Raw genomic sequence first — 57,671 nt, 5'->3', positions numbered from 1 at the left:
TTAGGATTATCGCTTAATACAATTTTTTGTCCGGTGATTTTCTCTGCAATACCAATATAGGTTTCAGATACGCTGGTTAGTGCGTCAAGCGGTAGAGCGTTATTGATTGCTAACGCTTCTCGCTCCGGCATACGTTCTTTGTTTAGCAGAATATCAGGGTCTGGGAAGTAGTTAAGTAGAAACTGTCTAAAGCCTTCTTTAGAGTTTTCGACGATGTTACCGTCTTGATAGGCCGTAGTATCCCAAATACGAGATGAATCTGGCGTGCCTACTTCATCCATGTAGATCAATTTCTCATTGCCACTTGCATCTGTCACGTAGCCAAATTCAAACTTGGTATCGACAAAGGTTTGATCAATTTTCTCAAGCGCGCCACTAATGACGGCAAAACCTTCTTTTAGCAATTTTTCGTATTGCGCGACACCTGCGATGTCAGAGAAGTTAAAGGCTGAGTAGTTATCGACGATATTGTCGCGAGTGATATTAACGTCATCAGCTTCTGGTACACCCGGGATATCACGTAAAATTCCTTTTGTTGACGGAGTAATGAGTACGTCGTCAAGTTTAGAATCTTTCTTTAATCCTTCTGGGAGGGTAATACCACAGAATTCTCGCTCGCCTTGCGCATAGGCACGCCACATAGAGCCCGTGATGTACTGACGGCAAATCGCTTCAATCATGACGGGTTTGGCTTTTTGAACGATCCAGATAAATGGATGAGGGATATCTAATATGTGGCTATCGGCCAGACCGCTCTCTTTAAAAAGCTTAAACCAATGATTGGAAATGGCATTGAGTGCAGCCCCTTTACCAGGAACGCCTTTTAGTCCACCTTCACCATGCCAGATACAATCAAATGCTGAAATACGGTCACTGATTACCATAATAGCCAGAGGGGCATCTTCAGCCACATCATAACCTTTATCTTTAATCAGGCGGCGACTATCTGCTTCGGTTAACCAATAGACTGAACGTACTTTGCCACTATGCACAGGCTTATCGGTACGAATTGGGAGATCATCGTTTACAGCAAGGACTTGATCAGCGAGACTCATTGAGACATTCCTATCTAACGTTGGCGTCGCAGTAAAGGCGACAAAGAAGAAAGAGCAACTAAATGCTCACTTTTCCCCGCATCATACCAGAATTCAGACTTGCTTCCATCACAAAAGCAAACGTTTGCTTTGTTTTCTTATTTATCTTTCTTGTCCGTTCATAAAAGCGCCATTTCTAGGCTGTATCGATGTTTTAAAAGAGGAGTTAGTGTAAATAAGGAGAGGGCGCAAGAAAAATAACTTCACAGTTATATTGCTGTGCAAGCTGTTGTAAGTGCTGCTGGCTATCGGATGAAAAGTCACCATGGGCAATAATGGCACAGGCATTACCTGATTGAATGGCTTTTTCGATAACTTGTGTCTGGCTTAAGTGCAGTGATGGTTTCATTTGCACCATATGGTTACCAAGCTCTTGATAATGAGAAATTTGCGCCATGGTGGGGCGAGGACATTCTGCCGTGAGTAGTATCCATTGATGTTTTGAAGCGAGCTGAGATACCTGACTGAGTACATTGGTTGCCATTGCCCGTGGGTAAGGCGGCAGTGCTTTTTTTGCCGTCACGTCACGACGTGAGTGGATGTTCAGTGGGTTAAGAATTTCAGTATCTCGCAACATAAACCTGTCCTTTTATACATGCTGTATGCTTATACAGTAGTTTTAAGGCGCAAAAAGGTCAATGTGTTTTTTAAATCTATTTGCGGAATTTATTTAAATCATTGATATATAAGTGATTATAATTTTGGTAAATGTGATGTCGAGCAAAATAGCTTTCGGGAATAGACGTAATAGCGTTGAGGTACTGTATAAGCACTGTATAACTACTGTATGGAGGGAGTCTGTCCGTAACGGCTTAACTATTGTTAATCGTGTGACTAATGCTAATCAAGAGACTATTGCTAATCACGAGACTATTGCTAATCACGAGACTAATTGCTAATCACGAGACTAATTGTTAATCACACGACTACTGTCGTTAGCGTCATTATGGTCAGTCCCGTAATAATGGGAGTCGCGTAACGATTGTCGGTCGCGGTAGAGACGGTAGTTCGCTTTACTAAGGGCGGAGGTTTAAATAGCGGCAGTGGGTGTAGCGATGTTGTGGTGTTTGATTTGCCTATGAGTGGTGCGTGAACGTAGCAGAGGAGTATGGCGAGTAGATATTGAGTAGAAGTAATAACGCCCCTTTTTTAAAAGAGGCGCTTGAAACAAAGCTAAGATTTACACAGGGAGTCTCTGTATTCCAACTCCGCTTGATTAAATTGCCTTACATCCATCGCGGCGTAGTTGACGCACCCCTCACATGAGAAATGACACTTGCCGTCGACATATTGGTGCTTAGTCACATAGTTTGGTTTCTGGCACCAATCACAAAAACCTTCAATGGTGAACGTATACATTTTTTCTCCCCACCCTTAATGCTGGGTGTTATTCTCACCACTGATTATGACATGAAATGGCGCGTAATGTTAAATAATTGTTTCATTTATTGTGCTTTTATAAGTATTAGTGAGAACGGTGCGAGTTTTAATGAATTTTTTGAGACGGTTTAACATGTCGCATGAGCGTTTTAAATGCGATGTTGAGCTGCTTCATTTCGTCTTCAGAACCTTGGATGTCAGGATGAAAAATGCGAGAGAGTTGCTTATAGCGAGATTTAAGCAGAGTAGGGGTAAGCTGATTTCGTTGGGTGGCCGAAAAGCCAAATCGCAAATACGCTTCTTCAAATGCGCTTGATGGCGGCTTCGTAGACATAGTCTTTGGTGTGGTTTGTGTTACTTTTAATTTATGCTGGAGTTTTGCAATGGTTCGTTGCTGAGCTTGGAAAGCATCTTGTAAACGTTGGTCACCACGACGTTCGAGCGATAGAGAACGTTTGAATTGCATTAGATAGTAGCCAGCAACTGTCACAACGAGCAAGAGCACTGCCCAATATATGAAGTGGGTGCTCCAAGACATCGTACTGTTATTGCTCTGCATAGTGTTGCGATGATTAGATTGAGGGTTTGTTGGTGCTGAGGGGGCTGTGAGTGTGGTTTTTGCTGTGGTTATCTCTTCTTGCTGTTGCAATGCGTCTATTTGGCGGCGCTGTCGTTCGTTAAATTGCTGTTGCAGCGCGTACTCAAGATCAGCCTCAAAGACAGTCGATTGTTCAGCGGCTAAAGAATACCAAAGTACGGCTTGGTCCGTGGCTGAAATGTGCACCTTATTATCGCGATAGAGTTTAGCAAGTTTGCCATAGGTACTTATGTCACCAGACACCGCTAGCTTGGTGTATAAAAGGGCAGCACGGGACGCGTTTTGTGTTATTCCTCTTCCATATTCGAGTGCTTGGGCATAGTTGTATGTCGCATTAAGGTGACCATTATTGCTAGCCTGTTGATACCAGTGGCTGGCTTTGCTGAGATCTTGTTGAACACCTTGCCCCGTTTCGTAAGCAAGGCCCAGTTGGTACTGGGCATCGGCGTCATCAAGCAGGGCTTGTTGTTCTAAAGAAGCGATGGCACTAGCGAGGGCTGAAGTGTGTAGTGCAGCACACAAGACAATGACACGCATGGTCATTGACCATGTTCGATAAAGCAGCTGAGTCATTATCTTCCTTAATAATAACGAATTACAGGTAATGCTATTTGAGCATTTTCGGTGCTTGAGCGCCATTGATTGGTCGATTTACTGAGAGCTTACGGCCTTTTTTTAGTCCAACTTCATAATCGGCCGTAATGTTTTTCATTGCATCTCTAAGCTGTTGTTTGAACGTCTCACGGTCAATATTTTTAAATTCTTTGTCGATGTAATTGTTAATTTTGTTGTTTGACTCATCGTCGGGGGTAATGATTGGCAGTTTTTCTAGTGCGCCTTCTATCCAACCCGAGACAAAGGAGTTAACGCGTCGAGTGACTTCCGTCGTTGACGTGCCAGAGCCCGCAAACCCATTTCTAAACTGCCCAGTATGTTCATTCATTTCTCGATAGATAATATCGAATGCGAACGCTGCGAAGATCGCTCGATCGGCCTCACCAATAAACTCAACACGTTTGAGTCCTTTGTGATTAAGCAAAACGGCCTCCACGCCAAATTTGGTGTTAATACCACGAATAACGCGTAGAAGAGTGGAACTAATATTAGCTGGCAACAAATGTGTCGATTGGGTTTTCCCCATTTTGATGAACTCGATGTCATCTTTATCCAGCCCATACTTCAGCATGAGGTTATGCGCCATTTTGATCGCATTTGCGGCTTCATTGACGTTCGCTGAGTTACCTAGTTCAAGGCATTTAGCAATTTTTTTAAGGGCTTTTTGTTTATCCATCGACAATGTGAGTTCTCTGTACCGCGAAAGAAAAAGGGCACTATTTTAACGATTTTCCGAGGAAAGGGGAAGCATGGGTTTGGATTTACCTGACGCGTTTTTTAGACGAAGTATGAGATTACTCGGTGGCACAGTGCCTAAGAGAGCGCCGTAGAGGTGTTCTCTTAGGGGCTCTCATAAAGGCTAACCTTTGGGGAGAGAGACAAAAACCACGTAGTTAGATGCCTAGTTCATCTAACAAGTCTTGGCTTGTACTATCTTGCTTTGTTGCTATTTTTTCTGTTTCTTTATCTTTTATTGCTCGTTCAATAATCGCATCAGGGGATTCATCGGCTTGCACTTCAAACTCTTCCATTTGGATGAATTCGGTTTTATCCATCGCAAACTCTAAATAAAAGATATTGTTGTTTGCCGTTGAGAACGTGACGCGTCTTGCTTGTGGGCGTTCTAAGTTAGTATCAACCGATAGCACGACCTGTTTGTTTATCGCCAGCATCTTAGGTTGGTTTTGCGTGATATTGGTTTGCAGTTCTTTTCTCACTTTGTTGGTGAAATCACCAACCAGTTGATTCATTAGTTCGCCAAGTACATCGCCGACTTCGTCCGCGTTATGGTGAATGGCGAGCTCTTCTTCAGGCATACCCATGCTGCGCATGTAGTTTGAATAGACTTCTAGAGCGGCTTGAGAAGTGAAGTTGATGACAACAAGGCCAGAAAAACCACCGTCAAATAACACAAAACAACCAAAATCGGGTTTGAGTGTGGTTTTGGTGATTTTTTGCACCATGGCAGAATATGTGACACTAGATTGCGTTGCTGATGTAAGTACGTGTGATACGGATTGGCATAGCTTAAGAAGGATGTCTTCCGTGGTGATAACCTTAGTTTTTTTCATGAGATACCGCTTTATTGAATGTCTGCTTCCTTGATAGTGCCGAGTTTGGCATGAAGGAAACATCTTGAAAAGATATAAACGATGCACAATTGCGATGAGATTGCGATTTGATCACACTTTTAATTGTTGTAAAGTGAAGAGATAAGTAAAATTAGTACGCACCTACAAAAAAACTCAAGAAATCACGGTTTAAGCCTGTGATTAATGAGCGCTAATGGTTAGATGCATCATCACTTTTTAATACTCCCTTGCTGAGTGGATCAGCATGTTTAGGGGCAGGAAGCAAAATGTTACCAAGACTCAGTTCTCAATCTGATATTAATCCTACAGTGATCGCTTTTCTTGATCAGCTTAATCAACAAGGCTTCTCTGGCGACATTGAAACGCAGTATTCAAGTCGCCTTGCGGTGGCAACGGATAATAGTGTCTACCAGGTGCTCCCACAGGCGGTGGTTCACCCTAAGACAACCAATGATGTTCAAATTATTGCCCATCTCGCCAATACTGACCCATTTAAGTCGATTCAATTCTCCCCTCGCGGTGGAGGGACGGGAACAAATGGTCAGTCACTGACTTCTGGAATTGTGGTCGATTTATCTCGTCATATGAATCAGGTCTTGGAGGTTAATGAGGCTGAGGGCTGGGTTCGAGTTCAAACCGGAATGGTCAAAGATGCGCTTAATGACGCGGTTCGCCCATACGGCTATTTCTTCTCCCCGGATTTATCAACCAGTAACCGAGCTACTGTTGGCGGAATGATTAATACCGACGCGTCGGGGCAAGGGTCATTAAAATATGGTAAGACATCGGATCATGTATTGTCTCTACAGGCGGTATTGGCTGACGGTTCAGTACTAGAAAGTGATGGTTCTCTCGGGTTTTCTGAAGATGATAACTTCGTCTCGACAGCATTAACGGTGTCTGAACAAGTGTGCCGTGAGCATCGACCACTTATTGATGAGAAATTTCCTGCGCTTAATCGTTTCTTGACGGGTTATGACCTTAAAAACGCGTTTGATCCGAAAAGTGATTCGTTTGATATCACCAGAATACTGTGTGGCGCGGAAGGCTCGCTCGCGTTTATTACCGAAGCTAAGCTGAACCTGACCCCTATTCCTAAAGCACGAACCTTGATCAATGTTAAATACAACACGTTTGAAGCGGCATTAAGAAATGCACCGTTTATGGTTCAAGCCAATGCATTGTCGGTAGAAACCATTGATTCAAAAGTTCTCAATTTAGCTAAGCAAGATATTATTTGGCATACGGTGAGCGACTTAATTACCGATGTGCCGGGTAAAGAGATGCTCGGCATCAATATGGTTGAGTACGCAGGCGCAGATGAGCAAGACGTTCGCCTTAGTGTAGAGCAGTTAACCGCGCAACTTGATGACATGCTGAAAACGGAGAAGGGTGGCATTATTGGCTACCAAGTTACGAGTGATGTTGCCAGTCTTGGTCGAATTTATAACATGCGTAAAAAAGCCGTTGGTTTGCTTGGCGCGGTAAAAGGCAGCGCTAAGCCGATTGCCTTTGCGGAAGATACCTGCGTGCCACCAGAAAACTTAGCGGATTTTATTGATGAGTTTCGCGCTTTACTCGATGGACATGGATTGCATTATGGCATGTTTGGCCATGTTGATGCGGGTGTGTTGCATGTTCGCCCTGCACTGGATATGTGTGACCCGGAACAAGAAGCGTTGATGCATCAAGTGTCGGACGAAGTCGTGAAGCTGGTGGCAAAGTATGGCGGCTTAATGTGGGGAGAGCATGGCAAAGGATTTCGCTCAGAATATGGCCCAGCATTTTTCGGCGAGACGCTTTTTAATGAGTTGCGTCGCATCAAGTCAGCATTTGATCCGCACAACAAGATGAACCCAGGCAAGATATGTACACCGCTTGATAGCCAAGACGAATTGGTTAAGGTTTCAGATGTTAAACGAGGCACGTACGATCGCCAAATTCCGATAGAAGTTCGTGATAGTTTCTCTCAGGCCATGGAGTGTAACGGTAATGGCCTGTGTTTTAACTATGATACGGCATCGCCTATGTGCCCATCTATGAAGGTGACAGCGGATAGACGTCACTCTCCGAAGGGGCGAGCGGGCATGGTTCGGGAGTGGCTTCGACAGCTGTCTGAACAGGGTTTCGACGTGATTGAGTTAGAAAATCAGACCCAATACACGAGCAGCGCAAAAGGCTTGATCGAAAAGTGGCGTAATACACTGAATAAACGTCATGAATATGATTTTTCGCATGAAGTGTACGATGCGATGAACGGATGCTTAGCTTGCAAAGCTTGTGCTAGTCAGTGCCCAATTAAAGTCGATGTACCTAGCTTTAGAGCTCGTTTTTTGAACTTGTACTACACTCGCTATCAACGCCCTGCGAAAGATTATTTAGTGGCAAACATTGAGACATTGCTGCCTTATATGGCAAAAATGCCCAAGACGATAAACTTCGCGCTCAAGCAACCGTGGGTTCAATCTTTAACGGCTAAAACTGTTGGCTATGTTGACGCACCTTTGTTGTCTGTACCAACTCTAGAGCAGCGAATGAAGGCGCAGCTAATAGAAGCGTTTGATTTAGAGAAATTGTCAAAACTGACGGATGCTCAGCGAGCGGAATATGTCTTAATTGTTCAAGATCCATTTACCAGTTTCTACGATGCTGCGGTAGTAGAAGATTTTGTTAAGCTTGCGTTCGTACTCGGCAAAACACCCGTTATATTGCCGTTTAAACCAAATGGCAAAGCGGCGCATATCAAAGGATTTTTAAAGCAGTTTGCACAAGGCGCTCAATCCACCGCGGACTTCTTACAGCAAGTCGCACAGCTCAATATTCCGTTGGTTGGTGTCGACCCGGCGCTTGTTCTTTGTTACCGCGATGAATACGTTGAGATCCTTGAAGAAAAACGCGGTGAGTTTGATGTCCTGACTGTGCATGAGTGGTTATTGCCGTTGATGAATACACTCAGCTCATCGCCTTCTAGTGATAAAGAACCCTGGTATCTATTTGCGCACTGTACAGAAAAAACTAAGATGCCAAATGCAGAGAAGGAGTGGGGCTCTATTTTTAAGCACTTTGGCGGCGTATTGCACACAGTACCAGTAGGTTGCTGTGGTATGGCGGGCACGTTTGGGCATGAGTCAGATAAGCTACAGATGTCGAAAGATATTTATGGGCTCAGTTGGAAGCCGCAGATGGCGGCTTTGCCGAAAGAACGCTGTTTAGTGACAGGGTATTCTTGCCGTAGCCAAGTGAAGCGCTTTGAAGATCAGCCAGTTCAGCATCCTCTACAAGCGATATTGCGTCTGATTAACGTTGTCTAGTTATTTACGTTTAATAGCCTAATTGCTGTGTTATTGGCCAGTTTACAAGCCATAAACTGGTCTTGCTGTTCAAGTGTTGGGCTTGTCGAGCGATCTTACCGCAGTGGCAATAGCGGTTTCGTTAAAGGGGTAAGCAATGCTAAAAGAGTTAGAGCTTAAAGTACCGCCGGTGGTGGTTTTCGTTATTTTTTCTGTAGCAATGTACGGCATTCATGCGGTTGATAGCACTTGGCTGTTTCTCTATGTTCCTTTGAAAGAGGTTTGGATCGGACTGCTTGTCCTAGTCAGTGGTTACTTTGGTGTGTCGGGCGTAAGAGAGTTTCATCGTTTAAGTACTACCGTTGATCCTACTCGGCCATACAAAGCCAGTAAAGTTGTGGATTCTGGCGTGTTCGCGGTGACAAGAAACCCCATGTATGTCGCACTGTATTGTTTATTATTGGCTTGGGGCGTTTATTTAGAAGATGTGCTGGGTCTCCTCGTCAGTTTATTGTTTATTGTTTATATGACTCGATTTCAGATTAAACCGGAAGAGAGAATTTTAGAGGAAAAGTTTGGAACAGGATACAGAGATTATAAAGCTAAGGTTAGGCGCTGGATTTAAGTGGCTTTTCTTGCTTATAGCCTGTGGACTAAGGCGAGCGCCAGCATCAGCTGGCGCTTATATATCGTTTAGACTAGTGCCCCATTTTGTTCGATAAAATCTGCTTTTCGTTGATTAAAACGTTCAACTAAATCCGCGACGGCGTCATCACAGTAAGGCTTTAACCCTGTGGCGACCATTCGTTTCATTCCTTTACCAACTACTTCACCATCTTCAGTAAAAGAAAAGTTAAGCGTAACTAAACCACGCTTGCCTTCGACATCAAATGTCGCGCCTGTGAATTCAACTTCAGGATGTTTAAGATCGATGCGAGAAAATTCAACTTCCATACTTTCATAGATAACCAGAGGACGCTGGCAGTTGATCATCATTTGCTGCTCTTGCATTAAGGGCACCATGATGTGTGGGAAGTTCATACCAGAAAATTGCACATAGTTCGTGACCACGTGTTCAATGAAAGCCTGATCATGACTGATTGCGCCTTCGCGAGTCATATGTAGGTATTCTTTATCGTTACTGTCAACAAGTGAGCTTTCGGTATCGCACTTTTTACTAACACTCAGCGGTGTTCCATTGGCGACCATACCAGAAAAATCAAAGCGCATTTTCTGGCTAATGCCTTCTTTTTGCAGTAATACCGCAAATAATAAATCGCCAGGTACGCAGAAGCGTTTTGCGTCTTCGTCATGAATAGGGTTGAAGTCACCGGCGACTATTTTTGCAAAGTGGCTGGCTTGCTGGCGAGTGAACTCAAAATGGTCGTTGGTGGTTGATACGTAAGGTGTTAGAAACATAATACTCTTCGATTAAACGCAATTGAGCGAATTATATATGAGTAATTGGATTGAATGGTCTATCCAGTGAAAATTTTGACCGGTGTACTCAACAATCTACAGGGTTGTAAATCAGAGATATAGGGAGACTGGTGGTAAATGGGTCTATTGACCTCTGCTTCTAGAACCAATACTGGATGACCAACCGTAATCATATTAAGTGACGTGATACATTAAGATTAAGGGTGGGAGAGAGTGCGCAAACAGGCAGGTTGTTGCCTGTTTGCGAAAAAGTGCCAGCGGTAGGTCGGTGACCAAAATGAAGGTTTAAAGGTTATTGAGCCATACTTGTTTTCATTACTGATGATTTAGACGACAGCGTTAATAGCACGATACAGGCTAAAGCAACCACAATGCCGAACAAAGAGAGGGTAAATACCGAAGCATAACCAAATTGGTCAATCGACATACCCGCTAGCATAGCGCCAACACCGAACCCACCGGCCATACAAAGCATGAGCAACCCCTGGGTTAGCGCAGGTGACGCTGGACTTAATCGGCCTGCAATAGCAGGGATGATCATATCGTTCCAAGACATTGCTTGCATAAGTACTACGAGTAAAGCGATAGGGATAAGGCTATGTACGTCTTTCCCTGCAGTAAACCAAAATAGTGAGCCAATAACTAAGTAGACAATTTGTGCGGTAAACCAGACATTAAAAGGGCCACTTTTTTGCATCCATCTGCCAGCCGACTCCAGCATGAAAATACTGATAAATGCAGAGGCAGCCATACCAAGCGCGGAGTTACCAATTTCAACATGGTAAACCTCTTTGATGAGAAGAGGACCGAGCTCCATAAGGTTTGACGAGAGAAACATAGAGAAAAACACGGCCAAAAGAAACAGTACCCATGGTAGGAATTTCTTTGGCGCACCTTGAATGGTGTTTTCGTTAGTCTCGGTTTCAGAGGTAATTTCTGACACGTTGACACTAGGTGGAGGGGCAATGGAGACGACAACCAGCACGCAAACAACAAGCGCAAGCAGTATGAGCAGCTGATTATCGCTGGATACAGCAAAGTTTTCGGCAATGGCTACGAGAACACCCGTCACAATAATGCCAAAGAATTGGCACTGAAATAGACTAGTTAAACCACGGCCCTCTTGTTCTTGGTTTTGACTAGACGCGAGAACAAACGTTGGATTAAGTACCAATAGACTGACGCTACCAATTCCGATAAGAATGCCAACCGTCCAATAAATAGGCATGGTCGTTTCTGCAAAATAGAGGATAAGCAGCGCGATAATATGAATGAACAGCGCCATTCTTTGCATGATTCGGTGACAAGCGTATTTATCTGCAACTCCACCAATCAATGGTGCAAGTAGCCCTGCGCCACCTATTAGGGCCATGACTTGCCCCAACAATGCTCCGCTCGAGGTTCTTTCTATAATGATAGGGTTGAGCAGAATGGCGATGCCAACCCATTGGACGATTCCAAGCGATGCTTGGGCAAAATGCCATAATCGAAAACCGTTCATGAGTAGAGATTCCTCTATTAATAATTTACTCATGAATTGTCGATGATCTGCTGTCAGTTACAAGTAAATTACCTACTGTTACCTTCTCAATCTGAGTAGCGATATTGGTTGATATTATCTAGAGATATAGTCAAAGGCGTTGCTATATCGATAAAGAGATAAAGCCGAAGGGGGAGGCTTATGACAAGTGTGGTTGAGCGGTGTGATTTTGTAACATCTGACGTATTAAAATTCAAGCCTGAGTTGAATCAGTTGAGATTTCATCTAGGGTTTAGTGAGAGCGTGTGCTTTTTAGTGAATATCTAGTGTAGTGAGTATGTAATTTAGCGAACGTTAGGTGGTTGTAGGATCAGATGTAATAGATAGCTTGAATAAGTTTGATTGTTAACAGACAGCGTTTGCGTCGCAACAATGATTAGACATGAGCGCTGCTCATTGGTAAACCTGCCAGTCTCTGAGTCATATGTCATTGGCACGGAAGTAGGACCTAAAATCGCGTTTTCTTAATTGGGTCTGCGTTGTTCACATATCGAAAAGGTAAAAATAATGAAATCACTCGTATCAATGACCGTGCTATCAAGCTTGGCTTTATTCGGTTGTGCAAAGTCTGAGGTAGTGAAAGATGAAGGAAAACTGAATATGGCAAACCCCGCTGCTGTGTTTTGTGAACAGCATGGTAGCTACGACCTAGCAACAGAAGAATGCCTGTTGAGTTCAGGAAAGTCAGTTGATGCATGGACGTATTACCGAGAGCAGCACAGCGATAGCAATGATAAATCCCAAGCCCAGCGTTACTGCGAAGCGACGGAGGGTGTATATGAGGCGACAAGTCAGCAATGTACATTGGCAAACGGGGATGTGATGGATGCAATGCAATACTTCCGAGATCATCAGGCATCGAATAACTAGCCTTGTTTAAGCGATATTATTTAAGCGATTGCGTTCTACTTAGGCAATTAACATAAGGAAGTACCGGTGGTTCGACGTTCGTTTTCAGGCAAGTGGGTTATTGTCGCTTTATTCGTGATTGTGCTTAGCGGGTGTAGCCACCGGATCATTGAGGCTAATCCTCAAATGTACCAGAGCTCCGGCGCTTTAGCACCGTATCAACAAGGGACGTTTAATCAATATGCAGCGCAAACTCGTGACTGGCTAGATGAGTACCGTGTTTTTCATGGCGCGGGCTACGAACGGGAAATGGATGCGGTGAGTCCATATAAATTAGAACCAGAAGTGCCTAATGGTGAAGGTGTGCTGTTAGTGCATGGATTAGGGGACTCCCCTTACTCTTTTATTGATATAGCGCCTTATCTTGCAGAAAAGGGCTACTTGGTTCATGTGATGTTATTGCCGGGGCATGGTTCTAGACCCGCGGACTTAATGAACCCGATGTATGAAGATTGGACAAAGGCGGTGGCTCACCAGGTAGTACTGCTACGTCAAGATGTGGATGCAGTTTGGTTAGGTGGGTTTTCGACCGGCACTAATTTGGTGACCAGTTTCGCCAGCACTGATGGAGATATTAAAGGCTTAATTTTGTTTTCGCCGGCATTCATACCTAAAGATCCGTTTGCTGGGCTAGCAGGTTTCGCCAGCCATTTTGTCGATTGGGTCAGCATTGAAAAAGAACAGAATTATTCTCGCTACGATTCGCTAGCAATGGATGGTGCTGCACTTTACTATCAAAGTGCGGTTGATGTACAAGATCAGCTAGAGAGCAATGCGCTAAACGTTCCTGCGATCTTAATGATTGCTGAAAGTGATGAGCTTATCGATGCTAAAGGCGTATATGATTTGTTCAAAGCACGTTTTAGCTCCCCTGAATCTGAACTTATTTGGTTTGGTGATAGGGATTATAGTGATCCAAGATTTGTTAAATTTCCTATGAAGTTACCGGAGTTTTATATACAAAGTGGCTCTCATATCTCTGTGCTATACCGCCCAGATAACCCACTTTATGGTAGGACGGGTTTGATGCGCCAGTGTGGAGATAGTCAAGAGGGGGAAATCTATAAGGTAGATTGCCCTAAAATGCCGACGTTAACGCACGCTGCGTGGGAACTTTTTGATGATGACACCATTAGTGCTAGATTAAGTTGGAATCCTTACTTTGAACCAACAATGAAGCGAGTGGTTGAATTTATGGAAAGAAATAAATAAAAAATTGTTTAATCCACTAATATTATTTTTAATGATGACGTAGTTTACTAGTACGCTCTATTGATCTTCATCATACTAAATATCCTGCTTTCGAGGTGAAAAAGAGTTAATTACTTTTTTTTGTTAACGATATCTCATATTGTAATCTGTGATAATGACAAATCCCTATGATCTATAGATAATTGTCTCAGTAGTTTGAAATAGACGTTTCAAATAGGTACAACAATGGAAGACTTCAACATGACAAATAGTTGGATTACACTAGATTACAAAATCGCTTTTTTCTTTCCTTCGAGATAACTCTATCGAACGCACGCTCCAGTGCGCCCTGATTTTATATAACAGATGTAAGTTAAGTATATTTAATAGATTGCTTTATTTATGCTGTGTTAAATCAAAAACTAGAATTTAAAAATTAAATCGTATCTGGATCTTATTTCTAGATAGGGTTGTCTTTATTAATTATTTACCGACCTACTTAATGACACTCGGTAATAATAAATACTATTAGGATAATATCATGGAAAACTTTAAACATCTGCCAGAACCATTCCGTATTCGCGTTGTTGAGCCAGTAAAACGTACTACACGTGAATATCGTGATGAAGCGATTGTAAAAGCGGGAATGAACCCATTTTTATTAGACAGTGAAGATGTCTTTATTGATCTACTGACCGATAGTGGTACAGGTTCAATTACCCAAGAGATGCAAGCAGCAATGCTGCGTGGCGATGAGGCTTATAGTGGTAGCCGTAGTTACTATGCGCTAGCCAATGCCGTTAAAGATATTTTTGGCTATGAACTGACGATTCCAACTCACCAAGGACGTGGTGCAGAGCAGATTTATATTCCAGTGCTTATTAAAAAGCGTGAGAAAGAGAAGGGTTTGGATCGTACTAAAATGGTTGCGTTGTCGAACTATTTCTTTGATACGACTCAAGGTCACACTCAAGTGAACTGTTGTGTTGCGAAAAACGTTTACACCAAAGATGCGTTTGATACGGCAGTAAATGCAGACTTTAAAGGTAATTTTGACTTAGAAAAACTGGAAGAAGCGATCATTGAAGCTGGCGCAGCCAACGTTCCATATATCGTGAGTACGATTACGTGCAACTCTGCTGGTGGTCAACCTGTATCGATTGCGAACCTAAAAGCAGTGTATGAAATTGCTCAAAAATACGACATCCCTGTCATTATGGACTCCGCTCGTTACGCTGAAAACGCTTATTTCATTCAGCAACGTGAAGAGGGTTACCAAGACTGGACAATCGAAGAAATCACGCGCGAAACGTACAAGTATGCAGATGCGCTTGCAATGTCTGCGAAGAAAGATGCAATGGTACAAATGGGTGGACTATTGTGCTTCAAAGACGATTCTTTGATGGATGCCTACACTGAATGTCGTACTCTTTGTGTGGTACAAGAAGGGTTCCCAACATACGGTGGCCTTGAAGGTGGTGCAATGGAGCGCTTAGCTGTCGGCCTATATGACGGTATGCGTCAAGAGTGGTTAGCGTACCGTATTAACCAAGTTCAATATTTGGTGAACGGCCTAGAAGCTATCGGAGTTGTGTGTCAACAGGCTGGTGGTCACGCGGCATTCGTAGACGCGGGTAAACTGCTGCCACATATCCCAGCGGATCAGTTCCCAGCACATGCATTGGCTTGTGAGTTGTACAAGGTTGCCGGCATCCGTGCGGTTGAAATTGGCTCTCTATTGCTAGGTCGTGACCCTGCTACCGGCAAACAACATGCGTGTCCTGCGGAGCTACTTCGCTTGACCATCCCTCGTGCAACTTACACTCAAACGCACATGGATTATGTTATTGAAGCGTTCGAAAAAGTGAAAGAAAATGCCCATAAAGTAAAAGGTTTAGACTTCACTTACGAGCCAGAAGTATTACGTCACTTCACCGCTCGTCTAAAAGAAGTTGAAAAAGTGACTACAAGCACTACTGAATCAGCATTAGCAGAAGCTTAATAGTAATTAGAGCGTGGCAAATAAATGCTACGCTCTTTTTTTGTTTGAATAATTATAAAGCTGAAACTAATCATAACGAGAAATTCTACGAGAATATATTATGAATAAGAGTCCATCTTTAATAGGTGGTGCCTGTATAATTGCCAGCGTATGTGTGGGTGCTGGAATGCTAGGGCTACCGAGTGCAGGAGCAGGGGCGTGGACAGTTTGGTCCCTATTGGCAATAACCGTAACCATGATAGTAATGACAATTTCCGGTTGGATGTTGTTAGAAGCATTTAAAAACTACGATCTTAAAGTTTCCTTTGATACAGTAACAAAAGATTTATTAGGTTCAAAAATAAATCTATTTAATAATATAACCGTATACTTTGTTGGTGGTATTCTTTTATACGCGTATATTACCTCTTCTGGTCTTATATTAAAAGATGTCCTAGGAGTAAATGACAAACTCGCTTCCATTTTCTTTGTGCTTATTTTTTCCACCTTTGTTTGGCATTCCACTCGAGCTGTCGACCGTATATCAGTTGTATTGATAGCTTTTATGGTACTAAGTTTTATTTTCGGTGTGTCGGGTTTAGCGGTCAATGTTGATATGAGTGTGCTGCTAGATACGATCAGTGCCGAAAATAACTACGCACCGTATGCGATGGCGATGCTACCTGTTGCGTTAACCTCGTTTGGTTATCATCACTCGGTATCGTCAATGCGTGCTTACTACGGATGTGAATCTCAAGCGAAAAAAGCAATATTAGGGGGCACGGTAATCGCGTCTATCCTTTATTTTGTTTGGCTAATTAGCATTTTTGGCAACTTACCCCGTGCAAATTTTGGCCCAGTAATCGAGCAAGGTGGAAATGTTGATGCGCTATTAACAGCACTTGGTTCAGTTATTGAATCCGATAGAGTGGCGAATGCGATTAATACGTTCTCAATGGCGGCTATCTTATCCTCATTCATTGGCGTAGGGCTGGGTTTGTTTGATTTCCTTGCTGATTTCTTTAAGTTTGAGGACACCCGTCAAGGGCGTGCTAAAACGTGGTTAGCAACGTTCTTACCGCCACTTATATTTTCACTACTTTTTCCTTTTGGTTTCGTCATTGCGATTGGTTATGCAGGGGCTGCGGCAACGGTGTGGGCATGTATTATTCCTGCGATGTTAGCAAAGAAAACGAGAGACGGTGAAAAGGGGTCCGAGGGTTTTCGAGCACCTGGCGGCACAGTAATGATCTATTTAGTCATTGGATTTGGTGTGCTTACTGCGGTTTTCCATTTCTTATCTATGCTAGGAATGTTGCCAATGTTCACCGGCTAATAGACCAGAGCATGGTATTTAGTTAGATACTCGATCATCAACATCAATGAGTTAACTCAGAGATTGGTTTCATCACTCTGAGTAAAACAAAGAATTCAAAAAGGAATATCTATGACCGCGATTTCTACCACCAAAGCCCCTTTGGCTATTGGGCCTTACGTTCAAGGTGTAACATTTGGGAATATGGTAATAACATCAGGGCAGTTGCCTATTAATCCAGAAACAAAAGTGATGGATGACGATGTGGCTGAGCAAACGATACAGTCGTTAACGAATGCGGTTGCGATTGTTCGCGAAGCTGGTTTAGAGCCTCGCCATATTGTAAAGACGACGGTGTTTGTAAAGGATTTGAACGAGTTTTCCAAAATCAATGCTGCTTATGAGGCATTTTTTGAGGCTCATAGTGCGCCATTTCCTGCACGTTCATGTGTTGAAGTTGCGCGTCTGCCTATGGATGCCAAAGTCGAAATTGAAGTGATAGCGGTGTTGCAGTAACTGAAGAGTAGAATAGAGACGTTTAGTTCGTCAGGGGGCGCCTTCAAAAGGCGCCTCATCTCAAGCTGTGTGCTTGTTTCCCCATCGGTATTTCAAGTGATGAACTGGGACTTCATTATTACGTGATGATTTATTTACTTCGCCATGTTTTACTTACCCAACCTCCTGCGTTTTCATCAAAATAATTGCCAGTAAATTCTTGTTTGAATTCAACGATATTATCGCGTTCTGGGTTCTGATCTAACAAGGAATTGATGTATCGTGCCATTGGGTCATCACACTGTTCCCGTACTTTCTTCTCCGCGACTTCTTTTATGATTTGCATACGGTACGACTTACTCATTTTTTTCATGTTTTACCTCCTTTGCTGCGAGCGATTTACAAACCATAGGAGGGAATTAGAGGTCGGTCAAATAATGAGCAATGTTTTATTGAGAATTTAGTTCAATAGTGTTAGAGCAGCGTATAACGCTGCAATAGAAATGACAAAGTTACATCCAGTATGTTACTGCCCATAAGATGCAATACGAATTACTATTGTTTGCAGTTTTCAACAAGTTTCCTTGTTTTGATCGGAGATACACCATGTCAAACTTTAAAAAATGGCCAGCCATAGACCCAGAGAAAGTCGCTAAATATAAATACATCTGGGAAAATGTCTCCGCCGCTGACAATTTAGATCCAAAAATCGCTGCTTATCTAGCTCGTGTTAAAGAGCAGGGTGGCGGTAAAGGTATTGAACAGCTGAGCTTTATCAATAAAGATTACTTAGGCTTTTATCAAGCGCCGTTTTCACAAGATCTGGATAATGCTGACGTTGTTATTTATGGCATGGGTATTGAAAAATGCTCACCAACGGGATCATCTCACAAGTTTGCACCACAGCGCCTACGTCACCTAAGTAAAATGGGTATGGGTACTGTTGGTGATAACGGTGAGCTGCCATTCGAATGGTGTCGTGTTATCGATTACGGAAACTGGGATAGCTTGGGTCAATTTGAGCTTAAAGCAGAAGTTGAGCAGTTGACTGAGCTTCTTCATCACATGGTTGTTGAAAAAGATTGTACACCGCTTGTTTTCGGTGGTGATCACACGATCCCATATCCAACGATGCGCGCTTTGGGTGAAAAATACGGTCCATTACGTGTTATTCACTTTGATGGCCACTATGACCTATCAACAAGAGCGGATTTTGATTACCCGTACACATCTGGTCACTGGTTGGCTAAATTGTACTCTGAAGGCTTAGCCGATCCAGAGCGTACAGTTCAAATTGGTATGCGTGGCCGCCAAACGGCACTCGTTAAAGGCAACCATATTGCATTTGGTACGACTGGCTTTACTTCGAATGAAGTGTATGACCTTGGTGTTGACGCTATGGTAGAAAGCATCATCGACCGTTGTGGTGATGGTGGTCCGGTTTATTTAACATTTGACTTGGATGCATTAGATACCGCGTTCTGTCGTGCTAACTCAAGCCCAGATCCATTTGGTCTAAGTCACCTACAAGTTTACGAAATCCTGCGTAAAGTGAAGGCTTCAGGTAAAGTTCGTCTTGTTGGTGCTGATATTGCTGAATATACACCAGACACGGATCCAACAGATAAAGATGGCATCATCGCAGCTGGTTTCGGTTGGGAATTGTTCTGCTGGTTGGCGGAGACCAAGCGTGAAGAAAATGGCGAATATCGCCATACAGAATGGCCATTGGCATTCGGTTCTGTGACGCTATAAGCTAGGATGCGATAAGCAGGCATTATAAGTTCATGACGTTATGAGCTTAGTTAGCTAAATGAGAAAAGGTTCGACAGTGTCGGGCCTTTTTTGATCCTGACTGTCTTAAATAGGGCGTTGGCTAATTTGGGGCAGTTGATAGCGACACAGGACGTGACATTGCCGATTTTATACGTGTAAAACAAAGTAAATTCATGAGACAAAAGCAAAGTCTGTGGTAAAATTAATGATAACAATAATCATTAATAAGCGTGTTCTATGAAAAAGCCTTCACCTAAATTGCTTACCTTGATTCATTCCGAGTCCTTGACACCAAACATGCGTCGTCTCACGTTACAATCTGAAGCATTAAAGACATTCGAACCTAACAGTAACGGAAGTTATATTAAGTTCCTGTTTAATCAAAATGGCGGGACTGAACTCAACGATCTGAGTGAGGAGAGTCGACCAAAAATGCGCACCTACACGATACGTGGGTTGGATATTGAACACGGCAAGATTGAGGTGGACTTTGTCACCCATATTACCGAAGACAAATTGTGTGGATTCGGCAGTCGCTGGGCGATGGATGCGAAAATTGGCGATCAAATTAGCATTGTCGGTCCGGGTGCGATTCAAAATGTAAATACTGATAAAGATTGGTTTTTCTTCAATGCCGATATGACAGCGTTACCAGCACTATCGGTGAAGTTGGCAGAGCTACCTGCAGAAGCCAAAGGCTATGCCATCATTCAACTGATGGATGCGGCAGACCAGCAAGTGATCAAGGCACCGCAAGGCATAGACGTTATTTGGACAACCGAACCCGTGTCCAAGATCGCTATGTCACAGCCGTGGCTAAGCGGTGAACCGTACGTATGGTGCGCGTGTGAGTTTGATGAAATGAAGAGGCTGAGACAGTTTTTCCGTAATGATAAAGCCATTCCTAAAGACGATATTTACATTAGTAGCTATTGGAAAAAAGGGGTGGCAGAGGATGGACATAAAGTGATTAAGAAACAAGATCACGATGAATTTGAAGGTTAGACCCTTTAGTCAATCTGATGGTTGTTGCACTCGTATTGGTGAGTTTGATTAATTATATAAAATAAGCTCACCAAATTTCCCAACAAATCAGCTAGACCTACGTTTAACCCCGCAATAAATGCTACCGACATCACGTTATCCCCCGCTAATATTCGGCTTTATTTTTCCTAGCAGATTAAGTATCTGCTTGTTACACTCCCGCACAGAAAAATAACAACATAATCACATCCCAAACACGCGTCTTGCCTTTTGTACCCTACATACAAAAGAGGGGCGCAAATAACTGATAGAGGTCCCCCAGGTACTATGAGTAATAGCACTATCTCGCAATCGGAAATTCATCAAAATCAATGGCAATTAAATCAAACACTTGTTGAGTCAATTTTACCTATTCTAGGTCGACTCTATCGAGAAAAAGGCGTGGAAATCCTGTTGTTTGGTAAGACGCTTGTTAATGCCACCACGATTGATATTATTAAAACCCACCGTGTCTCTCGTCACTATGCTCCTCAATCTGTCAATGTTGCTCAAACCGCACCGCTAATAGAAAAACTCATCGAGCTTGATTTGTCGCCATGTTGTATCGACATCGGTCAACTCGCCCAACAATACTGGGCGTCTCACGATGACCATAAAAACATCGCTGACTTTTTGATGACTTCATTGGCAGAAAGCATCAGTAGCAACGGCATCAAAGAAACTCGAGATGTTGTGCTTTATGGGTTTGGCCGTATTGGGCGCCTTTTGACGAGAATCCTAGTTGAGAAAAGTGGTCCAGGTTATCCACTTCGTTTGCGTGCCATTGTTGTGCGTGGCGGAAAAGAGGGTGATCTACAAAAGCGTGCGAGTTTATTACGCCGAGATTCAGTTCACGGTCAGTTTAACGGCAGTATCGTTGTTGACGAAGAGAACAAGGCGCTGATCGTCAATGGTAATTACATTCAGGTTATTTACGCGAATTCGCCTACCGATGTCAATTACACGCATTATGGCATCGATAATGCCCTCGTTGTTGATAATACGGGTGTGTGGCGTGACGCTGAAGGTCTAAACCAACATGTTGCCTGTCAAGGTGCAGAACGTGTGCTACTAACGGCACCAGGAAAAGGCGAAATTAAAAACGTCGTATTTGGTGTGAATCATGATGCGATTCAAGACAGCGATACGATTGTGTCGGCAGCAAGCTGTACGACGAATGCCATTACGCCAACGCTTAAGGCTGTTAATGACAAATACGGTATCGTGTCAGGGCATATTGAAACGGTTCACTCGTATACAAACGATCAAAATCTCATCGATAATTACCATAGTGGTGATCGTCGAGGTCGCTCTGCATCGTTAAATATGGTTCTTACGTCAACTGGCGCGGCAAAAGCGGTATCTAAAGCCCTACCTGAGCTAGAAGGTAAGTTGAGTGGTAACGCGATCCGTGTACCGACGCCAAATGTATCAATGGCAGTTGCGAACTTAAACCTTGAGACGACAGTATCTAAAGATGAGTTGAATGCCTACCTTCGAGAGATCTCCTTGACGTCGTCACTTGCCGCGCAAATTGACTACACGGATTCCACCGAAATTGTCTCTACTGATTTGGTTGGAGCGCGTCATCCAGGCATCATCGATGGTCAAGCCACGATTGCTCAAGACAACCGCTGTGTGCTTTACATTTGGTATGACAATGAATTTGGCTATAGCTGCCAAGTTGTCCATTGTATGGAACAGATGATGGGCGTGAAGTTTAAGACATACCCAGCACTGGCTTAACGGCAACGTGATACTGAAACCGCCACTGTTTTCTAGAAACAGTGGCGGTTTTTTATGTGACACCTAGTTTTTATATGCCGTCTAATAGAGTGACAAATCAGTTAGCGTATTGATCCGTTAACGCACTTTTTAGTTAACGCACTTTGCCGCTAAGATCGTTAAAGGTGTGCCAATCTCATCAAACTTTAAGCTCCAGACATAGCGCCCTTCTTCAAGGATCGTCACTGCGGTATCTTTACCGTAGCCCCCAAACTTTAGTGTGTTCTCTTGACCAAGCTTTACGCTTAGTCCTTCCGCTGTGAATTGAGGTTTCCAATCTTTTGTGGCGTATTGCATACGATAGCTGCCGGGCTTTTCGTTCGCCACGACTTGATAGACGCCGTTGCCTTTATATTCAAAAGCTCGTGACGACGTATGTTTCCAGTTTGAATCGCTAAAGTCACCTACAACGTAGAGTGATTTATCGATGGGACCTGCCTCTGGCAATGTTGGGTTATCACAAGCGCTCATGAATGTATCGCCCGTGCCGGTAGCAGAGGCGGCAATCAGCCCTATTGGAGCGGCATCAGTTGGCTGATCAATGTGAAGAAAACGTCCTTCAAATGGCGACAGCGCTATAGTGTAGAATCCTGAAGACAGCGCGATTTTTTCGTCCGATTGTAAGTCAGTCAATGTAGAGGAGGAGGCGATAGTGTCACTGGATATGGATATTTTCTGGTCGCTGTCTGAAACATTGAGGAGGTAAAGAATCGACTCACCTTGGTATTGTTTGACATCAGCATAACTGACCTGGTCTGCTAAAACATTGGTGCGCGAGCCTTTAGATAGCGCTGGATGCTGTGCTCTCAGCACCATTAATTCACTAACGTATGCCTTAAGATTAGCTTGTTGAGAATTCAGCGTGGTATTGATGCCTTCTATGCGACCACTTGTCCGAGCCACGTGATCATCGCACTTTCCAATAATGGCACAGTCATTTTCAATGCGATTTGAGAAGCCGGCCAATTCATCCCCAATTTCGTCTCCGTAATAGAGTGTGATTGGTCCCGTATAGGCCGCTTGGAATGAGATGGCCGCTTTATAGCGCTGCCAGTAACCATCATCGACAGGTTCGGCCAGATTACCTCGTTGAATAAGGTCGCCAAAACGGACTAGGTCATGGTTTCCTAACATAAGGTTTGGTTTGGCATGGTCTGGATACAGGGCATGAAGGTTCATACCTTCTGCTATCCATTCACCTGTTTTGCCGCCTACGCCAGATTCATTCACGGCTAAGGTTTCTACAAGTCGATAGCGCACAGGAAAATCAAAGGCCGAACAAAGCGCTGGTGACTCGTTAGAGCCGTAGCCCGTTTCAATGATTTTGTTCTCACCGGCCCAAATTTCCGCCACCATGTAACCTAAAGGATTAACCTGATTACCCGCTTGGTTGGCATACGTGACAGATTGAGAGGCTTCATCGACCGTTTTACGAATTTCCTGCCAGGCTTGCGTCGGGACTTGATACGCTTGGTCGAGACGCCATCCGTCAATTTTAAGCTCTTTAATCCAATATTCGGCGACTTCTTTGTAAAAAGGGAGACTCTCTGGATAGTGGACGGGGTTATCACTACCAGCAGGTGTTAAGCCGCTAGGTGACGGTACGACGTTGCTTTTATGATGCCCAAATACGCCATCGAAAAAGACATACATTCCGCGCGCATGAGCTTCATCGACCAATTTTTTGGCATCCTCTAGAGTGCCAAAGCGCGGGTCAATTTCAAAATAGTTAGTCGCAAAGTAGCCAGTGGCATCCAGTCTATCCGCCCAATGATTTTGTCCAGCGATAGGCTCAGAATTGAAAATAGGCGTTAGCCATAGGCCGTTCATACCGAGTGACTGAATGTAGTCGAGTGAATCGATAATACCTTGTATATCACCCATGTGATGGCTGGTTCCATAGCCAGTACCATGACCAATACTATTGTCACCATTAACGAAGCTTTCGACCATGACTTGATAGATTCTAAGATCATTAGCGGCTGAAATGTTGGAGTTTTCACAGCTATAAAGTGGTGTTTTCGCCTGTTCTGATGGTGAGTTTGATTCGGAAGCACAGCCAAAGATTAAAGCGCTGGTAATGGAAAGGCAAAGTGCGGTTTTTATCGGTTTCACGTGATGTCCTTTTCTAATTATGGGTAGGGCACCGTGAATTATCGCTGCGATTATGGAGAGAAAAATCCTCCATTTAGAGACCAAATAGGGAGGAGATAGAAGGCTGAGAGAGGACCATCACGCTCGGTCCTAAATTGTGGGATTTTAGCGTGATGAGCCTCTAGGTTTGTACACTTTATGTATGAGAATGAGGACTACTTTCCGATGGCGACACCTTCTCGCCTTGGGTCTGCGGCGCCTTCTAATCCATTTTCTGAGATGCGAATGGTGTGTAACCCTGAATTAAGGTCTCTCGCTTTAACGGAATAGCCCATGCTTTCAAATTGCTGAGAAAATTCGGAAAGTGCTGTGTTGGCTTCTATATCCATCTCCCCAAAGCGATTGATCATTTTAGGTTGATTGATCGCTTGCTGAATATCCATTCCCCAGTCGACATGCGCGATAATACTTTGTGCGACATAGCCAATAATGCGGCTGCCGCCAGGAGAGCCAATTGCCATGTAGGGTTTATCATCTTTCATGACGATGGTAGGGGCCATAGAAGAGCGTGGTCTTTTACCCGGTTCAAGACGATTGGCAACAGGTTCGCCGTTTTTCTCAGCCACAAAAGAGAAGTCGGTCAGCTCATTGTTAAGAATAAAGCCAGATGCCATAACCCGCGAACCAAACACATTTTCCACTGATGATGTCATTGACACCACGTTACCTTCAGAATCGATAACATTAAAATGCGTGGTGGAGGGTAGCTCGAGAGATTGGTCTTTCGACAGACTAGCCAAGTTCGCCACAGGAGTACCATGTGGGGCAGATGGTAGGGCTTTTTTAGGCGTAATGAGCGCGCTTCTGGTTGCTATATAGTCCGTATTTAATAACTCAGTTGTTGGCACATCAAAGAAGTCGCTATCGGCCACGTACATCCCTCGGTCAGCGAACGCCAGACGAGAAGCGTCGGCGAGAATCTGCCAGCTGATTGGGTTACTTGCGCCGAGGGTGGCAAGATTAAAAGGCTCAATTGTCATCAGTATTTGACCAATGGTCAGCGCGCCGCTGCTTGGTGGTCCCATCCCGCAAACATCGTATTGCTTGTAAGGTGCGCAGACAGGCGTACGTTGCACCACTGAATATTGAGTGAGGTCCTCTCGACTTAACAGACCAGGATTGCCTTTTGCATTGTGGACAGCATCGACGATCGATTGTGCGACCGGGCCATCATAGAATCCATCAGCACCTTTACTCGCGATTAATGACAGCGTTTTAGCGTAGTCTGGATTTCTAAGCACAGTGCCTTGCGTCTTCGCTTTGCCGTCGCCTTGCAACAAATAGTGACGTGTCTCAGGGTGGCGAGACAAGAAAGCTTTATCTTTTTCTATCAAAGCAGCCAGTCTGGCGCTGATTGGGAAACCTTGGGTCGCAAGGGCGATGGTGGGTTCAATCAATGATGCCCAGTCCAGCTTCCCGTACTTTTGGTGAGTATCCCACAGTAATTTAACGGTACCTGGCGTGCCTACGGATCGCCCGCCAACAACGGCATCGTAGAACTTCATTGGTTGACCGTTATCATCAATAAAAAGATCGCCCGTGGCGTTGAGTGGCGCTGTTTCCCGACCATCATAAGTCGTTAGATGGTGGTCTTTTGCATCCCAATAGACTAAAAAAGAGCCGCCGCCAATACCACTAGATTGAGGTTCCACAAGACCGAGCGTCAACTGAATAGCCACCATGGCATCAATGGCATTGCCGCCTCTGGCGAGAACGTCGGCACCGGCTTGGCTCGCGGTGGGGTTGGCGGCTGTCACCATCCAATCTTCTGCGGTGACAATGGATTTAGTTTCAAGCGCAGTGGTGGATTCTGGTGCAAACGCATCAGTGGCTTGCTGTGAAGAATAAGCGTTACTACTCACTGCAAATAAAAGTAATGGCAGCATGTGTTTAACAGGCACACACAAAAACATGGTAATTCCTTATCTCGTCATTTTGGTTTGATACAGGTAAGTCTCGGTGACAAGTGGCCAGTTAGCAACGAAAGCGATGTGCGAAGACTGGTTTTAGTGGCAGGGCTATCGAAATTTGGCGGATAATTTGAACTGTAACGTCATAACGTGACAAAACGAAGCAGTCAGGCGCTATTGGTAACCAAAATAGTGCCTGACTGCTGAGTGGTATCAGCGCAGAATTATTGTGCTAAATCAGCAATAAATTCTTGTGGCTCTAATGCGGTACGCTTGAGCTGGCTTTTTATCCAGCTATTGAATAAACCAAAATCAGAATGGATTGGCCAAAATAACGACGCGACCACTTTTTTGCCGTAGAAATTGGGGTGGTCACTGATGATACGCAGACCTTTACTACGATTATATTGGTCGAGAATATACTCAGGCAACAGCGCAATGCCTTTTTGCGCGGCACATAGGTCAACTATGGTATTGAGATCATCTAACCGCCATAAGTTATTGGAGGCGACATGGGAGAGGTTTAATAGCTCATCTACGCCATCCATTAGCAAGATTCGAGGGGGATTGGCTTCATCGTCAAGTTGTACTTTTTCATGACTGACCCACCAGCAGTTTGCCTGAAATAATTCTTCGATATTAAAGTCATTATTGGTTTTATGGTAAGGGTTCCCTAATGCAAGATCGATTTTTCCTTCACTCAGGTAATTACCAAGAATAAAGCTTGGTTTTGTGACCACGTGTAAGTCTACATTTGGAAATGCATCGGAAAATTCAAGTAAGGTTTGTTTTACGTTATTGTTGAAGACTAGGGGGTCAATACCCACACGATAGACGATCTGCTCAGAGATGTTCATTTGTTGTGCTGTGGTAATGAGCTCTTTATATTTTCCTATAACAGGAGTAGACAAGTGGAATAGTCGTCTCCCTTTATGAGTAAGAGATATCTTAGCGTTTTTTCGACAAAACAAATCAAAGCCTAAGTCTGACTCTAAGTTTTGAATTGCAGTGCTAACAGTCGATTGAGATTTGCCCAGTTTTCTAGCGGCAGAGCTAAAAGAACCCTCGTTGACCACCGCTACAAACGAAACAATATTTTCGAACTGTAGTTTCATGAATAGACCCCGGCGCGTGACATAATAAGCGTTACTAATATTTTTATATATAATTATCGCTAAAACGATACCGATTCATCGGCAAGTTTACAACAAGCAAATAAAGATAAGACAATATAAATAGGCAAAATAAACTCAAGTCACAAAATTGGCTTAGTATTTTTGCTCTATTGCGCATGTAAATATGAAGTGAGAGTGGCATTTAGCAGTAGTGTAAAAGAATGTAAAATTCTAAATGTGTGATCTCTGCCACACTTATGCTTCTGGGTGAAATCTTTTTCATATTAATTCATTCCATTTCTTTGCTTGTATAAGGTGTTGTTTTTATTTAATTTGTTTGATTTTCATAGCCTGGTATTGTAATTGCGCCTGATTTTCAATCACCTACTATCGATTCTATCGATAGCAGGTATTTTTATACAAGATGAATAGTTAATTAAAATGGGGCTTGCTTTGGGGAAAACTTATAAAAAAGGGAAAACTATGTTAACAACACTATATGTAAAAGCTGCTTCGTTCATGACTTCATTTAAAAATGACGAGCGTGGCGTAACTGCTATTGAATACGGTCTAATTGCGGTGGCGATGGCAGCAGTTTTGGGTATCGTTTTCGGTACTGGTGGTGGTACAGTTGGAGCTGCACTACAAGCAGTGTTCGATAAAATCATTGCAGAACTCGCTTAATCTAAGAGTTATTGTTAATACGCTGAGATATCAGCGTATTAACACTCTAAATTAATATAGTATGGTCTACTTATCGTTATTGGCACTTACGTGTTTTTTTGTATCTATTTTCGATGTAAAGAATAGACGAATTGAGAATAAGATACTATTCGGTTTTTTAGCTATTCAGTTGGTTTGTTTGGGATTTGAAAATAGTCATGTTGATTCGATGCTGGTAGTGCTTTTTATAGGACTTATTATCTTTCGATTTGGCTGGATAGCAGCCGGAGATGTTAAGTATGCAGGGGTATTATCACTCTCCATCCCAATGGCGATGTTATATGAGGCTATGCTTTTTACTGCATATAGCGGTGGTGTATTAGTTTTATGTTATTACGTAAAACACCGTATGACACCAGGCAGTCAAATTCAAGATGTGACACTTCCTTACGGAGTAGCAATCAGTGTTGGCTTTTTTCTCACGATTGCCAGCCATCAACTGCAATCTCAGCAATTACTTTAAACAACAGCGAATATACTCATGCGCTCAAGAATTGTTTTACTCATTGCTTTCGTAGCATTGATTGTCGGGGTCGTGGGCCTCGTTGATTTAATGAAGAAGGCACCAGAACAGGTAGAGACTAGTGAACCTGTGATTGAAGTTGTCGAAGAGCGTCATGTTACGGTATGGAAAGCGGTTGAGCCAATTTTAAAAGGTTCACCGATCTCGACCGACCTTGTCAGAAAAACGCAACTGCCGCTTAGTGACGCACTAAAGTTTGGTATAAAAAATGATACCAAAGTGGACTTTGACCCTAGCACGCTCACCAATACCGATATTCACCAAGGCGCCATTGTCATGGCTGAATATCAAACCAACCGCAGCCAACCTGGTTATATCGACCTGTTAATTACCGACGGTATGACGCTGTATCCCCTGCAAGTTAGCGACAAAAACCTCATCAATGACTACATCCGCCCCGGTGCGTATATCGATGTACTTACCGTGAGCTCACCTAATGTTAATCTAGCCGCGAATGCGGATAAGCCTAAGCATTTTAAAGGGGTGAAAGCCTCGATGTTTCTTAAGCATGTCAAAGTATTGAACGTTGGCGATGATAGCGGTGACAGTGATGTCGTATCTGCGCGTGCCCCAGTGAAAGAAAAAGGGCTCACCACAATAGTGATAGAGGTGCATCCAGACGATCTCGCGAGGCTCGCTTTGGCACAAAGAACCATGCATATCGAGATTTATCGCAGTCAAACTTACCAAAAACCGACTTACGCGGAAGTGCGAACCATTATGGACAATTATGTCGGTGTGGAAGAGTTTCGTGGCAATGTCAGCAACCCAAGAGAGGCCATGTAATGGGTCCCATGACCACAACGATTTTTCGTTTTCTATTGACCTTATGGTTTGGCTTTTATGCACTGTTTATCAGTCAAGCCGCGCTGGCTGCCGATCGCTATATAACCCTAAATGATGGACGTCATATTCAGCTACCTGTACCAATTGGTAAGGTATTTATTAGTAATCCAGATGTCGCCGATTACAAGATCATTAATGAGACGACTTTAGTGGTGTTTGCTAACGGTATGGGGCAGTCAAGATTGATTGTCTACGGTATGGCAGAAGATGTGTTGTTATCGGATCGTATTATCGTTGACTTGGATTTAACTCAAGTTCGTCGCCAGATTAAGTTTCACTTCCCAGATTTTGATATCAAATTGCAATCCATAGGTGAGCAAGTGGCGGTCAGTGGCATTGTCAGCTCAGAACAGGACCGAGACGATGTCTACCGCTTGGTCGCCACGCTATTGGGACGAGACAAAACTGAAAGGTATGACAAAGCTGAGAAAATTGAATTTACTTCAGAGAATGTGAAACTCGAAGAGCCAGAAAGCATGGTGTTTGCCAGAAACATGACTTGGGAAGGCATTGTCGAGCGTTTAGAAGTCGCGACGGTACAACAAGTGAATGTAAAGATTTCTGTTGCTCAAGTAACGGAATCATTTGGTGAAACTATCGGGGTGGATTGGGGCTCACTCGGTGCCAGCGCTGGTGAGTTTGTTTTCAACCAATTTGAAGCAGCAAACTTGGCAACCGTGATTAACGCCCTAGGTAATGAAGATATTGCCCAAGTGTTGGCTGAGCCCAACCTTACGGTACTATCTGGTGAATCGGCAAGTTTTTTAGTGGGTGGCGAAGTCCCGGTTATCGTTTCTACCAACAATAACGTCAATATCACTTTTAAAGAGTTTGGTATCAAACTTGATCTCACAGCGAAGGTGCTTAGTGAAGATAAAATTCGCATGCAGCTTTTCCCTGAAGTCAGTGAGATAGAAAAATACATCAAAGCGGCGGGCATTGAAGTACCACAACTTGCTTCTCGTCGCGCCATGACCACTATTGAACTCGCCGACGGAGACAGTTTTGTATTGGGCGGTTTAATGAGTAGTGCCGATTTCGAAAAAATGCAGAAAATTCCGCTGATTGGCGATGTGCCTGTTATTGGTGCCGCGTTTCGAAAATCGGTAACAGAAAGAAAGCGTACTGAACTTATTATTGTTGCGACGGTAAATTTGGTTCAGCCAATCAAACCTGCCGATATTCAACTTCCTTTTATGAAAAAGACATCCACCTTAGTTCGCTGGCTGAACATCGACACCGATCATGGTTACGCCACACCTTCGGATGCCACGATCCGATTGTTGTCACAGGGAGGCTTTATTCAATGATGAAACAACTGTTGATAGTGAGCCTGTTAATCATGCTCTCCGGATGCGCCGCTGAGCGCTATTTTGGTGGTAACGGGTTAGAGGCGTTGGTGTACCAACAAAAGCACACCATCGAAATGTCGGTACAAGATACAGCGCGCGCCCAGTCACAACTGGAGGCGTTATTCTCCACCATTGAAGATCAAGACACGGGTGCACGCTACTTTATCGAATATAAAAATAAAGCCGCTAAATCACTGTTAGATCAATCGTTGGCATCGTACCCGCGACTTCAATTGAAGAATGATAAGGTTGTTTTGGTAAACAATAAGCAACTGCTGACCGATATTAAACTTCAGGTCAGTTTCTACGTGTTAAAAACAGAGCAGTGCCAACCGGTACAGTTTGGTGTCGAGCATTCGCAACTTAATTGCTTTTCTGAATCGGCGCGGTTGAAGCAAGTCGCCAATAAATCACGTATTACGGGAGCTCAATAATGTTTGATCTTTCTAAGGCGCTGAGCACCAAGACTAAGTCAGCACCGAAAACGATTAAAGGTGTCTCAGGTTGTACGCTCGTGTACCAATCGCAAGAATGTTTAGACTTGGTCACGGAGATATTTCGCTTTGAAGGTTGGAGTGACCCAACGTGCTTGAAATCGAGCCAAGGTATTGGAAAGTTTTCGGAACAGCAAACCAGCCAGATTGTGCTGTTAGAACTTAATGAATCGAAAAATGTTGTTGAAGACGCTAAAGCGTTCGCAAGTAAGTTGCCCACTCATAAAGGCGTGGTCGTGATTGGTAAAGAAGATGCCATCTCAACACTCCGTTCTTTGAAAGAGATGGGTTTTTATTACGTTTTTTGGCCAGTGAATAAACAAGAATTCGCCGACTTTCTAACGCATGTAAATAAAAACCTCAAAACCTTTTCAGGGGTAAGTCAACAACGTAAAGCAAAACGTGTCGCGATTGTCGGGGCTAAAGGCGGGACGGGGACGTCTTTTATCACCGCAGAATTAAGCTCATTATTGTCTACGCAAGGTACCGATACCATTCTTGTTGATCATCAGTATACCGATAGCAATATTGACGTGATGATGGGCTTAAAAGAGTTTAAACCTAAAGCGATTGATGAATTTACCGCCCCCTTACATGAAATGGATGAAGAAGGGGCGTTGAGTTATCTCCACCCGGCACGTAAAAATCTAAGGTTACTGTCCATCGACGGCAACATGAGTCAAACCGATATTCTTAATTATAATCAGACGTTATGCGAGTACTGGCTCGAAATACCAACTTTATTGTTGAAGATTTTTCAGGCAGCGTTGACTTTAAAGTGGAAGCGCAATTGTTAGTGGATACTTTTGATGTTGTGGTCATTGTTTTGGACCCATCGGTGTCAGCGGTGCGAAATGCAAAACGACTGTATGAGCGCATTGAAAACCTTCAGCTTACCTTGTCGAAGCGAACTCGAGTTATCACTGTTGCCAATTATCATCGACCAGAAAACGCGTTTGTTTTGCAATCCGCGGATCTTAAAAAATACGTTGGCGCTGATATTGACCTAGAGGTTGCTTATTGTAAAAACCTCTCTCACATCATTATTGATGGTAAACGTGCCCATAAGCACGACCGGAATATCAGCCGCTCTATGGATGCACTAATGAAGCTTATCAACGGTCAACCACTGGAGTCGAAGGGATGGACTAACTGGTTGAAGAGGGCAAATAACAAATGAGTTCAAACAAAGATCTGTATTTAGCATTTCGTAGCCAGATATTTGAAGCGCTCGATGCCGAAGCAGTACAAAAAATGAGCCGCAGAGATCTTGAATCTCAAATCCAAAGTGCGGTTGACTTATTGGCGTCGAATTATCAAAGACCAATTACCTCAGTGATGAAATCAGGCTTGGTGAAAAGCCTCATTGATGAGCTATTTGGTCTTGGTCCATTACAGCCATTAATCGAAGATCAGTCGATCACCGACATTATGGTGAACGGTCCTAATCATATTTTCTTCGAGCGTCACGGTAAGGTGCAGCAATCGGAAGTCACCTTCGTTAATGAAGAGTTGCTGTTGTCCATTGCAAAACGCATAGCTTCACGAGTAGGCCGACGTGTAGATGAATTGTCACCGACCGTAGACGCACGTCTAGAAGACGGCAGTCGTGTCAATATTGTTATCCCGCCAATCGCACTCGATGGCACCTCGATTTCGATTCGTAAATTCCGCGAACAAAACATTGGTTTCGAAGATTTGATTGGTTTCGGTTCTATGTCCATGGACATGGCCCGCGTGCTCATGATCGCCTCACGTTGCCGCATGAATATTTTGATTTCTGGCGGTACGGGTTCAGGTAAAACGACCTTACTTAACGCGCTGTCTAATTATATTGCTGACGATGAGCGGGTGATTACCATTGAAGATGCGGCAGAATTGCGTTTACAACAGCCCAACCTTGTTCGTTTGGAAACTCGCACCTCAAGTATTGAACAGACAGGTGCGGTGTCACAGCGTGACTTGGTGATTAATGCCCTTCGTATGCGACCTGATCGCATTATCTTAGGTGAGTGTCGTGGCTCAGAGGCATTTGAAATGCTTCAGGCGATGAACACTGGTCACGATGGTTCCATGTCTACTCTTCACGCCAATACCCCCCGCGATGCGATTGCTCGTGTTGAGTCGATGGTGATGATGGCGAACCTAAATCAGCCATTAGATGCGATCCGCCGCACGATAGTGAGTGCGGTACAGCTTATCGTGCAAGTGAATAGGCTGCGAGATGGCTCAAGAAAAATCACCAGTATCTCAGAGGTCGTTGGCCTTGAAGGTGACAGTGTCGTCATGGAAGAGATCTATCGTTTTCAATATGACGAATCTCACTACAGCGATACGGTTCAAGGTGATTTCGTAACGAACGGCATTATGCAGCGTTCAGAGCTGGCAAAAAAAGCGCAGTTCTTTGGCTTGTATGATGACCTAATGGCGTCATTTCGAGGGGCGTAGCATGTTGTGGATCTCTTTAATTCTCTTTGCCATTGTCTTGCTATTAACGCAGAGCTCGAAAGCGAAAAAAATCGACCATTTTTTTGCTATAGAAAGCGTTGAAGTCGAGAATCTAAAAGCGGTGAATGTCGGCACCTTGGCCGGCAAGCGGAAGTGGCAAAAATTTAAAGACTCTATCTCTCCTACGCTACAAGTGCTTGGGCCACGTTTTCCAGTCTACATTTTGCTGTATACCGTTGGCAGCCTTGTCGGCGCTTGGTATCTGGTGTTTGACCTATTGAAGATGGGTAACATTTGGATATCAGTCGCGATGGTCGTGGTGTCACTGTTAGTGGGATACCGTTACCTATATAACAAAAAGCGCAAAGACTTTGAGAACACCTTTCCTGATGCGTTGAACATCTTAATGAGCGCGGTAACGGCTGGCGATAGCTTAATGCAGGCGATCACCTACGTGGGTGGTTCGATGGACAACAGTATTGGCCGCGAGTTTAAAATGATGGGCGAGCGACTGAAAATGGGTGAACCGCCAGAAATAGTATTGCAACGTGCGTGTAAAAATTATCCCTACCCAGAATTTCTATTTTTTACGGTGACGCTCAAAGCGAATATTAGCCGCGGAGGGCAACTAAAAGGGGTGCTCGCCCGACTTATTCGCGTTTTAGTGGATGCGCGTACATTAGATAAGAAGAAAATGGCAATGACATCAGAAGCGCGAATATCGGCCAAGATTGTCGCAGCCATTCCACTGGCTTTCACCATACTTCTTCAGTATATCAATCCCGGCAGTGTCGACTTTATCCTTCACGATGAGCGAGGGCAATACATCTTGTATTACGTGGTGGGTAGTGAATTTATTGGTTTATCTATTGTTTGGTTACTAGTAAGGGGCGTACGCACATGATTTTGCTGATTGCTTTTTCTGTCGTATTGGCGGCCTTATTTTACTTTATCGTTAATGCACTGCGTCATGAGCAGCGCCGCAAGCGCGTTGCCAACTTTATTGGTGAAGACGTACAGCGAGGCCCTAGTACAGTTAATCGCTTGTTGGTTAGATTTGGCAAGGGGAATCAAAAAGAGCTTGAGCAAAAGCTGGTTAATGCTGGCTATTACAACAAAGAATGGGCGAAGTATTACTTCCCCGTCAAGATACTATTTCTTGTGCTGGCTTGTGTCGGAGTTTTCTTTTCGGAGCTGTCTGATACCAACAAAATATTGGCGGGATTATTCACCTTGATAGGGGTAATTATCCTACCAGACTTAATGCTGGAAGCTCGTCGTAAAGCGCTCATTGGTAAAACCTCGAGTCAGCTGCCTTATCTATTGGACATGATGTCGGTGTGTGTGCAGACAGGGATGACAATAGAAGCGACGCTAATTTATTTAGCAAAAGAGCTAGAGGCTTTTGATGGCGACCTCTGTTATCAGATTAAACGCACATCGGACTCAGCCAAGATAAAAGGGTTGGAAAAAGCCTTGGATGATCTGAGCGAGCGATTACCCACGCCGGCGGTAAGAAGTTTTGTTTTAACGCTTATCCAAAACTTGCAATATGGCACATCGGTGGCTCAGGTACTCAGTGATCTAGCGGAAGACATGAGAAAAATACAAATTCTAACGGTAGAAGAAAAAGTGGGTCGATTGTCAGCAAAAATGAGTGTGCCACTCATTTTATTTATCATGTTTCCTATCGTAATTTTAATTCTTGCACCTGGCATTATGCAGATGTCGATAAATATTGGTGGTTAGTGCTATGCGAAAAGGTATGCGAAATACTATGCGATGGAATGTCGTATTGTTAGTGATGGCTTTGAGTGGGATTCTAGTGGGTTGTGAAACAACCAACCAGCCGCCTTCTGAACAAAGTATTATTGCCGGTATGGAAAAAGTGAATAACTACGATGGCCTGATTGCCTTGTATAAATCGAAGTTAGTAGGGGGTATTGAGGATGATAATGCGGTGGAGCAGCTCGCTTACGTGTATTTTGAAAAAGGCGATGTTGAGTCTTCTCGTTTCTATACTCAGTATCTCATTGGCAAAGGTCTCAAGAATAAAAGCTTACTGCAACTGAAAGGGCAGATTGAGGCGGAAAATGGCCATCTTGAAGAGGCAATCGACGCGTATAATCAGTCTATCTCGCTAGGTAATACTTCCGGAAAAATTCGGGTATTACTTGGTGTTGCCTATAGTAAATCTGATCAATTCTCCAAGGCGAAAGCGCAATTTAATTTGGCGCGGCTTCGTGGTTATGACGATATTGTTATTAAGAACAATCTAGCGGTTGTGTACCTTGCTGAACAACGCTTCGATCTTGTGATTGAGACGTTAGCGCCAGTGCTAAAAGAGCACCCGACGAATCAAACGGTAAAAGCCAACTTGGCTATTGCATTGCTAAAATCGGGAAAATCAGAACAAGCTAAAGCCCTTCTTCGAGACCAATATAACGCTGGTGAACTGCTCACAATTACTCAGCAATTTGCTTATGTTGAGGCAGAGTAATGGCTAGCCGTCGTCAGCAATTGGGAGTGACTAGCATTGAGTTTGCGCTTGGGGCGTTGGTTCTGATGTTTTCTACGTTTGCTATTTTCGAATCAAGTTATCAAACCTATGTGGTTAACATGACCGAGTATTCGCTACGAGAAACCATACGTAACACTAAAATTTATCAAGGAAGCAGTATTCATGAACAGTATGAAACTCGCTTTAAAGATCTGATTGAGAATCAAGATAACCTTTGGCATTTTCTAATCGATAGCAGCAAATTTTCTATCGACGGAAAGTACTTTGAGACTTTTGATAAATTTGTTGCCAATGACGGCCATTCTAGTCAGGACCTCACGTTTAGCTACGATCTTGCCGAGATCACTGTGACGTATTTGTATTCTCCAATGATTGAAATGTGGGGTAACGGCGAAACACCAATCACGCGCACCATGGTACTTAACCTAGAGCATGAAGGGTGGCGTGATGAAAATTAATGCGCGTAAAAATCAGCAAGGTTCTTTCGCGATAGAGCTCGCGTTTGTGCTGGTGGGTTTGTGTATGATCTTTTTATTTTCGACTGACCTGAGTCATAAATTACTGGTTCGTGCCAAGCTGGATCGCTCTAGCTTTGCTTTGGTCAACGTGCTCAAAGAAAGAACCCGCTACTTTGCAGATGCTGAAGGGCAAGTGCTTGATTTCAATGTCACACAGCAAGATTTAGATAATATGGCGATTGTTGCATCGCGTATGTTGAACGTTAGCCAAAATAACGTCGCGATTCAGATTGAGTCCCTGACAGACGGTCCTATTGTTACGCAGCTGCGTAGTCGTATGTTTGGACAAATGTCGTGTAATAGTGGCTCGATTAATGACTATAGCGATCTCATTCCGGTCGAGGACGGGGTCAACCATCCTCTTTATCGAGTGACATTATGCGAAAGGCATGATTCATGGTTTGAGTCTTTTACCAACGGCGGTAACCCGACGATTACGATCGCTTCTAGTTCTGTGATGCCGGGGAGATGATGATGAAACGATTTATTGGCGTTCGCAGTATTAAAAAACAAGGCGGTGTTGCAGCAATTTGGATGGGGCTGTCATTGGTTCCCATTATGGGCTTTACATTTTGGGCTGTTGAAGGTACCCGATATGTGCAAGAGAAAAGTCGTTTGGGCGATGCAGCAGAAGCCGCGGCTATTGCGGTGACGATGGCCGACCAAGAAGGCAGTGCGAATGCTTTTGCGACTAAGTATGTAAACGCTTATGTTCGCGACATTAAATCTTCGCAGGTAACGGCGAAAAAAAGGCATCAAGAGGCAATACCCGATAGCGATACGCTCGAATTTATCCAATACACTGTCGATGTAAAGACTACGCATGATTCTTGGTTTTCGAGTACGTTTATCCCCTCTTTTAATGAGACTCAAGACCTAACTGCTCAGTCAATAGCAAAGAAATATCCTGCCTATTTAGGTGATAACAATATTGATATTGTGTTTGTATCTGATTTTTCTGGTTCGATGAATAACTGGTGGGGGGGGAATTATAAAATATATGATCTGAAAGAAGCCGTTATGACGGTGTCCCGTAAACTATTATGCCAAAAGATCGAATATGACTACTGGTTAAAAAAAGAAGTTTGTAAAGATAGTGATCAAGGCGAGTTAGCCGACAAGTTGTTAAACCGGCTCGGCATTGTGCCGTATAACGTTAGGACGCGTGAGGTAGGGACAGATCGAAATGTGTATGCGGTGAGTCAATTGCGCTATAAATCAGGTTTTAGATTGGTCACTCCAGAAAGAAGTTATGAAGAGGTTGATTGGAATGCCTGGCGCAATGTTAGTGCAAGAACGGTCTATCGATGTAAGAGTAATAGAAAAAAATGCCCAAATAAGACCAATGAAGAAAAGGCTCAGGCAAAACGTTTGGCTAGAGTTCTCGGCATAAATAAGAACACAGATTCGGATGATTACTTTTTTGTAGACAACAAGGACTACGTTGATTTTTCTCTAACAGTAGAAAGTATGTTGGAGAATCAGTTTCCGAGCAATTTGTCAAAATATCGAGTAGATAATGTTGATTTATATCGAGGTTATGGGAGTCCATCTCGCAACCAGTTTGCGACTATTAGCCTAACAAACAAGACGAGTGATATCGCGAATATTAATAGTATGAGTGCTGGTGGGAATACTGCATCGTTTCAAGGTATTTTGAGAGGGATTCAAAAGCTTGCAGAAGGCAATCCGAATAGTAACGATAAGGATGAGCAAGAAGATTACGATAACAAAATTAAAATGTTATTAATTCTAAGTGATGGAGAAGAAAGTCCTAACAACGATATCCTCGATGGCCTTGTCAGTAATGGAATGTGTGATGAGGCTCGCGAAAAAATACCTGGCTTATATATTGGTGTAATTGGAATCGGTTTCACCTCTTCAAACGTCACGGAGTTTCGTGAGTGCGTAGAGAATCCAGACGAGGACATCATCGACGTGTCTAACTTAGACGAGTTAATTGAAAAAATTGAAGAGTTAATACGTAAGGGTTCCCGGACTAGCGGCACGACGAAGCTCTATTAAGCCCCTTTTCGATTAGAGCAATAATTGATTAAAATTAAACATGACAACATTAAGGCAAAGCATGTTACCACATCGTTTTTATATACTCGTTCCTATGCTGATGCTTGGTTTTACCAGCACAGTACATTCTGTAGAATCCAGCGTCATGGAGTATTGCAGTGACGCGAATGGTGAAATTCGCTACACCACAGAAATTGGCAACGTGATAGGGATAGGGCAGCATCATGCGGGATTTTTGCAAATTGAACAGGTCTCTAACGACGATGAGCTAAAGCAAGCTCTATTAGCAGCAAGTCATGCTCAGCTCAGCAGCCGCCGCTGTCAGACCTATATCAGCAATAAAGGGACGCAAGGCGTGGGGGGAGGTGATAACAAACATGTCGCTCGCTTGCAGTTTGGTTTTGATAACGCTCACTTATCGCCAATTGCGAGACAATCTCTTAACCGTGTCGCGCAAGATCTTGCTAAGCAAAAGGTTGCCCTTCAGGTAGAAGGTCATACCGATAGTGTTGGCACGGAACAATATAACCAAGGGCTCGGCTTAGAACGTGCGGTGAATACGGCTGATGTGTTGTTTTTCCAAGGTGTTAAGCGAGAAAAGGTTGTGATGACGTCATTTGGAGAACTAAAGCCTATTGCGACGAATTCAACGTCACAGGGTAGAGCGACTAACCGAAGGGTTGATATTCTCTTGAGTGAATAATATCCCTGTTACTGAATATAAAGTGTGGGTAATAATACGCCATACTTCGCAAAATAGTATTTAATACGCGTAGATAAATGGACTGTGGGTCACTAAAGCTCACAGTTCTATTACACGTTGTAAAGACAATCGAGAAATGGGCTGATATGATAGTCAAAATATAAGGAATATTAATGACTGGTTGTTAGTTAAGCACTTTTTACGTGCGACGAGCCAGTCAATGTTTAAGTCAGATGAGGTTGTCGTGAATTTTCCCCACCGAGTTTTTAGTTCTAAAACGGTTAAGTTGATCGCATTAGCAAGTCTAAGTGTTAGCGGTGTCGCTAATGCACTGGAAGTCATGAATGCTGATGAAAAAACGCAGTTAGAAAAAATCAGCAGCGATTATGACAACGGTTATCTACAAACCGGACTTGAAGAGAGTAACGAAACGTATACTCAGCTGTTTTCAAATATTGAGTCTATTAAGATTAATCTTGTTAACAATATCGAAAACATTAAAGTTGATTCAGCTTCAATGGAAAAGAAATTGGTTGATGGTGTATATGACGAGTCCTTGTCACAAACATTGCGTGATTTAGCAATGAGCATCGGTAAACTCAAAACAGAGTTGGTCGACAAAGAAAAGCAGTTATCAGAAAAGAAAGTCGCGATCTCAAAAAGTGAAGCGGTGATTAAAGGGCTGGACCGCACTAAAAATGAAGAGTTACTTGCGTTATACAAGCAAGTTAAATCTCGTTATATTGTAGAGTCACGCAAAGTGAATCAAGAGACCTTTGTTGGCAGTTTAGAGTGTGATTCTAGCGAAAGTATGTCGGCGTGTGTGAACCGTAACATGAACACGATGAAACGCACATTCATGTTGGAAAAAGGCGGTCTAGAAAGAGTCAACATCACGTCTTTTACTATCGTTGATGCTACACAAAAAATGAATGGTGACCTAACATATACCGCTCAAGCAAGTTATAAAAATGAGTTCGACTCAAATACTGAACTGGAACTACGAAAGGCGCTAGGGCTTGAAAAAGTTAGGTTTGTTTTCCGCTCCAATTCAAACAACACCGTTTTCTATATTAATGTTCAAAAAGTAGGCGCTGGCGATAAAGTCGATGTCGCTGGTAACTACGTAGGTGTGTATAACGTTCGAGCGGTGAATGACTCAAAAACACAGTCTTTAAAGTTGAGCCTCAAAAACGAAGGTGATTATTTCTTCCCTTTTTCAAGCGTGAAAACTAAAGCGACACCAAGCCCAGTGAAAGCAGATGCTACGGCTAAGAAAACCGTTAAAACTAGTACTGATAAATCACCATCGTCTGCTCCCGCGTTGACGAAACAAATCTTAGATGGCTATGCCAAGAGTACGCCAGAAAAAACGCAAGAGGCGGACGCATTGGTAGGAAAGCGTTTTACGAATACCGTTATTCATAAAGACGATGCTTATCAATATCTGTTGCCTATCGAGTATTCCAATAATGGCAGTAAAGCGGTGTATTTAACAAAGTCAGATGCGGCAAGGTACTGTGCTGATAAGCTGTCTTCTAAATTGGCTTCGCGCACCGCGTACCAATATCTGTTAAATGGCAATAAATTGGGCATTGGTAACTATTGGTTGTCATCAGGCAAGGTTTTCTCATCAACTCTAGATGAAAACGCAACGAAGAAAATTACTAAAAATAAGTTTGTTTGCATGATGAACATGACTGAAAATTGGTAAGACTCAGCATAATAGAAAGTTTAGGGTTATCCCGTTACTTTCAATGACGAGCTTACTGCTCGGCTAATTGATAAAAAGCCAATGGTGTGTGCCATTGGCTTTTTTGTTGGGTATCATTTTACGATGAACTTAATTAGTGTTACTCGTACGATTTCTTGAAAAGCTCCAATACGCTAATCCCCCCCAAACCGCTGCTTGTAGCCACAATTGACTCCATTGCGCTGACACTTGTGACCAATCAGCACCCATCTGATTGAGTTTCAAAAAGCCGTTAATTGCTGGTTCGGTTGGGAAGATGGCGGCAAACCATTGCATTGGCGCAGGTAGCATCTCGCTTGGCCAAATAAACCCAGCAGAAAAAATCAATGGCATTGAGCTAAGTAGAATCAATACCGTCACGAGTTCTCGTCTAGGCGTGATTGCTCCAACCAGAATGCCAATAAAGCATGTGGTGAGAAAAAACGGCAACATTAAGGTGAGCATTTCGCTAGGGTGGGCGAGTTTACTGATGCCATACATATCAAAACTGGCACCGAAATAAAACATGCCGAGTATATAGTAGAATCCTAATAAAACCCCAGTGCGTACCGCTATCACCCTGAAGGGCGATTGGGTTTGCCAGTAGCCATTACCTTGCCTTTGAGTGCCTCCGATTAATCCCGATGCCATCGCCAAGGTTTGCTGAAGGATGAGCACAAAGACGGCGGGAACAACGTAATCTATATACCCCATGTGCGGGTTGAACGTCGGTTTAGCATTGAGCTCGGTAGCCGCATATTGCTTAGCTGCCAGTTCGAGTGGCACACCATCAATTAAAAGCTTAGACACTTTGGTCTTAGCTGCAAGCGTGCCTCCAGCCTGAGCAAGCCCTTCAACCACGGTCCCGAAGACTAGAAATAGCGCGGCATCACCCGCGTAGGAAAGTACCGGACTTTTCCCCATCATGAGATCTTTGTAAAAGTGTTCAGGAATAACAATAAACCCGGTAATCCTACCTTCTTCAAACCACTGCTTGGCATCTGCAATGGCGCTCAGGCGGCTTACCACCGTGACGTTTGGTGTTGCATCGACCATGCGTTCGAGTTGATAACTGGTTTGGCTTTTGTCTAGATTGACGACGGCAATTGGCAGCTCGCGCGGGACCTGCTTAGTGTATGGCAGCGGATAAAGAAATGAGTAAAAGAGGACACCACCAAACACCGTGAGCGTCACTACGGGGTTGGTGAGAATCGCTCTTAACTCAAGTTTAATATGTTCGAGTAGCGTCATGCTTGTGACTCCTTACTCATATGTTTTTTGATCAGTATGACGGTCAGCATCAGTGGAATGACATAACCCACCATAGGGGTAAGATGCGCAAGAGATTGAATGGCTGTGACGCCGTAACTTGCTTGGCTTACTTGAACCTCAATGTAATGACTGATTGGCAGCAGTTCCCGCCATGCTGTTGCAAGGGTTGTCATGTCTGCAGCTGGAAAGGTGATGCCCATAAATGCAAAGCTTGGGGCAGTAAACGCCCCAGCGAAGCTCATGGCTCTTGCTGCATCGCAGGTAAGGAAGAAAAAGAAGCAAGCCATGATCATACAGGCTAACGTCGTGATCACCTGTGCAAAAAAGAGCACTAGCCAGCTTCCTTCCATCGGCCAACCAATGATGTCGTAGAACCAAATAAGGAAAAATGAACCCTGCAATAAAAACCACAGAAAATAAGGAATCAATGTACGGCTCAGATGACCCACAATTGATGTGCTTCCAAACCACGGGCTTAACCCAGAAATCCGATAATTTGCGCTGAGTACTAATACCGTAAATGAAACAATGGCGATTTGCCAAATAGCGGGAATAATGGCGGATACCAGAAACTGGGCGTAATTGGTGCTTATATTAAATAGTGGCGTAATTTGAGTTCTTACTGTTACGGCATTGCCCATTGCCGCGAGACTCGTCGTGTTGCCTTTTGATAGCGCTTTAAGCACACCGACTTGCGCGTTAAAGGTGCCTTGGGCCTGCAGCGCGGCCGAATTAATCAACCGTCCAACGAGCAGGTATTGGCTGTTATAAAACAGAGTTACTTGTGGGGTGAGTGACTTTGTAATGGCTTTATCAAAGTTAGCGGGGACATATAAGATTGCGTAGATATCGCCTTCAACTAGCGCAGATTTCGCTTGTTGAATATCGTCGTATTGATGGTCAATACTTAGCATTGACGTCGCATTATAATTACCGATTAGCTTCTGCGACAAGGTGCTTTTGTTGAGGTCGACAACACCGACAGGCAAGTTATTGGCGATGCCTTGAGAAAATATCCAATAAATGGAAAAGCACAAGATAACAGGTACCCAAGTTAGGCATGAAAGCAGCCATTTATCATGACGGAGTATGTGCCATTGATTGTAGTGCCGCCCATCTGAGGAGATGGGCGATATGGTGTTAGAACGCTGGTTCATACTCAGCCCTTACATCTCAACGGCTAGGCTCATGCCCATACGTAACTTATCTTTGTGATCCAACGGGCGAGCTTCCACTTCGAAAGTGCGTAAATCAAAACCTTGAGTGGCATCAGTCGAGCGCCAGGTGGCGAAATCACCCATTACGGCAACATGATTGACTTTGAATGTGACGTCGGTATCTAAAGCGGGTACGAATGCGGTAAATTCAGCCCCTTTTTCAAAATGCTGCAGTAGATCTTCACGAACGTTTAAAACGGCCCATGAATCTTTGGTATCGACAACGGTTACAACCGGAAAACCTTGCGGAGCAAGCTCTCCACTATGGAGCAGTACTTGAGAAACTTCGCCATCAAACCATGAATGAATCTTTGTATCGGCGGCATAAGCTTCAACTTCGGCTACTGCACCCGCTGCCATGCGAACTTTTTCCTCTGCCGCCACTTTAGTTTCCTTACGAGCGCCTTCTTTTGCCATTTCAAACATTTGATAAGCAGCACTTTCAGTGTATTTAGCGGCTTGCCATTGCGTTTTAGCTTCATCACGTTTTTGCTCTGCAACAACACCATCCTTGTATAGATTATTGACACGCAGATAGGTTTTTTCCATAAGCTGGGAGGCCGCGCGTGCTTTGCGCCACTGATCTTCTGCAGCTCTGATTTGTTGCTGGCGAGCGCCATTGTTAGCCTCTTGCGCGAGTGCACCTGCCGCTTTTTCACCGGCGACAGCTTGTTCTAGCTTGGCGTCAATTTCTGGACTGTGGAGAGTGAAAACCAGCTGACCTTCTTTGATTTCGTCGCCTTTGCGAACCATCACCTGATCGATTCTACCGGGCACTTTAGAGGAAATACTGTATTGCTGAGATTCAATTTGCCCCTGAAGACGAAAGGGCGGGGTTTGATAAGCCTCAAAAAACTTATAACCGACCCAACCTGCAATAACGAGCGCGCCTAGTGTCGCGAGTGTTGGTTTTACCTTGTTCATGATGCGTCCTTACTAGTGATTTTTGCAGGATTAATAGAGTTATACTTGTATTGGCTAAAACTGTTCATTTCATTGGATAGCGCAAGTAATTTATTAAGAGAGAGTAGGTATTGGAAACTTGCGGCGGCCTGTTGCGTTTTAATGCTCGCAACATATAGCTCTGCATCAACGACATCAATAGAGCGTCCCAAACCTTGAGCAAAGGCCTTTTGTCTTAACAATAGGTTTTCTTTTGCTAGTGATAAGCTTGAGTTCAGTCCAACCGCTTCGTCGAGGGCTTGCTGGGCTTCCAAATAGGTCTTTTCTACTAATACGCTTAGATCCAGTTTTGCTTGGCGCTTTAGAAATTGAACTTGGCTCACGGCGCTGTTGGCTGCTTTGACCTTTTCACTACGACCCGTATTTTCGAGCAATGGCACGCTGACGCCAATACCGACTAACCAGTCTGGTGTCATTTGATTGGCTAATGAGTCACCTTCATAAAGGTTATAATCCCCATAGGCGTAGACTTCAGGGTAGTATTTGCCGTTTTCGGCTTTAATGAGACTGCTGGCTTGCTTCTCTTTAGCATCGAGAATCGCCAGCCCAGGGTAGGTGTCTAACGTTTGGTCAACAAAGGCATCGAGAGGCGGTAAATTGCGGTTAATAAAGAGTTCGTCTCTCGGTTCAACCTTTTCAACTTGGCCTAGTATCTGCGTCAACGCTGCCTGCGCGATATTGAGACTATGTTGAGCTTTCTTTCTCTCAATAGTGGCTTTATCGAGTGAGGCTTCTGCTTGTAAGCGTTCTACTCTGGCAATTTGACCTTGCTGTTCGAGCTTAATGGCGTAGTCGCGATGCTTCGTGAGCCCTTGCTCTGCGGCGAGGCGCGTTTCAACCACTTCTTTAGCTAAAATCACACTGAAGTAGTATTTGCTCAAGTCTTCATAGCGCGCTTGTACTTCCATTGCAAACTGACTTTCGGCTTCTTCTTGGCGACCTTCTGCTGCGGTTTGCGCAGCGGTGATTCGCCCACCGGTAAAGATTGGCCATACCGCTCGGATGGAAGAGCTAAAAATGTCTTGATGTTCGATAGTGGACGTTATTCCACCTAGTCCACCGAGTAATTGTCCAAGAATAGGGCTTTGAGGCACCCCACTTAAACTTTCAGCTAATTGGTTGCCGGATACAGTGACATCTTTATCGAGACGAGTGTAATTTGCGCCAATAGTGACACTAGGTAAGTTAAGGTTGCTCGTCGCACTCTTTAAGTGCCCGTAGCGCTCGACATTAGCTCGCTGCGCGGCAAGTGAATTGTTGTTTTGTTGAAGCAGCTGCCAAGCCTCGTCAAAGGAGACTTCTGCACTCCATGCATTAAGTGACAGAGTGCCTAGCAATGCGCCCACAACCAGAGGTAGGGACTTAATCTTCATGTTTGCTCCAAACCAGATGTTAATAAAATATTTAGAGTTTATACTCTAATAATATTCAGTGCAATAATATAAATGTAGTTGCTAACGAAGGAATGGCGAAGTTAAGTGTCTGTTTTTTTTGATGATGGTCATGAGAGATAGAGAGGCCTGTATCAAACCTCCCTACCAGGAGTGGCATTTACTACTGTGATGGGCAGAAATAACCTGCCCGCCATACTAAGTTTTTTGCTTGCTTCATTGCTTGCAGAACTTCATTTCCAGACATTTGCGGGCAAGCAAATGAGACAAGAAGGTCGTTTTCAACGTCTTCTTGCGGAGAATTTTGTTTTTGATAAGCTCTAACGTGGGTGAACGTTGATGTTCGGTTTTTTGACAGCACAGCCCTATTTAGGCAAATTCCAAAACAGTCACGTTTCATAGCCTTGCTCCTTCTAACGTGGTTCCTTTGTACGCTCTCATTATTTTTGTTTTTTTGAGAGGTGAAGTTTTCTAGGTGTTACAGCATACCGCTCAAGCTGAATGAGGCTTTTTCTTTAATGGATGTTTTAATGTTGAGTTGATGCTTGGCGTGAGAGTGGCAGTATCGTACTTGTGACGTTAAAACTGGTTTAGCCCCAGTCTTTACGTTTACTCCCAATCTTAACTTTCCGCGTTGGCGGTATCCTTGTTTAGTTGGTGTCGTTTTACTATACGATATGCCGCCTAATTAGTTCTAAAATTAACCTAAAATTAACCTAAAATTGCTGTGATCTTAGTCAGTGTTCTTTATGCACAATATGAAATAAACGAACTTGTCATTAAGAACGGTGGGTGAGGTATGAGCGGTCGGTAAATACTGAGCCATGATTTCTTTGAGAGTGTCACAGAACGATGACGCACTGAGTGTTTTCATGTTACGAGGCTGTTACAGTACTGATGTTAAAGGAGAATGACAATGAGATGGAATCAGTTCAGCTTTCGTCATCGTCTGCTCATTATTATGACGTTTTCAGGCTTGCTGCAGTTGGTCATATTGTCTTTGGCTGGCTTTAGTTATATCAAGCAGTCACAAGAGCAGGAAATGGGATTCAAAGCGAAAGGTGTCGCCACGTTTCTAGCGCAGTCATCGTCGGTAATTAATATGGTTGAAGATCGCACTTCGGCTCAGATGCAAGCGCGATTTCGCGGTCTGACTGAGATGATTGGCGCCGCGTTTATCGTCATTGGTGACCGTCAAGGTATCCGGCTCGTCCACCCCATTGACGAGCGCATCGGCAAGCCAATGAAGGGAGGAGACAATGATAAAGCGTTGGTAGATGGGCAGGCTTATGTGTCATTTGCTGAAGGTTCATTAGGAGAATCAGTACGTGGAAAAGCGGCCATTTTCGATAGTAATGGTCAGATTATTGGCGTGGTGTCCGTTGGTTACTTGATCGATAGGTTACAAGATAGAATCGAGCCGTATTTAGCCTTTTTATTAGGAATGGCGGTGTTGGTACTTGTGGCTAATGGCATAATCTCAAATTATATTTCTCGGCGTTTTCAGAAGGCGATTTTGGGCTTTGAACCTGAAGAGATTGGTCGTTTGTATGGTGAGCTTGACGTAACCATGAGTACCATTAAAGAAGGGGTCATCAGTATTGATTCTAACGGTGTTTTACGATCTATTAACACCAGTGCTTGTGAGATTTTAAAGTTAAACAAGCACGACACTATCAATCAGCCCTTGAGCGATGTACTGCCTAATTCGGACTTACATAGTTTAATTAATAGCCAAGAAGTGGATCACGATATTGAGTTGTATTTAAACCATCAACGTATTGTAGCGAATCGAAGTCCAATCATTGTCGATGGAAAGGTCGTTGGAGCGGTATCGAGTTTTCGACTCAGGGATGAAATTAGTGAGCTTACGGCGCAACTGTCTCAAACTCAGGCCTATGCGGAAATGTTGCGCGCTCAAACTCACGAACATCGCAATAAACTCAATACTATTAATGGCATGCTTCAAATGGGCGAATTGGATGCGGTTCAGCAACTGATCGGTTTAGAAACCGCACACTATCAATCGTTGATTGAATTTTTGCGGGAGACCATGCGTGATCCGCTAATTGCCGGGATGTTGCTAGGAAAGACGGAGCGTGCGCGTGAGCTGGGTTTAACGTTAGTCGTGGATCCTGAATCACGTTTAGAGCCTCTCCCTGAGGAGTTAAATGCGGATGATATTGTCACAATTTTAGGCAATTTAATTGATAACGCTTTTGAAGCAACGTTATCAGCCATTACCCAGCAACCCAATGAGCGGTTAGCGCGTTCAAGCATTGAAGTCTCTGTGAGTGATTATGGCAATGAAATTATTCTCGAAGTGGTGGATAGAGGCTGTGGTTTGCCTAGTGACATTGACGTATCGTTACTAACACAACGAGGGGTGTCGAGTAAATCGGCCAGTAATCGCGGCGTTGGTTTATTTTTGGTTAAGCAATTAACGGAGCGCTATCAAGGACAGCTTGAACTGATAGCAAATAATGATATGGGGACTCGAGTCACTGTATACGTACCAAAGGATGGAATGGCATGAGTACAATGACACGTGTAATGATCATAGAAGATGATCTGAAAATCGCGGAGTTACATCGTCGCTACCTAGAAAAAATGGGGGGATTTGAGGTGGTCGGGATTGCCACTTCTCGCTCGGAAGCTGAAATGCAGTTAGAGTTGTTAGAACCAGAATTGGTTCTGCTAGATGTCTATCTCCCCGATGGTACGGGTATTGATATTCTCGGTAGATTAAGAACCATGAATCAAGCCTGCGATGTTATTCTCATCACCGCCGCAAGAGATGTCGAAACCTTACAGCAAGCAATGCGCGGTGGCGTGATCGATTATTTGCTCAAACCGGTTATGTATCCTCGATTAGAAGCCGCGTTAAAAAAATATCAGAAGAGAACAAAACAACTTCATCACGTGGATGGGCTTGATCAGTCACTCGTTGATGAAATGATGCAGAGTCACACGGGAGAAGCAAAAACAGACAAGCATCTCCCGAAGGGTATAGACGGCGTGACATTGGAAAAAATACGTACGCTGTTTAGTGAGCATAGCCTGTATACCGCGGATGAAGCGGGCGAAAATATAGGGGCAAGCCGAACAACGGCACGGCGTTATCTTGAGTTTTTAATTAGTACAGGTGAATTAGAAGCGGATGTAAATTATGGTTCCGTTGGTCGGCCAGAACGCTGCTATCGTCGTCTAGTGCGTGAATAAAATGTTGCTGAATAACTCAAGAGGTGGAGTGGGAAGCCATTGGAACAGACAAGTAGTAGTGTGAATAGTAACGTGGACCACAATATAAATACTATAGAGCTCATGCCTTTCACTGACGAGCATTATGCAATGTTAATTGAATGGATTGACTCGGAAAGGCTCAACTACCAATGGGGTGGGTTTCAATTTACTTTCCCTTTGACGCATCGCCAACTCAATAAATATTTTTCAAATCGCTTGAGTCGTCCTTTTTTATGTCAACGAGACGGGGTTTTTGTTGGCTTTGTGGAGCTTTATCAAGCGTCCAAGAATGTGCAGCGTATCTGTCGAGTCTTTATCCAACCAGATTACCGGGGGAAAGGGCTTGCATCAGAGATGCTGCGTTTAGTGATAGCCGTCGCCAAAGCAGACCATCCTATGTCAGCGGTCACACTGTCAGTATTTTCCCATAACCACTCCGCTATTCAGTGTTACCAGCAGTTAGGTTTTGAGCAAACCGAAGTCGTCAAAAATGTCCGGTTTATTGAGGGGCGTTATTGGGATCTGTGGCTAATGTCACTTACCGAAAATAAAATCATGGAGTGATGATGTCGCTTCACCGTGCTGGAAAAGAGTGATGAATAAGTATGTTAACCATTGAACCGCTAAATGAACAAAATTTTGAATATGTTTTAATGTTGTCTGTACCAGATGAACAGCGTCCTTACATTGGCTACATTAATGAAATTATTGATCAAAGCTGTCAAAAGCCTGAAGAAACACAGTGGGTGATTTGCCAAGCTGGAAAACCCGTAGGCTTTTTTCTACTCGACAGTGCTTATGCCAATCGGTATTCATTCTGTCCACAAGGATCGATTGGCTTTAGGTCGTTTCTGATTGACCAGCAATATCAAGGTCAAGGCATTGCTAAACGTGCCATTCGACAAATACAAGAACAGTATATGGTGTGGTTAGGGAAAGACCAGTCAGATTTGTATCTCACGGTGAATTGTAAAAACGCCTTAGCAAGATCGCTGTATGTGAAGGCAGGGTTTATGGATACTGAACAACTTTACCTTGGCGGTGAGGCCGGGCCTCAACATATAATGTGCTTTAAATCAAAGAAGCGTGGATAAATAGGACTATGATGCTCGCTGCTGTTGCACGGCCGTGTTAGCCGTTACGAGTTATCATGGAGCAGTGAAACGGCATATTGGAACGGTACCCAGCGATGTCTGTGCCCCTATCTAATAACGAATCATGATTAACACGCAATAAATAAGGCAATTGATGTGATTTCAAAACTTCCGCGCTGGATTGAATCTGGAGCGTTTATTTTATCATTGCTAGCAGGGACGGTGAATGCTGTCGGCTTATTGGGCTTTCAGCATCAGGCTATTTCGCATTTATCAGGAACGGCAACATTACTAGGCACGCAATTATTTAATGATTGGGCGAGTTCGGCTCATTTGATTGGTATTGTCATGAGTTTCCTATTCGGTTCGGCCATTTCGGGATGGTTCATATCGAATGTGTCTTTGAAACTAGGGCGCCAATATGAGTGGTTGTTATGCATTGAAAGTGCGTTGTTGTTATCTGCGACTTACTTTTTAGTGGCAGGCTCGCCAACGGGTAGTTACTTTGCTTCAGCCGCATGTGGTTTACAAAATGCGCTTGCTACGACGTTTAGTGGTGCCGTGGTTAGAACGACACACGTGACGGGTATCGTCACTGATTTGGGGATCATGATAGGCTCAACACTAAGAGGTGAAGCGTTTGATAAGCGTAAAGCTAAATTGTTTGTGACCATCTTAGTCGGCTTTATCTGTGGAGGGCTAGTTGGCGCTATATTATTCAATCATTTGGCGTTTTATGCGCTGTTGCCTCCAGCGGTATTATGCATTATTTTGGCGTTAGGCTATCGCGTATATAGAAAGCGAATTGCTTATATTTCTCGCTCAAATTAAGGAATAAACAAGTGAAAACACAATGGATTGTGGATGCGTTTACGTCTGAGATGTTTAAAGGTAACAGTGCTGCCATCATGCTGGTAGACGAGTTTCCAAGTGATCAGTGGATGCAAAACGTCGCGATAGAGAATAATTTGTCAGAAACCGCGTATCTAACACCGATTGCCGCTAATCACTATTATATTCGGTGGTTTTCGCCACTGACGGAGATTGATTTTTGTGGTCATGCGACATTGGCATCGGCTTATGTACTCTATAATCATTTAGCGATGGAACAAGGTGTTTCGGCAACGGACACGATCCGGTTTTCGACTAATGAAGTCGGTGATCTTACCGTTAGACAGTTGGAGACGGGGCGAATTGAAATGAGCTTTCCCAACCAGAACCCCGCACCCATCACAGACATACCCCGAGCATTGCTCGAAGGGCTGTCACATGCTCCCACTTGCATTTTACGCAATGAGCAAGCGTATTTTGCCGTCTATGAATCCGAAGAGGATGTCATTGGCATTGAAGCGGATAGCTCAGTGTTAGCGCAGTTGGCGCCCTATGATATTGTCGTCACGGCGCCGTCGGCACATCCGCAGCGCGATTTTGTGTCTCGTTATTTTTGGCCCGCGAGTGGTGACGAAACAAGTGAGGATTTACAGAAAGTTTGCATTGCCTAGCTGTCTAGGCTCATTGAAACGGGTCAGAGATGTATGAGACCTTCGGCTCTTGGCGTCGCTCCTACTATCCCCCAAGTGGGTCGGGTCTAGCTCAAAACAACAATGGGGTGCCCCTTCGCTTCCAGTAAAAATCACCACTACAATATAACTAGTGTCTGCGATATCTGATGCAGTCCTAACCCACCTTAAATTACATACTTACACTTAGATTCCCAAAAACACGCAATCATACGGCCATCTTGGATGGACATTAGGGCATAACTTTATGTCTAGTTCAAAAGTATGGCACTTGGTTGGACATTAGGTGTTGACTTGTCGATATGTCCATCTGTAGGATGTGTCCATCAACCAAATGTCCAGTTAAGGTAATGCCATGAACCAACTACTAGACCTTGCACTTCAAGTATCTGACCTTGCAAACAGCAATCCTACAGCCAAGGAAGGTATTACCAACCTCAAGCGCATTGAGAAAAGACTACGCAAGTTAGGCTGTCCAGATGTAGACAGACAGCTAGAGGTGGTTCTGGCTACTAAGAACAGAGTCAACTTTAAGAACCATTGTGCCTTTCTGTCTACCTGTGTCCAAGAGGCAGAGGCAAGCAAACAAGAGCAGACAGAGTACGCTTATGCCCGTATCTCTACTACAGACCAAACCCTTGCATCTCAGATGGAGAAGTTTGAAGCCAATTGTCCAAATGTCCAAGTGCTGAGTGAAGAGGGTGTATCTGGTACTACAGAAGCCAAGAGCCGTCCTGTACTTGGTGAGTTACTACGCAAACTCAAGCAAGGTGACACGCTTTGGGTGTGGTGGTTTGACCGGCTAGGTCGTGACTATCACGATGCCAAGGAGACAGCACAGCTACTACTCAAGCGAGGAGTGGCAATTAAGACTATCCACGGAGGTATGAGCTTCCAGTACACAGGAAACACCGTTATGGATGCAACCACGGACAACACAATCAATATGCTTGCAGCTATCGCCAGTAATGAACGTGAAGCGCGTTTAGCTGCGGCTGAGGCAGGAAGAGAAGCCATTAAGACCAAAGGTGTCAACAAGGATGGTAAGACTTGGGGTGAACTGTACCAAGGACGCAAGGCCAACACTGAACAGCACGAACAAATAATGCGCTTGGTAGTTGATGGAAAGAACAACACACAGATTGCCAAGGCTTTAGGCTGTAGCACTAAGACTGTACAGCGAGTGAAAAAATCCAAGGTAGAAGGGAAAATAGAATGAAGCAGACTAAAACTGTTGATGGTCGAGAGATGATTATTGCCTTGTGCAGCAAATGTGGGTTTGAGAAGTACACCAACACAGTGATACACCCACCCACGGGCAAGCGTATTACTGCTGCTCGTTGTCAAGACTGTCAGAAGATTTGACAAGGGGGAAGTTAGCCTAAATTGAAGTGTCCCAGAGCTGCCTTTTGTGGCAGTTTTTTATTTTATTCTATTATTTACAGATAAGCCCCTAATACTACAGATAGATAGTTGACTCAGGTTTGTAGCTATATCAACAGTTTTTTGAGTATGTATCGAAATGGCAGTAGAGATATAACAATTGTTTTTCGTGAGGATGCTCTTGGATGTAGAATATTTCTTTGATATTCAATCGGTTTCAATTTAACGTAACTGAATGTTTGTTATTTGAGATATAGTGAATATAAGTGATGAGCGGCCTAATATACGAAGGACAACGCCTAAACCAACCTATTGCTGTCCAAGATATCAAGAGTGGTGAAAGCGTAAAAGGCTTGGAAGACTTATTCTTACTCAGAGAAGTTGATTTTGAGCGGCTAAAAAACGGTGCAAATAAACCTTACCTTTGGATGGTTCAAGCCATGTTTGCAGTAGGGGGGTACTTATTTAGTATCTTGCCGCAAATCCTAGATGACTACAAAGTAGTAACTAAGGGACAGTGGATTGTTTTGGTAATAGGCGGGATTATTTGCCTTGCTTTCGGGATTTGGGGACGTATCACCAAAGATAAGAAAAAAGAAGTGATGGACAAAATTGAATTGTTCTTTTCGGATGAGGATTAGTGAGAATGCGTAGTACCCTACCAGAAGGTTTCCAACCACTAAAGAAATTGATGGTTTGCAGCAATACCATCACGGGAGGAGGTCAATTACTTACGATTAAGGGAGATTTTCCTTTACTAATAGGGAAAGGAAAATCTCCTACTGTCTGGTTAAAAGGTCTTGTTGATAGCCAACATGATGACCTCACTTATGTGGTTGAACACAGTGAATCAGTAAACCCTGCTATTAAAGTCAAAATGAAGAACAATAAAATTACAATACTTGCGGGTAGTACGGTTGTGCTTTCAGCGAAGGCTACCTCTACAGACGTTGTAAATGTTGACCAAGTTGACCTCAGACCAATAGGCTTCAGTGTGTATGGAGACCGTTCAAAACTTGTGGTAGGAGGTGGAACCTTCTCTAACAACAGCATGGCAGGTGGTGGCTCTCTAATTGCCTTTGGTTAGGCATTCTGTATTACCAACCAATTAACTCCTCTTCTCAACTAGATATGGCTACTCTTCGGGGTAGCCTTTTTAGTATTTGTAATCCGACAGTATCGGACTTTCAGGATGCTAAATACATAGCGTGTTTGCTGTCAGTCTCATACATGGACTGCACTCAAAAGTGACATAGCTAAGACCTTGTACACCCCTCCGAAACCATACGTCTACTACCTTCCTTGACGACCTTCCTGAAAATCACAATAGAACTAGACATACCAAGGGCTAGAGAAGCAATCGAGGTATTAAAGACACCCTATAGAGGATAAGAACACACACTTAGAACTACTAGAGGAGAGTCAGACGATGGATTTCGACCTGATGATTGATGCATTAGCGAGAGGCGAAGATATACAGTTTCCAAGATGGAGAGGGAAGGAAAGTACACTTGAGGCGGCTCTTGTCTGTGCGAAGTATATAGAACGCCAAGAGGGAAGGTTTGTACCTAACTCTGTTCTGATGGAGTTAAGCGGCTTGAGCATTCTAACTATCAAGGAGATTAGAAACGGTGAGCACTGGGCGTGGTTCGAGTTAGAGCGTCAAGGTTATCGTTTCAAGCCTTGGGTATGGAGACCAAGACCAACAGGAACAATCTTTCATTGGGAGTCATGCAGACGGAAGGAGCTAGATGAAAGGAAGGCTTACGGAATTGATTCAAGAAAGCAGCACAAGGAGAAGGTTCGAAAGCTAGAGAAGACCGTCAAGAAATACAATAAGTACCCACCGAAAACCAGAGCACACAATGTCTTGCGAGAGATGTATCAGAGAAAGCTCAAGAGAAAACCCATTGCCCACACTCTAAGATTTGCCAACGAGGTAGGTCTTGTCGAATGGAATCAAACAGAGAAAGGTTATCTGATTCCTGAGCCTGTCAGTACAAACGCTATACGAAGACGCCTAGACCAAACAACTAAGAGAGTCTCTTGCTCTACTCGTGGATGTAAGAACTATGCAGTGAGGGGTTTTGAGCACTGTGGGACTTGTGAGCCTGAGAATAAGCACAAGCAAAGACCTGATGTTTTAGAGCTGCTAGAGAAGGCTCATTCCAAGAGGAAATAAGAAGGAGTCGGGCGTGAGAACGCCCTCCATTTTGAGAGCCTCTTATACACCTATAAGTTTAAGAAACTGATGGTACTCCGACCCCTTGCCCTGCAAGGGCTGAGGGCACCCCAAAGTAGCCACCCTAGACCCACTAAATTAAACCCAGATACAAGGAATAAAAATGGAGTTATACAGATGCAAAGCACCAAACTGTTACAACACCTTTAAGGCGGAGCAACCCACATCTTTCTGCTCTAGCACTTGCTTTAGTCCATGGAAAACCTACGACCCTAAAACGCTGAGAGCTGACAACCGTGTACACAAGGAGGGGAGAACAAAACAGAAGACCCGCAAGGGTGCTGATGCCAAGACTAACGGCAGTAACCGTAGACGCTACCGTATTGGGGACACTGTGAAATGCGCCAACCCTGAGTGTAGTGAAACTTTCCGTGTTAATGCGGAGAACCACCGCTATCACAGCTACCAGTGCAGACAGAAACACCAACGACAACTCAAGAAGGAAGCATAATGACCAAGCAAACTAAACGCCCATACTGCAAAATAATAGGCTGTAAGCACAAAGCCAAGAAAGGCAACTATGGGTATTGCGGAGCACACAGAAACGATACAGTGCGCTTTTTCAAAACCAAGGTAGGGCAATGGCTGCTTAATCAGTGTAAAGCGGCAGAAAGTCTAGCAGGTTTACAGGGACTAGACGCTCAGGCACTCATTGAACTAGATACTGTGCTGTGGTTGCGCTCTATGCTTGCAGGGTACAAGTACCAAGATGGAGAGTTTAAGCAAATCCGACGAATACACGTATGCCACTTGGCTGCACGTAAGTACACAGACAAGAACGGGTGTACATGGTTTGGAAGCCATCACCCTGCAAACTTACTAGTTGGTTTCGCTGCTCCCAACCAAGCCGCAGGAAACCGACCTTACACAGATGCCCATGACAAGATGCTCCACCCGTGGAGAACACAGGGCGAACGTGCTAAGAGCATCAACAAATATGAGATTACTAACATTCTAGGCAAGGCGGCCATTGAAGAGTTCATAGCAAGTAACCCTAAGCGGGTTGCACCGAAAGCAACGGAGGAGCGAGTAGCTAAGGCAATGGCAGAGGCAGGGGTGCTAGAGATTGGCCTCATGGCGGAACTAGAAAGGATTCAGAAATGGCACAATCGTCCTGAGATTCAAAGCCACATTGACGCCTTAGCCAAGCATCTAGAAGAAGTAGATGGATTCTATGGCACTTTTGAAAGCGCATTGTTTGAGAAGAAGAAGGAAGCCAGTGCGCTGTTCAAGGCAGGGGAAATCTCATCGCTTAAAAGAGCCAAAATGATTGATGAAGAGGCAGCAGAGCTTACAGCTATGGGTACTGTCCACGAAGAGGAAATTAAATGGGAGGTTATCTGGGCACACTGGGAAACCCTGTTCGATAAGATTCGTTTCGAGGCAATACATACATTGATACCTTTTGATAAGGAGCACGCAACGAAACAGATAACAGTATGAGAAAGAACGGGGGCATCACGCCCCCTTAGCTGTTCAGCTTAGAGATGGTCAAGGGTTGAAAGGTGTTGGAGGTCTAGTCGCTCCTCTTGCCTTTGCTCTCGCTCTACCTTGGCTTTCGCTTTGAGGGCTTCACGTTCTGCTTTAGGCATTTGATACCATTGAGCGACAGTTACACCGTATCTAGCAGCTCTGCGCTCTCGTTTTAGCCTAGCTTTGTCCTTCTGCATCATGATTCCTTTAAGTACTTGGATTTTAAATCTGAGATTTCGTTGCGCAACTCTTCTGGGTCAAGGACAATTTTAAACAAGTCGCTTTTAGGCTCCCATTCCCATTTTCGGTTGCTGTAGCTGAGTGTTACGATTCCGTTCTCCATTGTGAACTGCACTTGCTTTGCTTCGAGTAGAGCTAAAATTTTTCGCCTGTAGTCATGCTCTTGGCACTTCTCGTTCCAATGTCGCATCAAAGAGGCAATATCTGTTTTTGGTTGCTCTAGGCGCTGTAGCTCTAGGGCTATCGATTCGTTATCTGCCTCAATAGCTTTGATATCTGTCTTTATTGCTGTTAACTCATCATCGAACTCTGGCATGGAGCCGTGTTGAGCAATGGCTTTAACTATGTTCTTGGTTTGGTTTTGTAGCTGTAGGCGCTTCTCTTCATTAGCTGCTTGCTGCTGCTTGAGATAGGAGAGCTTAGCGCTATAGTCTTCTGTGTCTGTACCTAGATTGAATGCGAGCCATAACCCTAAAGCACGCTCAAGACCTTCTGCATCATACAGCTTGTAGCCATAAGGACAGCCTGTCTTACCTTTGCGTGTG

General features: G+C 43.9%; 57 protein-coding genes and 1 pseudogene (2 of these 58 running past the window's edge). 39 read left to right on the top strand and 19 right to left on the bottom strand.

Features of this window, described 5'->3' with window-relative positions:
• The 6 genes from MD535_RS01575 to MD535_RS01550 form a co-directional block, all read right to left on the bottom strand.
• Positions 1–1,055: the 5' portion of a phosphoribosylaminoimidazolesuccinocarboxamide synthase gene (locus MD535_RS01575; RefSeq protein WP_265673154.1), read on the bottom strand. 52 nt of this gene lie to the left of the window's left edge; the window shows 1,055 of its 1,107 coding nt (coding positions 1–1,055); the start codon lies at positions 1,053–1,055; the stop codon falls past the left edge of the window.
• 205 nt (positions 1,056–1,260) lie between these two features.
• Positions 1,261–1,671: a hypothetical protein gene (locus tag MD535_RS01570; RefSeq protein ID WP_265673153.1), complete on the bottom strand. Its 411-nt coding sequence runs from the start codon at positions 1,669–1,671 to the stop codon at positions 1,261–1,263.
• A gap of 596 nt (positions 1,672–2,267) precedes the next feature.
• A complete protein-coding gene (locus tag MD535_RS01565) occupies positions 2,268–2,453 on the bottom strand; it encodes a hypothetical protein (protein ID WP_265673152.1) in 186 nt (61 codons plus the stop codon).
• A 127-nt stretch (positions 2,454–2,580) separates the two neighbouring features.
• Complete coding sequence (locus tag MD535_RS01560) at positions 2,581–3,645, bottom strand: J domain-containing protein (protein WP_265673151.1); 1,065 nt, start codon at positions 3,643–3,645, stop codon at positions 2,581–2,583.
• Positions 3,646–3,679: 34 nt separating this feature from the next.
• On the bottom strand, positions 3,680–4,363 hold the full coding sequence (locus MD535_RS01555; protein ID WP_265673150.1) for a DUF2786 domain-containing protein: 684 nt from the start codon (positions 4,361–4,363) through the stop codon (positions 3,680–3,682).
• A 217-nt stretch (positions 4,364–4,580) separates the two neighbouring features.
• Positions 4,581–5,258, bottom strand: a complete 678-nt coding sequence (locus tag MD535_RS01550; protein ID WP_265673149.1) for a DUF3334 family protein — start codon at positions 5,256–5,258, stop codon at positions 4,581–4,583.
• Positions 5,259–5,545: 287 nt separating this feature from the next.
• On the opposite strand from MD535_RS01550, the gene ydiJ reads away from it, so the two are divergent.
• Both ydiJ and MD535_RS01540 read left to right on the top strand, forming a co-directional pair.
• On the top strand, positions 5,546–8,590 hold the full coding sequence (gene ydiJ / locus MD535_RS01545; RefSeq protein WP_265673148.1) for a D-2-hydroxyglutarate dehydrogenase YdiJ: 3,045 nt from the start codon (positions 5,546–5,548) through the stop codon (positions 8,588–8,590).
• Positions 8,591–8,726: 136 nt separating this feature from the next.
• On the top strand, positions 8,727–9,194 hold the full coding sequence (locus tag MD535_RS01540) for a methyltransferase family protein (protein ID WP_265673147.1): 468 nt from the start codon (positions 8,727–8,729) through the stop codon (positions 9,192–9,194).
• 68 nt (positions 9,195–9,262) lie between these two features.
• Here the strand turns inward: MD535_RS01540 and MD535_RS01535 are convergent, their stop codons facing one another.
• Entirely contained in the window at positions 9,263–9,988 is a 726-nt protein-coding gene (locus MD535_RS01535; protein ID WP_265673146.1) for a DUF3581 domain-containing protein, read from the bottom strand.
• A 313-nt stretch (positions 9,989–10,301) separates the two neighbouring features.
• Positions 10,302–11,510, bottom strand: a complete 1,209-nt coding sequence (locus tag MD535_RS01530; RefSeq protein WP_265673145.1) for an MFS transporter — start codon at positions 11,508–11,510, stop codon at positions 10,302–10,304.
• Positions 11,511–12,056: 546 nt separating this feature from the next.
• Here MD535_RS01530 and MD535_RS01525 point away from each other — a divergent pair.
• The 6 genes from MD535_RS01525 (at position 12,057) to MD535_RS01505 (ending at position 17,461) form a co-directional block, all read left to right on the top strand.
• Entirely contained in the window at positions 12,057–12,419 is a 363-nt protein-coding gene (locus MD535_RS01525) for a putative hemolysin (RefSeq protein WP_265673144.1), read from the top strand.
• A 165-nt stretch (positions 12,420–12,584) separates the two neighbouring features.
• Positions 12,585–13,670, top strand: a complete 1,086-nt coding sequence (locus tag MD535_RS01520; protein ID WP_265673143.1) for an alpha/beta hydrolase — start codon at positions 12,585–12,587, stop codon at positions 13,668–13,670.
• A 225-nt stretch (positions 13,671–13,895) separates the two neighbouring features.
• A complete protein-coding gene (tnaC, locus tag MD535_RS26245) occupies positions 13,896–13,970 on the top strand; it encodes a tryptophanase leader peptide (RefSeq protein ID WP_390902880.1) in 75 nt (24 codons plus the stop codon).
• Positions 13,971–14,190: 220 nt separating this feature from the next.
• The gene (gene tnaA / locus MD535_RS01515) at positions 14,191–15,651 is read left to right on the top strand and encodes a tryptophanase (protein ID WP_265673142.1); all 1,461 of its coding nucleotides are present in this window, start codon (positions 14,191–14,193) and stop codon (positions 15,649–15,651) included.
• Positions 15,652–15,751: 100 nt separating this feature from the next.
• Positions 15,752–16,966, top strand: coding sequence for an aromatic amino acid transporter (locus tag MD535_RS01510; RefSeq protein WP_265673141.1), 1,215 nt, complete (start codon positions 15,752–15,754; stop codon positions 16,964–16,966).
• A 111-nt stretch (positions 16,967–17,077) separates the two neighbouring features.
• On the top strand, positions 17,078–17,461 hold the full coding sequence (locus MD535_RS01505; RefSeq protein ID WP_279348186.1) for a Rid family detoxifying hydrolase: 384 nt from the start codon (positions 17,078–17,080) through the stop codon (positions 17,459–17,461).
• Positions 17,462–17,591: 130 nt separating this feature from the next.
• Here MD535_RS01505 and MD535_RS01500 read toward each other — a convergent pair whose 3' ends face one another.
• Positions 17,592–17,813 carry a hypothetical protein gene (locus tag MD535_RS01500; RefSeq protein ID WP_265673139.1) on the bottom strand — a complete coding sequence of 74 codons (222 nt, stop codon included), beginning with the start codon at positions 17,811–17,813 and terminating at the stop codon, positions 17,592–17,594.
• Positions 17,814–18,046: 233 nt separating this feature from the next.
• Between MD535_RS01500 and MD535_RS01495 the strand changes: the two genes are divergently transcribed.
• From MD535_RS01495 to MD535_RS01485, 3 genes are all read left to right on the top strand, one after another.
• Positions 18,047–19,195 carry an arginase family protein gene (locus tag MD535_RS01495; protein WP_265673138.1) on the top strand — a complete coding sequence of 383 codons (1,149 nt, stop codon included), beginning with the start codon at positions 18,047–18,049 and terminating at the stop codon, positions 19,193–19,195.
• A gap of 258 nt (positions 19,196–19,453) precedes the next feature.
• Positions 19,454–20,221 carry a siderophore-interacting protein gene (locus MD535_RS01490; RefSeq protein ID WP_265673137.1) on the top strand — a complete coding sequence of 256 codons (768 nt, stop codon included), beginning with the start codon at positions 19,454–19,456 and terminating at the stop codon, positions 20,219–20,221.
• A 306-nt stretch (positions 20,222–20,527) separates the two neighbouring features.
• A complete protein-coding gene (locus MD535_RS01485) occupies positions 20,528–21,985 on the top strand; it encodes a glyceraldehyde-3-phosphate dehydrogenase (RefSeq protein ID WP_265673136.1) in 1,458 nt (485 codons plus the stop codon).
• Positions 21,986–22,114: 129 nt separating this feature from the next.
• Here the strand turns inward: MD535_RS01485 and MD535_RS01480 are convergent, their stop codons facing one another.
• The 3 genes from MD535_RS01480 to MD535_RS01470 form a co-directional block, all read right to left on the bottom strand.
• Entirely contained in the window at positions 22,115–24,139 is a 2,025-nt protein-coding gene (locus MD535_RS01480) for an alpha-amylase family glycosyl hydrolase (protein ID WP_265673135.1), read from the bottom strand.
• 194 nt (positions 24,140–24,333) lie between these two features.
• A complete protein-coding gene (gene ggt / locus MD535_RS01475; RefSeq protein ID WP_390902873.1) occupies positions 24,334–26,091 on the bottom strand; it encodes a gamma-glutamyltransferase in 1,758 nt (585 codons plus the stop codon).
• A gap of 221 nt (positions 26,092–26,312) precedes the next feature.
• Positions 26,313–27,203, bottom strand: coding sequence for a LysR family transcriptional regulator (locus MD535_RS01470; RefSeq protein WP_265673134.1), 891 nt, complete (start codon positions 27,201–27,203; stop codon positions 26,313–26,315).
• Positions 27,204–27,686: 483 nt separating this feature from the next.
• Here MD535_RS01470 and MD535_RS01465 point away from each other — a divergent pair, with 483 nt between their 5' ends.
• From MD535_RS01465 to MD535_RS01395, 15 genes and pseudogenes are all read left to right on the top strand, one after another.
• Complete coding sequence (locus MD535_RS01465) at positions 27,687–27,887, top strand: Flp family type IVb pilin (RefSeq protein WP_265673133.1); 201 nt, start codon at positions 27,687–27,689, stop codon at positions 27,885–27,887.
• 79 nt (positions 27,888–27,966) lie between these two features.
• A complete protein-coding gene (locus MD535_RS01460; RefSeq protein WP_265673132.1) occupies positions 27,967–28,389 on the top strand; it encodes an A24 family peptidase in 423 nt (140 codons plus the stop codon).
• An 18-nt stretch (positions 28,390–28,407) separates the two neighbouring features.
• Entirely contained in the window at positions 28,408–29,235 is an 828-nt protein-coding gene (locus MD535_RS01455; protein ID WP_265673131.1) for an RcpC/CpaB family pilus assembly protein, read from the top strand.
• A gap of 8 nt (positions 29,236–29,243) precedes the next feature.
• Entirely contained in the window at positions 29,244–30,605 is a 1,362-nt protein-coding gene (locus MD535_RS01450; protein ID WP_390902879.1) for a type II and III secretion system protein family protein, read from the top strand.
• On the top strand, positions 30,602–31,081 hold the full coding sequence (locus MD535_RS01445) for a hypothetical protein (protein WP_265673128.1): 480 nt from the start codon (positions 30,602–30,604) through the stop codon (positions 31,079–31,081). The genes MD535_RS01450 and MD535_RS01445 overlap by 4 nt, the downstream gene beginning before the upstream one ends.
• Positions 31,081–32,321: pseudogene (locus MD535_RS01440) on the top strand (AAA family ATPase). The gene MD535_RS01445 and the pseudogene MD535_RS01440 overlap by 1 nt, the downstream one beginning before the upstream one ends.
• Positions 32,318–33,589, top strand: a complete 1,272-nt coding sequence (locus MD535_RS01435; RefSeq protein ID WP_265673127.1) for a CpaF family protein — start codon at positions 32,318–32,320, stop codon at positions 33,587–33,589. The pseudogene MD535_RS01440 and the gene MD535_RS01435 overlap by 4 nt, the downstream one beginning before the upstream one ends.
• A gap of 1 nt (position 33,590) precedes the next feature.
• On the top strand, positions 33,591–34,493 hold the full coding sequence (locus MD535_RS01430) for a type II secretion system F family protein (protein WP_265673126.1): 903 nt from the start codon (positions 33,591–33,593) through the stop codon (positions 34,491–34,493).
• A complete protein-coding gene (locus MD535_RS01425) occupies positions 34,490–35,338 on the top strand; it encodes a type II secretion system F family protein (RefSeq protein WP_265673124.1) in 849 nt (282 codons plus the stop codon). The genes MD535_RS01430 and MD535_RS01425 overlap by 4 nt, the downstream gene beginning before the upstream one ends.
• Before the next feature lie 4 nt (positions 35,339–35,342).
• Positions 35,343–36,089, top strand: coding sequence for a tetratricopeptide repeat protein (locus MD535_RS01420; RefSeq protein ID WP_265673122.1), 747 nt, complete (start codon positions 35,343–35,345; stop codon positions 36,087–36,089).
• Positions 36,089–36,568, top strand: coding sequence for a TadE/TadG family type IV pilus assembly protein (locus tag MD535_RS01415; protein WP_265673120.1), 480 nt, complete (start codon positions 36,089–36,091; stop codon positions 36,566–36,568). Before MD535_RS01420 ends, MD535_RS01415 begins: the two co-directional genes overlap by 1 nt.
• Positions 36,558–37,100 carry a tight adherence pilus pseudopilin TadF gene (tadF, locus tag MD535_RS01410; protein ID WP_265673119.1) on the top strand — a complete coding sequence of 181 codons (543 nt, stop codon included), beginning with the start codon at positions 36,558–36,560 and terminating at the stop codon, positions 37,098–37,100. The genes MD535_RS01415 and tadF overlap by 11 nt, the downstream gene beginning before the upstream one ends.
• Positions 37,097–38,653, top strand: a complete 1,557-nt coding sequence (locus tag MD535_RS01405; protein WP_265673118.1) for a TadE/TadG family type IV pilus assembly protein — start codon at positions 37,097–37,099, stop codon at positions 38,651–38,653. Before tadF ends, MD535_RS01405 begins: the two co-directional genes overlap by 4 nt.
• Before the next feature lie 61 nt (positions 38,654–38,714).
• Positions 38,715–39,356, top strand: a complete 642-nt coding sequence (locus MD535_RS01400) for an OmpA family protein (RefSeq protein ID WP_265673117.1) — start codon at positions 38,715–38,717, stop codon at positions 39,354–39,356.
• Between the two features lie 220 nt (positions 39,357–39,576).
• A complete protein-coding gene (locus tag MD535_RS01395) occupies positions 39,577–41,070 on the top strand; it encodes a hypothetical protein (protein WP_265673116.1) in 1,494 nt (497 codons plus the stop codon).
• 129 nt (positions 41,071–41,199) lie between these two features.
• Here the strand turns inward: MD535_RS01395 and MD535_RS01390 are convergent, their stop codons facing one another.
• The 5 genes from MD535_RS01390 to MD535_RS01370 all read right to left on the bottom strand — a co-directional run bounded on the left by MD535_RS01390 (position 41,200) and on the right by MD535_RS01370 (position 46,331).
• Positions 41,200–42,339, bottom strand: coding sequence for an ABC transporter permease (locus MD535_RS01390; RefSeq protein WP_265673115.1), 1,140 nt, complete (start codon positions 42,337–42,339; stop codon positions 41,200–41,202).
• Entirely contained in the window at positions 42,336–43,517 is a 1,182-nt protein-coding gene (locus MD535_RS01385) for an ABC transporter permease (protein ID WP_265673114.1), read from the bottom strand. Before MD535_RS01385 ends, MD535_RS01390 begins: the two co-directional genes overlap by 4 nt.
• Before the next feature lie 9 nt (positions 43,518–43,526).
• Entirely contained in the window at positions 43,527–44,501 is a 975-nt protein-coding gene (locus MD535_RS01380) for an HlyD family secretion protein (protein WP_265673113.1), read from the bottom strand.
• The gene (locus MD535_RS01375) at positions 44,498–45,913 is read right to left on the bottom strand and encodes a TolC family protein (protein ID WP_265673112.1); all 1,416 of its coding nucleotides are present in this window, start codon (positions 45,911–45,913) and stop codon (positions 44,498–44,500) included. The genes MD535_RS01380 and MD535_RS01375 overlap by 4 nt, the downstream gene beginning before the upstream one ends.
• Positions 45,914–46,094: 181 nt before the next feature.
• Positions 46,095–46,331, bottom strand: a complete 237-nt coding sequence (locus MD535_RS01370; protein WP_265673110.1) for a cation transporter — start codon at positions 46,329–46,331, stop codon at positions 46,095–46,097.
• A gap of 516 nt (positions 46,332–46,847) precedes the next feature.
• Between MD535_RS01370 and MD535_RS01365 the strand changes: the two genes are divergently transcribed.
• From MD535_RS01365 to MD535_RS01305, 13 genes are all read left to right on the top strand, one after another.
• Positions 46,848–48,467, top strand: a complete 1,620-nt coding sequence (locus MD535_RS01365; RefSeq protein ID WP_265673109.1) for an ATP-binding protein — start codon at positions 46,848–46,850, stop codon at positions 48,465–48,467.
• Positions 48,464–49,153, top strand: a complete 690-nt coding sequence (locus tag MD535_RS01360; RefSeq protein WP_265673108.1) for a response regulator — start codon at positions 48,464–48,466, stop codon at positions 49,151–49,153. The genes MD535_RS01365 and MD535_RS01360 overlap by 4 nt, the downstream gene beginning before the upstream one ends.
• 102 nt (positions 49,154–49,255) lie before the next feature.
• The gene (locus tag MD535_RS01355; protein WP_265673107.1) at positions 49,256–49,738 is read left to right on the top strand and encodes a GNAT family N-acetyltransferase; all 483 of its coding nucleotides are present in this window, start codon (positions 49,256–49,258) and stop codon (positions 49,736–49,738) included.
• 41 nt (positions 49,739–49,779) lie between these two features.
• A complete protein-coding gene (locus MD535_RS01350; protein WP_265673106.1) occupies positions 49,780–50,268 on the top strand; it encodes a GNAT family N-acetyltransferase in 489 nt (162 codons plus the stop codon).
• 156 nt (positions 50,269–50,424) lie between these two features.
• Positions 50,425–51,099 (top strand): YoaK family protein, encoded by a 675-nt coding sequence (locus MD535_RS01345; protein ID WP_265673105.1) that lies wholly within the window; start codon positions 50,425–50,427, stop codon positions 51,097–51,099.
• An 11-nt stretch (positions 51,100–51,110) separates the two neighbouring features.
• The gene (locus MD535_RS01340; RefSeq protein ID WP_265673104.1) at positions 51,111–51,770 is read left to right on the top strand and encodes a PhzF family phenazine biosynthesis protein; all 660 of its coding nucleotides are present in this window, start codon (positions 51,111–51,113) and stop codon (positions 51,768–51,770) included.
• A 373-nt stretch (positions 51,771–52,143) separates the two neighbouring features.
• Positions 52,144–53,007 (top strand): recombinase family protein, encoded by an 864-nt coding sequence (locus MD535_RS01335; RefSeq protein ID WP_265673103.1) that lies wholly within the window; start codon positions 52,144–52,146, stop codon positions 53,005–53,007.
• Positions 53,004–53,153 carry a hypothetical protein gene (locus MD535_RS01330; protein ID WP_265673102.1) on the top strand — a complete coding sequence of 50 codons (150 nt, stop codon included), beginning with the start codon at positions 53,004–53,006 and terminating at the stop codon, positions 53,151–53,153. Before MD535_RS01335 ends, MD535_RS01330 begins: the two co-directional genes overlap by 4 nt.
• 287 nt (positions 53,154–53,440) lie before the next feature.
• On the top strand, positions 53,441–53,812 hold the full coding sequence (locus MD535_RS01325) for a hypothetical protein (protein WP_265673101.1): 372 nt from the start codon (positions 53,441–53,443) through the stop codon (positions 53,810–53,812).
• A 5-nt stretch (positions 53,813–53,817) separates the two neighbouring features.
• The gene (locus tag MD535_RS01320; RefSeq protein ID WP_265673100.1) at positions 53,818–54,258 is read left to right on the top strand and encodes a hypothetical protein; all 441 of its coding nucleotides are present in this window, start codon (positions 53,818–53,820) and stop codon (positions 54,256–54,258) included.
• 342 nt (positions 54,259–54,600) lie between these two features.
• Entirely contained in the window at positions 54,601–55,353 is a 753-nt protein-coding gene (locus MD535_RS01315) for a hypothetical protein (RefSeq protein WP_265673099.1), read from the top strand.
• A gap of 163 nt (positions 55,354–55,516) precedes the next feature.
• Positions 55,517–55,864, top strand: a complete 348-nt coding sequence (locus tag MD535_RS01310; protein WP_265673097.1) for a hypothetical protein — start codon at positions 55,517–55,519, stop codon at positions 55,862–55,864.
• Positions 55,864–56,856: a hypothetical protein gene (locus tag MD535_RS01305; protein ID WP_265673096.1), complete on the top strand. Its 993-nt coding sequence runs from the start codon at positions 55,864–55,866 to the stop codon at positions 56,854–56,856. Before MD535_RS01310 ends, MD535_RS01305 begins: the two co-directional genes overlap by 1 nt.
• A 38-nt stretch (positions 56,857–56,894) precedes the next feature.
• On the opposite strand, the gene MD535_RS01300 is transcribed toward MD535_RS01305, so the two are convergent.
• A complete protein-coding gene (locus MD535_RS01300; RefSeq protein WP_265673095.1) occupies positions 56,895–57,086 on the bottom strand; it encodes a hypothetical protein in 192 nt (63 codons plus the stop codon).
• Positions 57,083–57,671, bottom strand: the end of a protein-coding gene (locus tag MD535_RS01295) for a recombinase family protein (RefSeq protein WP_265673093.1). 956 nt of this gene lie beyond the right edge of the window; 589 of the gene's 1,545 nt are visible here — the last part of the coding sequence; its start codon lies off the right edge, out of view; it ends in the stop codon at positions 57,083–57,085. Before MD535_RS01295 ends, MD535_RS01300 begins: the two co-directional genes overlap by 4 nt.

This window comes from Vibrio qingdaonensis (assembly GCF_026191675.1).
Lineage (GTDB): Bacteria > Pseudomonadota > Gammaproteobacteria > Enterobacterales > Vibrionaceae > Vibrio > Vibrio qingdaonensis.
The sequence above is the reverse complement of the archived record's forward strand: the minus strand, read 5'-3'. Positions and strand labels throughout refer to the sequence as shown.

What these genes read in the sequence shown, in the direction of transcription:
- MD535_RS01375 (WP_265673112.1), bottom strand. Translation starts at nt 45,913, where the DNA reads ATGAAGATTAAGTCCCTACCTCTGGTTGTGGGCGCATTGCTAGGCACT.
- MD535_RS01420 (WP_265673122.1), top strand. Translation starts at nt 35,343, where the DNA reads ATGCGAAAAGGTATGCGAAATACTATGCGATGGAATGTCGTATTGTTA.
- MD535_RS01380 (WP_265673113.1), bottom strand. Translation starts at nt 44,501, where the DNA reads ATGAACAAGGTAAAACCAACACTCGCGACACTAGGCGCGCTCGTTATT.
- tnaA (WP_265673142.1), top strand. Translation starts at nt 14,191, where the DNA reads ATGGAAAACTTTAAACATCTGCCAGAACCATTCCGTATTCGCGTTGTT.
- MD535_RS01470 (WP_265673134.1), bottom strand. Translation starts at nt 27,203, where the DNA reads ATGAAACTACAGTTCGAAAATATTGTTTCGTTTGTAGCGGTGGTCAAC.
- MD535_RS01530 (WP_265673145.1), bottom strand. Translation starts at nt 11,510, where the DNA reads ATGAACGGTTTTCGATTATGGCATTTTGCCCAAGCATCGCTTGGAATC.
- tadF (WP_265673119.1), top strand. Translation starts at nt 36,558, where the DNA reads ATGAAAATTAATGCGCGTAAAAATCAGCAAGGTTCTTTCGCGATAGAG.
- MD535_RS01560 (WP_265673151.1), bottom strand. Translation starts at nt 3,645, where the DNA reads ATGACTCAGCTGCTTTATCGAACATGGTCAATGACCATGCGTGTCATT.
- MD535_RS01390 (WP_265673115.1), bottom strand. Translation starts at nt 42,339, where the DNA reads ATGACGCTACTCGAACATATTAAACTTGAGTTAAGAGCGATTCTCACC.
- MD535_RS01565 (WP_265673152.1), bottom strand. Translation starts at nt 2,453, where the DNA reads ATGTATACGTTCACCATTGAAGGTTTTTGTGATTGGTGCCAGAAACCA.
- ydiJ (WP_265673148.1), top strand. Translation starts at nt 5,546, where the DNA reads ATGTTACCAAGACTCAGTTCTCAATCTGATATTAATCCTACAGTGATC.
- MD535_RS01505 (WP_279348186.1), top strand. Translation starts at nt 17,078, where the DNA reads ATGACCGCGATTTCTACCACCAAAGCCCCTTTGGCTATTGGGCCTTAC.
- MD535_RS01310 (WP_265673097.1), top strand. Translation starts at nt 55,517, where the DNA reads ATGGAGTTATACAGATGCAAAGCACCAAACTGTTACAACACCTTTAAG.
- MD535_RS01360 (WP_265673108.1), top strand. Translation starts at nt 48,464, where the DNA reads ATGAGTACAATGACACGTGTAATGATCATAGAAGATGATCTGAAAATC.
- MD535_RS01315 (WP_265673099.1), top strand. Translation starts at nt 54,601, where the DNA reads ATGGATTTCGACCTGATGATTGATGCATTAGCGAGAGGCGAAGATATA.
- MD535_RS01400 (WP_265673117.1), top strand. Translation starts at nt 38,715, where the DNA reads ATGTTACCACATCGTTTTTATATACTCGTTCCTATGCTGATGCTTGGT.
- MD535_RS01305 (WP_265673096.1), top strand. Translation starts at nt 55,864, where the DNA reads ATGACCAAGCAAACTAAACGCCCATACTGCAAAATAATAGGCTGTAAG.
- MD535_RS01370 (WP_265673110.1), bottom strand. Translation starts at nt 46,331, where the DNA reads ATGAAACGTGACTGTTTTGGAATTTGCCTAAATAGGGCTGTGCTGTCA.
- MD535_RS01395 (WP_265673116.1), top strand. Translation starts at nt 39,577, where the DNA reads ATGTTTAAGTCAGATGAGGTTGTCGTGAATTTTCCCCACCGAGTTTTT.
- MD535_RS01555 (WP_265673150.1), bottom strand. Translation starts at nt 4,363, where the DNA reads ATGGATAAACAAAAAGCCCTTAAAAAAATTGCTAAATGCCTTGAACTA.
- MD535_RS01445 (WP_265673128.1), top strand. Translation starts at nt 30,602, where the DNA reads ATGATGAAACAACTGTTGATAGTGAGCCTGTTAATCATGCTCTCCGGA.
- MD535_RS01335 (WP_265673103.1), top strand. Translation starts at nt 52,144, where the DNA reads ATGAACCAACTACTAGACCTTGCACTTCAAGTATCTGACCTTGCAAAC.
- MD535_RS01485 (WP_265673136.1), top strand. Translation starts at nt 20,528, where the DNA reads ATGAGTAATAGCACTATCTCGCAATCGGAAATTCATCAAAATCAATGG.
- MD535_RS01550 (WP_265673149.1), bottom strand. Translation starts at nt 5,258, where the DNA reads ATGAAAAAAACTAAGGTTATCACCACGGAAGACATCCTTCTTAAGCTA.
- MD535_RS01405 (WP_265673118.1), top strand. Translation starts at nt 37,097, where the DNA reads ATGATGATGAAACGATTTATTGGCGTTCGCAGTATTAAAAAACAAGGC.
- MD535_RS01330 (WP_265673102.1), top strand. Translation starts at nt 53,004, where the DNA reads ATGAAGCAGACTAAAACTGTTGATGGTCGAGAGATGATTATTGCCTTG.
- MD535_RS01450 (WP_390902879.1), top strand. Translation starts at nt 29,244, where the DNA reads ATGACCACAACGATTTTTCGTTTTCTATTGACCTTATGGTTTGGCTTT.
- MD535_RS01490 (WP_265673137.1), top strand. Translation starts at nt 19,454, where the DNA reads ATGAAAAAGCCTTCACCTAAATTGCTTACCTTGATTCATTCCGAGTCC.
- MD535_RS01320 (WP_265673100.1), top strand. Translation starts at nt 53,818, where the DNA reads ATGCGTAGTACCCTACCAGAAGGTTTCCAACCACTAAAGAAATTGATG.
- MD535_RS01355 (WP_265673107.1), top strand. Translation starts at nt 49,256, where the DNA reads ATGCCTTTCACTGACGAGCATTATGCAATGTTAATTGAATGGATTGAC.
- MD535_RS01425 (WP_265673124.1), top strand. Translation starts at nt 34,490, where the DNA reads ATGATTTTGCTGATTGCTTTTTCTGTCGTATTGGCGGCCTTATTTTAC.
- ggt (WP_390902873.1), bottom strand. Translation starts at nt 26,091, where the DNA reads ATGTTTTTGTGTGTGCCTGTTAAACACATGCTGCCATTACTTTTATTT.
- MD535_RS01525 (WP_265673144.1), top strand. Translation starts at nt 12,057, where the DNA reads ATGAAATCACTCGTATCAATGACCGTGCTATCAAGCTTGGCTTTATTC.
- MD535_RS01435 (WP_265673127.1), top strand. Translation starts at nt 32,318, where the DNA reads ATGAGTTCAAACAAAGATCTGTATTTAGCATTTCGTAGCCAGATATTT.
- MD535_RS01350 (WP_265673106.1), top strand. Translation starts at nt 49,780, where the DNA reads ATGTTAACCATTGAACCGCTAAATGAACAAAATTTTGAATATGTTTTA.
- MD535_RS01455 (WP_265673131.1), top strand. Translation starts at nt 28,408, where the DNA reads ATGCGCTCAAGAATTGTTTTACTCATTGCTTTCGTAGCATTGATTGTC.
- MD535_RS01385 (WP_265673114.1), bottom strand. Translation starts at nt 43,517, where the DNA reads ATGAACCAGCGTTCTAACACCATATCGCCCATCTCCTCAGATGGGCGG.
- MD535_RS01540 (WP_265673147.1), top strand. Translation starts at nt 8,727, where the DNA reads ATGCTAAAAGAGTTAGAGCTTAAAGTACCGCCGGTGGTGGTTTTCGTT.
- MD535_RS01570 (WP_265673153.1), bottom strand. Translation starts at nt 1,671, where the DNA reads ATGTTGCGAGATACTGAAATTCTTAACCCACTGAACATCCACTCACGT.
- MD535_RS01495 (WP_265673138.1), top strand. Translation starts at nt 18,047, where the DNA reads ATGTCAAACTTTAAAAAATGGCCAGCCATAGACCCAGAGAAAGTCGCT.
- MD535_RS01365 (WP_265673109.1), top strand. Translation starts at nt 46,848, where the DNA reads ATGAGATGGAATCAGTTCAGCTTTCGTCATCGTCTGCTCATTATTATG.
- MD535_RS01500 (WP_265673139.1), bottom strand. Translation starts at nt 17,813, where the DNA reads ATGAAAAAAATGAGTAAGTCGTACCGTATGCAAATCATAAAAGAAGTC.
- MD535_RS01510 (WP_265673141.1), top strand. Translation starts at nt 15,752, where the DNA reads ATGAATAAGAGTCCATCTTTAATAGGTGGTGCCTGTATAATTGCCAGC.
- MD535_RS01520 (WP_265673143.1), top strand. Translation starts at nt 12,585, where the DNA reads ATGTACCAGAGCTCCGGCGCTTTAGCACCGTATCAACAAGGGACGTTT.
- MD535_RS01325 (WP_265673101.1), top strand. Translation starts at nt 53,441, where the DNA reads ATGAGCGGCCTAATATACGAAGGACAACGCCTAAACCAACCTATTGCT.
- MD535_RS01430 (WP_265673126.1), top strand. Translation starts at nt 33,591, where the DNA reads ATGTTGTGGATCTCTTTAATTCTCTTTGCCATTGTCTTGCTATTAACG.
- MD535_RS01465 (WP_265673133.1), top strand. Translation starts at nt 27,687, where the DNA reads ATGTTAACAACACTATATGTAAAAGCTGCTTCGTTCATGACTTCATTT.
- MD535_RS01300 (WP_265673095.1), bottom strand. Translation starts at nt 57,086, where the DNA reads ATGATGCAGAAGGACAAAGCTAGGCTAAAACGAGAGCGCAGAGCTGCT.
- MD535_RS01415 (WP_265673120.1), top strand. Translation starts at nt 36,089, where the DNA reads ATGGCTAGCCGTCGTCAGCAATTGGGAGTGACTAGCATTGAGTTTGCG.
- MD535_RS01535 (WP_265673146.1), bottom strand. Translation starts at nt 9,988, where the DNA reads ATGTTTCTAACACCTTACGTATCAACCACCAACGACCATTTTGAGTTC.